This window comes from Paenibacillus enshidis (genome assembly GCF_042136365.1).
Classification (GTDB): domain Bacteria; phylum Bacillota; class Bacilli; order Paenibacillales; family Paenibacillaceae; genus Paenibacillus; species Paenibacillus enshidis.
In genome coordinates, this window is the sequence record NZ_JBHHMI010000021.1 from 1 (window position 1) to 57,671 (window position 57,671).

Annotated in this window: 52 protein-coding genes, 1 pseudogene and 3 riboswitches (1 of these 56 running past the window's edge); of the genes and pseudogenes, 24 read left to right on the forward strand and 29 right to left on the reverse strand. The window is 52.4% G+C overall.

Going from position 1 to position 57,671, the window contains the following annotated elements; genetic code table 11:
• Positions 1 to 194: 194 nt before the first annotated feature.
• On the forward strand, positions 195 to 1,280 hold the full coding sequence (locus ACE41H_RS19010) for a hypothetical protein (RefSeq protein ID WP_375357151.1): 1,086 nt from the start codon (positions 195 to 197) through the stop codon (positions 1,278 to 1,280).
• 57 nt (positions 1,281 to 1,337) lie between these two features.
• Here ACE41H_RS19010 and ACE41H_RS19015 read toward each other — a convergent pair whose 3' ends face one another.
• The 7 genes from ACE41H_RS19015 to ACE41H_RS19045 all read right to left on the reverse strand — a co-directional run bounded on the left by ACE41H_RS19015 (position 1,338) and on the right by ACE41H_RS19045 (position 9,266).
• Positions 1,338 to 2,378 (reverse strand): EAL domain-containing protein, encoded by a 1,041-nt coding sequence (locus ACE41H_RS19015; RefSeq protein ID WP_375357152.1) that lies wholly within the window; start codon positions 2,376 to 2,378, stop codon positions 1,338 to 1,340.
• A 253-nt stretch (positions 2,379 to 2,631) separates the two neighbouring features.
• Positions 2,632 to 4,857 (reverse strand): bifunctional 2',3'-cyclic-nucleotide 2'-phosphodiesterase/3'-nucleotidase, encoded by a 2,226-nt coding sequence (locus ACE41H_RS19020; protein ID WP_375357153.1) that lies wholly within the window; start codon positions 4,855 to 4,857, stop codon positions 2,632 to 2,634.
• 976 nt (positions 4,858 to 5,833) lie between these two features.
• Positions 5,834 to 6,223 (reverse strand): retropepsin-like aspartic protease, encoded by a 390-nt coding sequence (locus ACE41H_RS19025; RefSeq protein WP_375357154.1) that lies wholly within the window; start codon positions 6,221 to 6,223, stop codon positions 5,834 to 5,836.
• Positions 6,214 to 6,471 carry a hypothetical protein gene (locus tag ACE41H_RS19030; protein WP_375357155.1) on the reverse strand — a complete coding sequence of 86 codons (258 nt, stop codon included), beginning with the start codon at positions 6,469 to 6,471 and terminating at the stop codon, positions 6,214 to 6,216. Before ACE41H_RS19030 ends, ACE41H_RS19025 begins: the two co-directional genes overlap by 10 nt.
• Before the next feature lie 131 nt (positions 6,472 to 6,602).
• Positions 6,603 to 8,162, reverse strand: a complete 1,560-nt coding sequence (locus tag ACE41H_RS19035; RefSeq protein ID WP_375357156.1) for a recombinase family protein — start codon at positions 8,160 to 8,162, stop codon at positions 6,603 to 6,605.
• A gap of 32 nt (positions 8,163 to 8,194) precedes the next feature.
• Complete coding sequence (locus tag ACE41H_RS19040; RefSeq protein ID WP_375357157.1) at positions 8,195 to 8,503, reverse strand: hypothetical protein; 309 nt, start codon at positions 8,501 to 8,503, stop codon at positions 8,195 to 8,197.
• Positions 8,475 to 9,266 carry a ParA family protein gene (locus ACE41H_RS19045; protein ID WP_375357158.1) on the reverse strand — a complete coding sequence of 264 codons (792 nt, stop codon included), beginning with the start codon at positions 9,264 to 9,266 and terminating at the stop codon, positions 8,475 to 8,477. Before ACE41H_RS19045 ends, ACE41H_RS19040 begins: the two co-directional genes overlap by 29 nt.
• A 1,004-nt stretch (positions 9,267 to 10,270) precedes the next feature.
• On the opposite strand from ACE41H_RS19045, the gene ACE41H_RS19050 reads away from it, so the two are divergent.
• Positions 10,271 to 10,729, forward strand: a complete 459-nt coding sequence (locus tag ACE41H_RS19050; protein ID WP_375357159.1) for a hypothetical protein — start codon at positions 10,271 to 10,273, stop codon at positions 10,727 to 10,729.
• 256 nt (positions 10,730 to 10,985) lie between these two features.
• The gene (locus tag ACE41H_RS19055; protein WP_375357160.1) at positions 10,986 to 12,125 is read left to right on the forward strand and encodes a glycosyltransferase family 2 protein; all 1,140 of its coding nucleotides are present in this window, start codon (positions 10,986 to 10,988) and stop codon (positions 12,123 to 12,125) included.
• A gap of 164 nt (positions 12,126 to 12,289) precedes the next feature.
• Here the strand turns inward: ACE41H_RS19055 and ACE41H_RS19060 are convergent, their stop codons facing one another.
• On the reverse strand, positions 12,290 to 12,511 hold the full coding sequence (locus ACE41H_RS19060; RefSeq protein WP_375357161.1) for a helix-turn-helix domain-containing protein: 222 nt from the start codon (positions 12,509 to 12,511) through the stop codon (positions 12,290 to 12,292).
• Between the two features lie 190 nt (positions 12,512 to 12,701).
• Between ACE41H_RS19060 and ACE41H_RS19065 the strand changes: the two genes are divergently transcribed.
• Complete coding sequence (locus tag ACE41H_RS19065) at positions 12,702 to 12,998, forward strand: DUF6809 family protein (RefSeq protein WP_375357162.1); 297 nt, start codon at positions 12,702 to 12,704, stop codon at positions 12,996 to 12,998.
• Between the two features lie 1,555 nt (positions 12,999 to 14,553).
• On the opposite strand, the gene ACE41H_RS19070 is transcribed toward ACE41H_RS19065, so the two are convergent.
• Positions 14,554 to 14,781 carry a hypothetical protein gene (locus ACE41H_RS19070; RefSeq protein WP_375357163.1) on the reverse strand — a complete coding sequence of 76 codons (228 nt, stop codon included), beginning with the start codon at positions 14,779 to 14,781 and terminating at the stop codon, positions 14,554 to 14,556.
• Between ACE41H_RS19070 and ACE41H_RS19075 the strand changes: the two genes are divergently transcribed.
• Entirely contained in the window at positions 14,776 to 15,273 is a 498-nt protein-coding gene (locus ACE41H_RS19075; protein WP_375357164.1) for a hypothetical protein, read from the forward strand. The two genes, ACE41H_RS19070 and ACE41H_RS19075, sit on opposite strands and share 6 nt — an antisense overlap.
• 9 nt (positions 15,274 to 15,282) lie before the next feature.
• Here the strand turns inward: ACE41H_RS19075 and ACE41H_RS25310 are convergent.
• Positions 15,283 to 15,450 (reverse strand): annotated as a pseudogene (locus ACE41H_RS25310) (Rpn family recombination-promoting nuclease/putative transposase); the annotation flags it as partial.
• An 83-nt stretch (positions 15,451 to 15,533) separates the two neighbouring features.
• Entirely contained in the window at positions 15,534 to 15,707 is a 174-nt protein-coding gene (locus tag ACE41H_RS19080; RefSeq protein WP_375357165.1) for a hypothetical protein, read from the reverse strand.
• Positions 15,708 to 15,814: 107 nt separating this feature from the next.
• Between ACE41H_RS19080 and ACE41H_RS19085 the strand changes: the two genes are divergently transcribed.
• The 6 genes from ACE41H_RS19085 to ACE41H_RS19110 all read left to right on the forward strand — a co-directional run bounded on the left by ACE41H_RS19085 (position 15,815) and on the right by ACE41H_RS19110 (position 20,365).
• Positions 15,815 to 16,123, forward strand: coding sequence for a hypothetical protein (locus ACE41H_RS19085; protein ID WP_375357166.1), 309 nt, complete (start codon positions 15,815 to 15,817; stop codon positions 16,121 to 16,123).
• A 157-nt stretch (positions 16,124 to 16,280) separates the two neighbouring features.
• Positions 16,281 to 16,391: riboswitch (TPP riboswitch) on the forward strand.
• Between the two features lie 135 nt (positions 16,392 to 16,526).
• The gene (locus tag ACE41H_RS19090) at positions 16,527 to 17,576 is read left to right on the forward strand and encodes an ABC transporter substrate-binding protein (protein WP_375357167.1); all 1,050 of its coding nucleotides are present in this window, start codon (positions 16,527 to 16,529) and stop codon (positions 17,574 to 17,576) included.
• 27 nt (positions 17,577 to 17,603) lie between these two features.
• Entirely contained in the window at positions 17,604 to 17,897 is a 294-nt protein-coding gene (locus ACE41H_RS19095; protein ID WP_375357168.1) for a thiamine-binding protein, read from the forward strand.
• On the forward strand, positions 17,894 to 18,670 hold the full coding sequence (locus tag ACE41H_RS19100; protein WP_375357169.1) for an ABC transporter permease: 777 nt from the start codon (positions 17,894 to 17,896) through the stop codon (positions 18,668 to 18,670). The genes ACE41H_RS19095 and ACE41H_RS19100 overlap by 4 nt, the downstream gene beginning before the upstream one ends.
• Positions 18,671 to 18,725: 55 nt before the next feature.
• Positions 18,726 to 19,571, forward strand: a complete 846-nt coding sequence (locus ACE41H_RS19105) for an ABC transporter ATP-binding protein (RefSeq protein ID WP_375357170.1) — start codon at positions 18,726 to 18,728, stop codon at positions 19,569 to 19,571.
• A complete protein-coding gene (locus ACE41H_RS19110) occupies positions 19,568 to 20,365 on the forward strand; it encodes a TatD family hydrolase (RefSeq protein WP_375357171.1) in 798 nt (265 codons plus the stop codon). Before ACE41H_RS19105 ends, ACE41H_RS19110 begins: the two co-directional genes overlap by 4 nt.
• Before the next feature lie 57 nt (positions 20,366 to 20,422).
• On the opposite strand, the gene ACE41H_RS19115 is transcribed toward ACE41H_RS19110, so the two are convergent.
• From ACE41H_RS19115 to ACE41H_RS19175, 13 genes are all read right to left on the reverse strand, one after another.
• A complete protein-coding gene (locus ACE41H_RS19115; RefSeq protein WP_375357172.1) occupies positions 20,423 to 21,682 on the reverse strand; it encodes an aKG-HExxH-type peptide beta-hydroxylase in 1,260 nt (419 codons plus the stop codon).
• Positions 21,683 to 22,942: an MFS transporter gene (locus ACE41H_RS19120; RefSeq protein WP_375357173.1), complete on the reverse strand. Its 1,260-nt coding sequence runs from the start codon at positions 22,940 to 22,942 to the stop codon at positions 21,683 to 21,685.
• 19 nt (positions 22,943 to 22,961) lie between these two features.
• Complete coding sequence (locus ACE41H_RS19125) at positions 22,962 to 23,522, reverse strand: hypothetical protein (RefSeq protein WP_375357174.1); 561 nt, start codon at positions 23,520 to 23,522, stop codon at positions 22,962 to 22,964.
• Positions 23,523 to 23,534: 12 nt separating this feature from the next.
• Positions 23,535 to 24,785 (reverse strand): M16 family metallopeptidase, encoded by a 1,251-nt coding sequence (locus ACE41H_RS19130; RefSeq protein ID WP_375357175.1) that lies wholly within the window; start codon positions 24,783 to 24,785, stop codon positions 23,535 to 23,537.
• A gap of 117 nt (positions 24,786 to 24,902) precedes the next feature.
• Complete coding sequence (locus ACE41H_RS19135) at positions 24,903 to 25,085, reverse strand: hypothetical protein (protein WP_375357176.1); 183 nt, start codon at positions 25,083 to 25,085, stop codon at positions 24,903 to 24,905.
• Positions 25,086 to 25,243: 158 nt separating this feature from the next.
• The gene (locus ACE41H_RS19140) at positions 25,244 to 27,199 is read right to left on the reverse strand and encodes a RiPP maturation radical SAM C-methyltransferase (RefSeq protein WP_375357177.1); all 1,956 of its coding nucleotides are present in this window, start codon (positions 27,197 to 27,199) and stop codon (positions 25,244 to 25,246) included.
• A 261-nt stretch (positions 27,200 to 27,460) separates the two neighbouring features.
• Positions 27,461 to 28,204 (reverse strand): oxygen-insensitive NADPH nitroreductase, encoded by a 744-nt coding sequence (gene nfsA, locus ACE41H_RS19145; protein WP_375357178.1) that lies wholly within the window; start codon positions 28,202 to 28,204, stop codon positions 27,461 to 27,463.
• Positions 28,201 to 28,794 carry a TetR family transcriptional regulator gene (locus ACE41H_RS19150; protein ID WP_375357179.1) on the reverse strand — a complete coding sequence of 198 codons (594 nt, stop codon included), beginning with the start codon at positions 28,792 to 28,794 and terminating at the stop codon, positions 28,201 to 28,203. Before ACE41H_RS19150 ends, nfsA begins: the two co-directional genes overlap by 4 nt.
• Before the next feature lie 109 nt (positions 28,795 to 28,903).
• Positions 28,904 to 30,058, reverse strand: coding sequence for a YhgE/Pip domain-containing protein (locus ACE41H_RS19155; RefSeq protein ID WP_375357180.1), 1,155 nt, complete (start codon positions 30,056 to 30,058; stop codon positions 28,904 to 28,906).
• A gap of 729 nt (positions 30,059 to 30,787) precedes the next feature.
• On the reverse strand, positions 30,788 to 31,714 hold the full coding sequence (locus ACE41H_RS19160) for a transposase (RefSeq protein ID WP_375357181.1): 927 nt from the start codon (positions 31,712 to 31,714) through the stop codon (positions 30,788 to 30,790).
• A 495-nt stretch (positions 31,715 to 32,209) separates the two neighbouring features.
• Positions 32,210 to 34,639, reverse strand: a complete 2,430-nt coding sequence (locus ACE41H_RS19165; RefSeq protein WP_375357182.1) for a heavy metal translocating P-type ATPase — start codon at positions 34,637 to 34,639, stop codon at positions 32,210 to 32,212.
• A 120-nt stretch (positions 34,640 to 34,759) separates the two neighbouring features.
• Positions 34,760 to 34,960: a copper ion binding protein gene (locus ACE41H_RS19170; protein WP_375357183.1), complete on the reverse strand. Its 201-nt coding sequence runs from the start codon at positions 34,958 to 34,960 to the stop codon at positions 34,760 to 34,762.
• A 23-nt stretch (positions 34,961 to 34,983) separates the two neighbouring features.
• Positions 34,984 to 35,322, reverse strand: a complete 339-nt coding sequence (locus tag ACE41H_RS19175) for a metal-sensitive transcriptional regulator (protein WP_375357208.1) — start codon at positions 35,320 to 35,322, stop codon at positions 34,984 to 34,986.
• 357 nt (positions 35,323 to 35,679) lie between these two features.
• On the opposite strand from ACE41H_RS19175, the gene ACE41H_RS19180 reads away from it, so the two are divergent.
• The 7 genes from ACE41H_RS19180 (at position 35,680) to ACE41H_RS19210 (ending at position 44,320) form a co-directional block, all read left to right on the forward strand.
• Positions 35,680 to 36,270: a DUF5317 domain-containing protein gene (locus tag ACE41H_RS19180; protein WP_375357184.1), complete on the forward strand. Its 591-nt coding sequence runs from the start codon at positions 35,680 to 35,682 to the stop codon at positions 36,268 to 36,270.
• Between the two features lie 296 nt (positions 36,271 to 36,566).
• Entirely contained in the window at positions 36,567 to 38,411 is a 1,845-nt protein-coding gene (locus tag ACE41H_RS19185) for a bifunctional diguanylate cyclase/phosphohydrolase (protein WP_375357185.1), read from the forward strand.
• Between the two features lie 37 nt (positions 38,412 to 38,448).
• Positions 38,449 to 39,288 (forward strand): sensor histidine kinase, encoded by an 840-nt coding sequence (locus tag ACE41H_RS19190; protein WP_375357186.1) that lies wholly within the window; start codon positions 38,449 to 38,451, stop codon positions 39,286 to 39,288.
• Positions 39,285 to 39,947 carry a response regulator gene (locus tag ACE41H_RS19195; RefSeq protein ID WP_375357187.1) on the forward strand — a complete coding sequence of 221 codons (663 nt, stop codon included), beginning with the start codon at positions 39,285 to 39,287 and terminating at the stop codon, positions 39,945 to 39,947. Before ACE41H_RS19190 ends, ACE41H_RS19195 begins: the two co-directional genes overlap by 4 nt.
• Before the next feature lie 240 nt (positions 39,948 to 40,187).
• Positions 40,188 to 41,897, forward strand: a complete 1,710-nt coding sequence (locus ACE41H_RS19200) for a copper resistance CopC/CopD family protein (RefSeq protein ID WP_375357188.1) — start codon at positions 40,188 to 40,190, stop codon at positions 41,895 to 41,897.
• 263 nt (positions 41,898 to 42,160) lie between these two features.
• Positions 42,161 to 42,898: a YcnI family copper-binding membrane protein gene (locus ACE41H_RS19205; protein ID WP_375357189.1), complete on the forward strand. Its 738-nt coding sequence runs from the start codon at positions 42,161 to 42,163 to the stop codon at positions 42,896 to 42,898.
• A gap of 519 nt (positions 42,899 to 43,417) precedes the next feature.
• On the forward strand, positions 43,418 to 44,320 hold the full coding sequence (locus ACE41H_RS19210; RefSeq protein WP_375357190.1) for a transposase: 903 nt from the start codon (positions 43,418 to 43,420) through the stop codon (positions 44,318 to 44,320).
• Between the two features lie 546 nt (positions 44,321 to 44,866).
• Here the strand turns inward: ACE41H_RS19210 and ACE41H_RS19215 are convergent.
• Both ACE41H_RS19215 and ACE41H_RS19220 read right to left on the reverse strand, forming a co-directional pair.
• Complete coding sequence (locus ACE41H_RS19215; RefSeq protein ID WP_375357191.1) at positions 44,867 to 46,144, reverse strand: DUF445 domain-containing protein; 1,278 nt, start codon at positions 46,142 to 46,144, stop codon at positions 44,867 to 44,869.
• Positions 46,145 to 46,342: 198 nt separating this feature from the next.
• The gene (locus ACE41H_RS19220) at positions 46,343 to 46,804 is read right to left on the reverse strand and encodes a cupin domain-containing protein (RefSeq protein WP_375357192.1); all 462 of its coding nucleotides are present in this window, start codon (positions 46,802 to 46,804) and stop codon (positions 46,343 to 46,345) included.
• A gap of 385 nt (positions 46,805 to 47,189) precedes the next feature.
• Between ACE41H_RS19220 and ACE41H_RS19225 the strand changes: the two genes are divergently transcribed.
• From ACE41H_RS19225 to sdaAA, 6 genes are all read left to right on the forward strand, one after another.
• On the forward strand, positions 47,190 to 47,918 hold the full coding sequence (locus tag ACE41H_RS19225; protein WP_375357209.1) for an amino acid ABC transporter ATP-binding protein: 729 nt from the start codon (positions 47,190 to 47,192) through the stop codon (positions 47,916 to 47,918).
• A 29-nt stretch (positions 47,919 to 47,947) separates the two neighbouring features.
• Positions 47,948 to 48,793, forward strand: coding sequence for an ABC transporter substrate-binding protein (locus ACE41H_RS19230; protein WP_375357193.1), 846 nt, complete (start codon positions 47,948 to 47,950; stop codon positions 48,791 to 48,793).
• Between the two features lie 72 nt (positions 48,794 to 48,865).
• A complete protein-coding gene (locus ACE41H_RS19235) occupies positions 48,866 to 49,525 on the forward strand; it encodes an amino acid ABC transporter permease (RefSeq protein WP_375357194.1) in 660 nt (219 codons plus the stop codon).
• A gap of 15 nt (positions 49,526 to 49,540) precedes the next feature.
• Positions 49,541 to 50,191 (forward strand): amino acid ABC transporter permease, encoded by a 651-nt coding sequence (locus ACE41H_RS19240; RefSeq protein ID WP_375357195.1) that lies wholly within the window; start codon positions 49,541 to 49,543, stop codon positions 50,189 to 50,191.
• 83 nt (positions 50,192 to 50,274) lie between these two features.
• A riboswitch (glycine riboswitch) is annotated at positions 50,275 to 50,388 on the forward strand.
• Between the two features lie 3 nt (positions 50,389 to 50,391).
• Positions 50,392 to 50,474: riboswitch (glycine riboswitch) on the forward strand.
• An 88-nt stretch (positions 50,475 to 50,562) separates the two neighbouring features.
• Positions 50,563 to 51,249 (forward strand): L-serine ammonia-lyase, iron-sulfur-dependent subunit beta, encoded by a 687-nt coding sequence (gene sdaAB, locus ACE41H_RS19245; RefSeq protein ID WP_375357196.1) that lies wholly within the window; start codon positions 50,563 to 50,565, stop codon positions 51,247 to 51,249.
• Between the two features lie 26 nt (positions 51,250 to 51,275).
• Positions 51,276 to 52,178: an L-serine ammonia-lyase, iron-sulfur-dependent, subunit alpha gene (gene sdaAA / locus ACE41H_RS19250; RefSeq protein WP_375357197.1), complete on the forward strand. Its 903-nt coding sequence runs from the start codon at positions 51,276 to 51,278 to the stop codon at positions 52,176 to 52,178.
• 114 nt (positions 52,179 to 52,292) lie between these two features.
• On the opposite strand, the gene ACE41H_RS19255 is transcribed toward sdaAA, so the two are convergent.
• The 3 genes from ACE41H_RS19255 to ACE41H_RS19265 all read right to left on the reverse strand — a co-directional run.
• Positions 52,293 to 55,157 (reverse strand): Ig-like domain-containing protein, encoded by a 2,865-nt coding sequence (locus tag ACE41H_RS19255; RefSeq protein ID WP_375357198.1) that lies wholly within the window; start codon positions 55,155 to 55,157, stop codon positions 52,293 to 52,295.
• A gap of 141 nt (positions 55,158 to 55,298) precedes the next feature.
• Entirely contained in the window at positions 55,299 to 56,483 is a 1,185-nt protein-coding gene (locus tag ACE41H_RS19260) for a response regulator (protein ID WP_375357199.1), read from the reverse strand.
• A protein-coding gene (locus tag ACE41H_RS19265; RefSeq protein ID WP_375357200.1) for a cache domain-containing sensor histidine kinase crosses the window boundary here: on the reverse strand, positions 56,464 to 57,671 show its 3' portion. Its footprint extends 589 nt past the window's final position; the window shows 1,208 of its 1,797 coding nt (coding positions 590–1,797); its start codon lies off the right edge, out of view — the gene reads right to left on this strand; the stop codon is at positions 56,464 to 56,466. The genes ACE41H_RS19260 and ACE41H_RS19265 overlap by 20 nt, the downstream gene beginning before the upstream one ends.

A 57,671-nucleotide genomic window follows, 5' to 3' on the forward strand; every position in this document is an offset into this window, starting at 1 on the left:
TTCTTTAGCGTGCCTAAAGTGTATTTTCGGTTCCGGTTTTCTGTTTTTCTTGACCTGATCCAACGGGATAATCGTGCGAAGCTCCTGAAAAGCGAGTATCACATGTCTTGCCACGATCGGCTGACGGCTTGACTGTCAAATATAAATAAGAGGGCATCACCAAATTCACTCATAAAGGTTAGGAGGAATTCAGAATGACGTGCAAACAGGAGAATCTGACAAGCGAAACGACCATCGTACCCGGAAATATCAATATCGACGTGGCTGCGGCCACGCCGGGCGGCAAACGCAGGCTGATGCTGAGCGACAATCCCGAAACGCTCAAACCCGAGATTCTGCCCGGCCAGGATGGCACGCTGTGGCATGATGTGGTGCGGTCGGATGAGAAGACGGTAAAACACCGCGTTTTCGGCTGGCACTATAACAAGACGGGCGGCCCCGTCAAAATCGGCGTAACGGTGGAGAATAAGTCTGCGGAACGGCTGGAGCTCCGCCACATCGAGCGCGAGCTGCGTATTGTGCCGGAGGACGGCGACTGGATTATCGATGTCGGCCAATGCATCGCCAAGTCCTGTCTGGCGGGAACGATGGAGCGCATCAGACCCGCAGACAAGCATAAATTCGGCTGTGGAGTCGCACTGATCGAGGAATTTGAAGCCGCCGAAGGTGATCTGGCCGGATTTGTCTATGAGTTTACAGTGGAATATGCTGAAGGGCATGGCCTGCTGGATTACGAGGTGCGTACGGTGGTCAGTAGGGACACTTCCGCCGACCTGCGGCTGATCACCTCGGCGCCCCTGCCGCTTGTGCCTCCGCCGCAGGCCCATCCACGCGGGAGCTGGGCCTTCAGCGAGACGGATGCCGTAATGCCAGAGTATGTCGTCGGCACCAGTGCGAACTACCGCGCCTGCGCAGCCCAGCGGTTGGACGGGTCATTGCCTGCCGATATGCTGTTCACGGCAGCCAGCAGCGAGCTGCAGCCAGCGCTGGATAACCGGGGACAGTTCGGGGTCATTTACAATGTTACCATCCCGATTATCAACAACTCGGACGGGGAGCGGGTGATCCGCATAGACGCCAACCCGCGCGGCGGCGCATTCGCCGGTTCAGTAAAAATCGACGGCAAGATCTACGGCATTCCGCTCATGGAGACGAATACGGAAGTATGCCGACTGGCCGAAATCTCTGTACCTCCAGGGGCCTCCTCCTGTTCGCTCAGCTTCATGGTGGCAGGCAGCGCAAGCACACCTCTGGGCATCTATGTGACCACCCTCAAGTAGGGGGACCGAAGGGCGAGTGGGGTAGCAATTGGAGGAATGGTTCGTTCTTGGAGCGTCTTAGTATGCTACCCCATGCCCGCTGACTGGCCTCTCCTCAGGCTTGCCGAACAAATAACCCTGCGCGAGCGAGACACCTGCTTGCCGGCAAAATTCAAAATCCTCCCACTGCTCAATCCCTTCAGCAAGCACCTGACCTGCAAAACGCCCGGCCGATTCGACAATCTGGCTGATTTGGCGCTGCTTATCCGCATCCTTATGGCAGCCGTCGATAATACCGCGGTCAATTTTGACGTAATCAGGCTGGAGCCTGTTCATGACTTCAAGCGTAGAATAACCCGCACCGAGATCGTCCAGGGCAACAGACATTCCCCGGCTGCGGTATTCATCGAAAATATGCTGAATCTCTCTCATGTCATCAATTCGCTCCGTCTCCACCACTTCAAATACAAAGTCCTCCGGATTCAGCGCCAGTTGGTCAATTGTATCGAACGTACGGCTCAGGCAATATTGTAAATCATGGATCGATGAAGGCAGAAAGTTAATGAATCTCTTGATGCCCCTGGGCAGCCAGCGTGCGCTCGTTTCCACGGCCGAGATCCGGGCGGCATTGTCAAGATAAGCGAGAAGACCTGTTTTGCGGGCAACTTCAAATAGCTCCAAAGGCGAAAATGGCCTGACCCCTGGCAGCGGACGCAGTAAAAATTCATATCCGATGATCCTGGTGTCCAGATTCACAATAGGCTGCATATAACTTGCAAAGCAGCGCTCCAAAATGACATGCACCAGCTCGCTGTACTCCATTCGGGATTTTACGATGTCCTGCGGCATCCAGGAACCGTGCAAACCCATATCCACCGCTCCGGATACCTGTACAAGCACATCACCTGGCCCCTCCTTATCTGTTATTGCAAGCAGCTTCAGGAGCTCCAGTAACTCTTCCCTGCTTGTATATCTTAGCTGTGCTGTATTATCCGGCAAAACTTCCATTTTGTTAAAAATAGGACCGAGCACTTCTACGAGCGATGGGACAACTGGGCGGAATCTTAGCAACCCTTGATCGTCGGAAGGCAGTATACCGCTGCAGCTGCTGCAATTCATTAAACAATCCCTCCGGAACATTTTTCCTGTATTCCGTTTTATTATAGCACGCAAAATAGAGCAAAAGAACTAGTCTATTGGCTTAATTCGCCAAAATTCGAGCTTTTTTCGATCTGTTTTCATCTCTTTACACTTATTTATTTGTATTATATTCAATTCATTCCCAAATTCCTTAGTCTATTGACACTATTCGCTTTAGTTTTGTTCGACAAAAAAGCCGGCATGGGGCGCCGGCTTCTTTGACAGGCAAATATTATGGAATCTGAATCGTCTGGCCGATCTGCAGACGGTGCACATTCCGGATTCCGTTCAGCTTCGCGATTTCTTCCCAGCTTACTCCGAACTTCAGGCCGATTCTGTACAGGTTGTCCCCCTTTTGGATCGTATAGGTCGATCCGGATGGCGGCGCTGGCGATGTTACTGGAGCAGGCTTGGCGGGAGCAGCCGGTACAGCTGCTGACGGCGTTTCCGGTTTTACCGGAGCTGCAGGCGTTTCTTCCGATTCCTCGGAAGGTGCAGACGACAGCAGCTTGTATTTGGCGAACCCATTCTCTCCGGCTCCTGCATAGGTGACGCTTGAGGTATCGGAGGCCAAGGCCTGGGCGTCAGGCGATGACACGAAGGTCACTTCCGCATTCCCGAATGGTGCGATGGACCAGTTGCCGTCAGCGGACGGGTTAATGCTGCCATTTTCACTGATATAATCAATGATGACCTGACGGCTTTCATCCGGTGCGGCCAGGACGATACGCTGTCCGTCCGGGTTGGCCAGCTTGGAAGAAGAAGCCCGGTAGTTGTTGGTAGCGACGATAAACTCCTGCTCAGGATCGATCGGCTTGCCATCGTAGCTCAGATTTTTAATCCGGTTCGCGGAAGCATTCGCCACGTTTCCTTTGCCGTCATACTTCGCCGGTTCGGTTACATCAATCTGATAGGTTAGCCCGTCAATGACATCAAAGTTATAAGTCGGAAAATCGTTATTAACCAGCGGCTGTTCACCGCTTTGTCCCGGATGAATCTGATTGAACTGCCCTGCCGACCATTCCAGCCACTCTTTTACCTCGGCTCCAGTAAGCTTCACGGCATATACCGTGTTCGGATAGACATAGAGATCAGCGACGTTCTTGATCGCGATGGTGCCTTCCGGAATGTTGGTGTAATAGGAGGCTCCAGAACGCCCGCCCGCTTTGAAAGGCGCTCCTGCAGACAACACCGGCAAGCCTTCGTACTCGGTTCCGGCAAGCTTCTGCTCCACATACCATTTCTGTGCATTGGTTACGATTTGAATGGAAGGGTCATCCTGAACCAGCGCAAAGTAGCTGTTGATCGGGGCGGTCGCCTTACCGACCGGTCCGCGCACATACTCCAGTGTTTTGGTATGCTCTTCATAAACGGCTTGCACCACCGCAGGGTCCGGCTCAGCCAGAGATGCCTTTTTCGTTTTGTCATAGATCGGGCGGGCAACGGATTGCGAATCCGCAACCGTCCATTTGCCGTCCTTCAACTCCAGCTCCAGGTCGACAACCCCCAGGTTGTCCCCCCAATAACCGGATTCAACAGCCGGCATCCCGTTGATCGTTCCAGCTTCCACATCAACCCCTGCCATGCCTTCAAAGGCTGCGCTTGGAAACACCTTGTGGGCATGCCCGAACAGGATGGAATCAATGCCGTCCACCTGGCTCAAATATTTAACCGCATTCTCCATATTTGGAGTCTCGGGGGTATCCTCATATCCGCTGTGTACGAGCGCAATGACGATATCTGCGCCGTCAGCCTTGATTTGCGGAACAAATTTCCTGGCTGTTTCCACAATATCTTTGGCGATGACCTTTCCTTTCAGATTGGCCTCGTCCCACTGATTGATTTGCGGAGGCAGCAGGCCGATGATCCCGACCTTAAGCGTATGCTCTGTCCCATCCTCATCAACGACTTTTTTATCGATAATCCGGTATGGCGTAAAATAGTTTTTATCATTGCTTTCATCATTGTCCCCGTCAACCGCATACACGTTGGCATTGATGTAAGGGAAATCGGCGCCTTTCAGCGCTTTCTGAAGATAATCAAGACCATAGTTGAATTCATGATTGCCCAGTGTGGCGGCATCATAATCCAGCAGATTCATTGCTTTGTATACCGGGTGGACTTCTCCGTCCTTAAGCGGGTTGATCTTGGCCACATAATCTCCGAGCGGATTGCCCTGAATCAGATCGCCGCTGTCAAACAGCATGCTGTTCCGGGCCTCCTCCCTCGCCTGCTTGATGAGTGTAGCTGTCTTGGCAAGCCCGTATTCGTCTGTCGGCTTGTCCGTATAATAGTCATAATTCAGCAGGTTCACATGTAGATCGGTCGTTTGCATAATACGCAGCTTGACCTCAGCGCTGTCTTCAGCGGCCCATGTCGGCAAGGCCGGCAGTGCAAGCACATTAAACGCGACAATTGTCGCTGCGAGGCTTTTTAGCCCTTTTTTTCGAAATTTCAAGATTAACCCCTCCTATGAAAAATAATCAGACGATTTATCCCTGCATAGGCAGGCGGCAAGAACCCACAAGCAATGATTATAATCTATGTATGTAAAATCTGTGCACATCCCTTGTAAATCCTGTCCCAAAAATCACCTGATTGATACTCATTCTAATCGAACTATGGTTAAATGGGTAGAGTTTTTATAACAAATCATGGCCATGTGTGAGTTTATGTAACATATTCGAATCCCCTTCTAGTGCTGGACAGTCAAGCCGATGGCCGATCGTGGCAAGACATGTGATACTCGCTTTTCAGGAGCTTTGCACGATTATCCCGTTTGATCAGGTCAAGAAAAACAGAAAACCGGGAACCGAAAATACACTTTAGGCACGTTAAAGTAAATAACGGATCAAATGAGGCACGAAAATACCTGTTGTTACGCTATTCAGGACCATCGAATGGGTCTATTATTTTTTGGATCATGCCTTATGGAGGAGCAGATCGGTTCGAGGTCATGAGACATTCTTTGGAGAAAGCAGAGCGTTTAGGTGATGTGAAACCGACCGAAAGAAGGAGGGAGAAGGAAGGAGCAGAGCAAGGCACCGAAAAAATAAAAAGACCCTGGTCCTCGCTCATGCTAACCCACAACGTTCAAGCAACTTACCCTAAGCCCCCAACCTTCAACCCCCGCATTCTGATCAAAAGGGATAATGGTGCAAAGCTGTATGGAAAGGCATCAGGCACTAGGCAACGGACACCAGACACCACCCTATAGACCCCCATCTCACTCTGGCTACTAGACTCTGAGAGGGGCGAATCCCCTTCTTGCAAGAAAACTAGCAAAAAGCGGTCTGCTTTGATTCAGCGTCAACCCCAGCAGTAGATCTCCGACATCTGCTGAACGGTATTCATCAGCTTGCCAATGCGATCCAGCAATTGCTCCTGATTTCCCGTCTGGTCCAGGCATCACGCACGGAACATGGAGAGGTAGCTTAATGAGATGCATATATCTGCATTTTATATGCATCAATTAGGAGTCCTGCTGTCCGAATGAAATCAAAGCCAAGGATACCATCAATTTCTATCCCATAATCCATAGCACCGATTTCAACCTTGCATCCGGACACTGTCCAATCCCCTAAAACCACAGCATCGAACCATTTTGTAAAAACAATTTCTGTTCCACCTATACCATGTATAATGGCTGTCCGATCCGTACCTTCCGGTCTCACGCCGATTTCTGCGACCTTATCCGCATCCAGGATAATTCCGGCCGAACCGGTATCCAGCAATACATTTTCCAGATAAAGCCGACGCCCAGAAAAAACAACGTCAATGCAAACAAGGGGGAGTCCGTGTAACAATCGCAGATCTATCGCCATCTTTTGAATCCGACCCATCTCTCTTCAAATTTCAAATCCGGACGTGACGTATGCAGAAAATAAATTTCTTTCCCTGGTTGGTCCCTGTGTAATTGCTTGTATCGTTTCATTGCATCTAGTGAGTCTCCGTAACGGTCGATGACTGTCACCGAATCAATGAACCGGAACCCACCTTCCGAATAGGCTTCGGCAGCCTCGAATACGACCCATTCTTCAGGGAACTTTTCTTGAACCTCTTCCCATCGCATTCCAATCCCTCCTGCTTTGAGTAGTTAGTATGATTATAACAAAACTCGACCAGATCAACATTTATATTGAACAATGCATCTCCTTTCACGGTTTGGATAAATTGCTTCTCGGTAAGACTCATCCAAATGGCCTAAAAGTATTCAATGATAAAGTGGAAGGGATAGGCTTGGCGCTCCGGGCTGCGGACAGGCAGCTTCCTGATCTCTTCGGGCATCACCCGCACGTAGTGTATTCGTGGTACAAATTGCTTCAGGATCTCGTTCTGCTTCTCGGCTGGAAGGGATTGGAATGTCTCGAACGATCCGCTCCTGTGCGCTGTGAGTTCCGCCTGGGGCATCGTCTCCAGGTTCCGAATTTGCCTTCGGAGCTTCTCTTTGGACTCGTACAGCAGCGGACGTTGTTCCATTAAGGCTTTCACCTTCATGACGATTTTCATTTTTTCCTGGATCGTGATTTTGGCCCGTCCGACTTCGATCAGCTGCGGCTGTGCCTGTTCGTTCTCCTGCAGCTGATGTTCAATGAGCAGCAGACGTTCTTTGAGGTCCATCAGGCTGTTTCGCAGCTCTTGCTGCTGCAAAAGCGCTGCCAGCCGATGCTCTTTGTGTCTCTGCAGCTCAGACAGCACTTTTTCTTCCAGCAACTGCAGCTTCATTCCCTGGTTGTTGCATTTCATACGGCTGTCAGGCAGCACATGTCTGCAATGCCTGATGAACAACGTATCGTTTTTTCTCTTTGCTATCTCAAGCTTTTTTCCGCACCTCCCGCAGAAGAGCAGGTCTTTCAGCATGGTGGCTCCCGTTTGACCAGCCGGCTTTTCGCGGGTGAACGTGCCTGTTTGCTCGCTTTTCACCCGTTTCCGATTCGCCTCTTCCCACTGGTCCGGTGAAATGATCGCGGGATGCACGTGTTCCGTGATGATCGTCTCCAGCACCTTGTAGCTGTACACGTTCCCTTCCCTGATTCGCTTGCGATCCCGATAAACGAGCGTGCCCTTGTACACGGGATTCCGCAGGATCGTCTGAATGTTGGTGGGCAGATAGTCATGCAACTGTTGGGTTTTGAAGCCATCACCGTTCAACAGGTCGGCAATCTTGCGGCAGCTGAAGCCTTGGAGGTACAGCTTGAACATGTAGCGAACCACCCCGGCCTCGGGCTCGTAAATTTCAAGCTGCCTGGTGTCCGGATTGCGTCGATAACCGTATGCGGCCTGCCCGCTGACATGCTCCCCCCGTACGGCCCGCTGCAATTTATTGGTTTTGGTTCTGCGGCCGATCATCTCATATTCCATCACGGCGTACATAGAGCTGATATCATACAATAAACGAGATCCCTCCGAGCCCGCCAGGTCAAACGTTTGGGTAGGTGTAATGATTTTCACATCATGATCGATACACGCCTTCTTAATCAGCTGTGACACAAATCCATTGCGGGAAAGACGGTCCAAAGCTACCACAAAAATGGCCTCATATCGTTCGATGTTGTGGATCAGCTTCTGCAGCTGGGGGCGTGCTTCCAGTTGATGCTTCCCCCCGCTCACAATTTCTTCGTATATCTCAAAGGTATACCCGTGCTCACGACAAAATTCCTGCATCAGCTCACGATGATTCTGCAGCGTGTCTTCATTTTCCCCCTTGGCCCGTGAAATGCGCAGGTAGAGTGCTCCGAATAACCCGGTATCGCCATTCATCATACTCATCCCCCATTTTATGGAGCCTGATTTCCTCAGAAAACTCCTGATTTTTCGAAATCGTCCAGCCCTTTCTCTAATACTTCATTGATGAACCGCGTTTTGAAGCCTTTGCTCTGTGTGGCAGCTATGTTGCTCAAGCGTTCAATGAGATCCTTACGCAGAAAAAGCGTCTGACGCATATAGATATCCTCAAACCGTTGCGATTTGCGGACTGAAGTGTATTCTGAGGCCTCGGCAGGCGGAGCCGGTGGATGTTTCGCCGTGATCTGAAACAAGGAATCGGTTACGGGGGAGGGAAAGGTGTCAATGAAGTCAACTAATGGCTGTTTTTTCTTCGCCATGCTCCAATACCTCCTTCACCAGCTCCGCGTATGGGGAAATATAACGATCTCCGGGCATGGACAAAAATGCGGGCCTTCGTTCATAGGCCACCGTGCTCGCGTATCGCATCGATTTCGGGATGATGGTTTCATACATGGTTAACCCATGGGAACGGCAGTATTCCCGTGCTAGTGGCAGCATTTCCGAGTACAGTGCGGTGACGTCGTCCACTTTCATGGCCACAATGCCATCGATGATGAGCTTCGGGCGGCGGTTCTTTTGAAAATCCTGAACGATTTCGACCGTCTGAATCATCGCGGCCATGGCAAACATCTCCGGCTCGAACGGAATGATGATCCGATCCGCAGCCCCCAGCACATTTCCCATCAGGATCCCGATGTCTGAAGGCGTATCAAGGAAGATATAATCGTACTGATCCCGAATCGTCTTCAACAGGTCTTTCAACCGATAGAGCGGATTCGGGGACATGTCAAAAGCAAGAGCGGCAATGCGCCGGTTAGATGGGATGAGGTCAAGCCGATTCATGAGTGGAATGCTGACCTCCTGAATAGGCACTCCTTCCATCATCATGTCATACAAGGTGTGCTCCAGCTGTGCAGGGGAGTGCCCAAAAGCGATGGCCAAATTCCCTTTAGGATCGGTGTCCACAAGCAATACACGAGCTTCGGGAAGCTCCCGAACCATCGCCGCTGCCAGGTTGCTGATGAAACTGGTTTTCCCTACTCCGCCCTTATTGGTGACCACCCCGTAAATGATACCCATAACGATTCCCTTCTTCCTCAATGTTGTATAGTTCATTCTATGAGGACAAACACGTTGTTAATTATGGAAATAACAGGAGTATATGCAACAAGGCGCTGCCTGACAGCCGTGTGGTATGAAAGTACGTTGTTACATGATGAAACACATTGCGGCACATGCTTAAAAAATACGAATTTATGAAGACTGCTGCGATGCAGTTTTTTTCTTTATGGATTCGGATCACGCTTAGCCTTCACGGAGACGTTTACAGAGACGTTTACGGAAACGTAGGAAGTACACGTAGGACGTACACGTAGGACGTACACGTAGGACGTACACGTAGGACGTAAACGTGAGACGTACACGTAGGACGTTTACGTCTCCATGATATGTTCAAGATTGAGCGAATCCTTCACACGTCAAATAACTCAATTCATTTGCCCCCTACTCCAGCTTCTTATCCAGGGATCGCCGTCTCGTAACATATCATTAAACTCTCTGCTAAGCATATGAAATGACAAGCTCCTTCCAGCAGTACAGTAGCTTATCACATTAGTATAGTAGCGTCGAATACCAAGCTTTCCTGAAGAGATCATACCCGAAAAGACATCGGAAAACAACGAACATAAGTGAAATACAGCCTCCGTACAGCCCTATCTGATGCGGGGGCTGCGACACTGGACTAGTTCCCACGAGTATCATCTCGTGCTAACACTCTTTAACACTGGGGGCATTCGACACGTTCGCGTCTACCAAATCATGATCTATAGAAGGATTACAAAACAAAGTGTAGCTCAAATCATGAGGCAAAGACGTGCAACAAAAAAGCAGAATTATGTTAACCTCCACTCGCCAAGCTCGGCGAATGAAGCGGGGAAGCCTTCCCCCTGGAGGCCTGAAAAAGCCCGGAAACACGGGATTTTTTTGATTATTCAGAAAAATTACGTGTGATAATTTTAGTTGCTATAAGAAATGACGTCCCGACTGGCGCAACAGGCGTCACGGGCGTGACCGGAGCGACTGGCATGACTGGTGCTACGGGGGTGACAGGCCCTACAGCTCCGAATGTCACGTCGAATTACATGACGGCGTTTAACGCTCAAGCGCAATTTGTTGCACAACAGGGAATCATAGAGGTTCCCGCTATATTTACGAACAATGGTACGGCCATCAAAAATGTAAATGGTGTGCTTACGCTGGCGGCGAATCAAACCTATTCGATCAGTTACACGGCTTCGGGTGTTCCACCTGTATCCGGTGGCATGACTGGCCTGGGAGCAGCTCTCCGGATTAACGGTACGACATTTATCCCTGGCGGTTCAGCATTTAATCTTGGAAATCCAACGATCAACTCGGTTGTAAGTTTAGCGGGTTCTACTATTCTTACGACTTCAGGGCCTACCTCCTTAGCTCTAGTCAACATTACATCAGTAGGGGGCGCAACATTTAACAATGCTGATATGAATGTAGTTAAGATAGCATAACTTAACTCTGAAATAGCATCTACTCTCGATCAGGCTATGGTCATGGATATGCTGATGGGGAGTCAACCCCGCCACTCTTCCAAAGAAACGCAAATAGATCAGGGGCTTTCATGCAAGGCTGCCCCTGATCTTGTTGAATGCCGTGTAGACGTCGGACCCTTATCATGAACGAAACCGGTATCTCGTTCGCTTTGATATGGGGTAATTTAGGAAAAATAATTGGATTTGTACCTTGTTGTTTGATAAGAGGTGGATTATGGGTCAACCAAGCATCTCGTTATGCATGATCGTTCGGAACGAGGAAGAAGTTCTGCCGAAATGTCTCGGCAGTGTCAAGCGCATTGTGGATGAGATCATTATTGTGGATACCGGCTCCACGGATGATACGGTGGCGATTGCGAAGTCCTTCGGGGCCAAAGTGATTGAAATGCCGTGGGAGAACAGCTTCTCGGTGGCTCGCAACCGGGGGTTGGATGAAGCGACGGGGGACTGGATTCTCTGGCTGGATGCCGATGAAGAGATCGATGTGACTGAGGCTGACCAGCTCAAAGAGCTGCTGACCCGGGATGTGATCCGGGAGCAGCATATCGAAGGCATCCAATTTTATTTTTGCAGCTATCTGGAGGGAGGCGGGGAGGAGCATCACTGTCTTCAACGCATGGTGCGGAACCGGCCGGAATACCGGTTTGAAGGAAGGGTACATGAACAGATTCTGCCGAATATGCTGAAAGCCAACCCCGGCATGCAAATCGGGCAGGTCGATATCCATATTTACCATGTTGGCAATCTTGTCAAAAACATTGTGCGTCAGGACAAAATCAGACGAAATCAATCGCTGCTCCTGCAGTCACTTGAGGAGTATCCAGAGTATCGGCAGTATCACTATTATCTGGGGATTGAGCTGTTTCGATTGAATGAATTGGAGCGCGCGCTTGAGCAGTTTAATACAGCTCTGGCCAACCCGGAGGGTTTTCTGCCGGTGGTGCTGTCCAGTGCGTATAAATACAAGCTGGCTATATTGGAAGCCATGGGGCGTTATGACGACATGGTCCGGTGCAGCATGGAAAGCATTGAACGGTTTCCGGACTTTACAGACCTGCATCATCTCAGGGCGGTCGGCTGGCAGGGTCTGGGGCAAACGGGCAAGGCCATTCATTCAATGCGACAAGCGCTGAGTCTCGGACCAGCCCCTGAGGGATATCCGTCTGTAACCGGATTTGGCACCTATTTGACCTGTCGGGATCTCGGAATATTGTACGTCTCTGTCGGAAATGTGAAAGATTCGGATTTGTATTTAACCCTGTCGAGCCTGATGGGTGGAGATACGAGGATCACATTCGAAGAGCCGTCGAATCATAATGATAATGCACCATCCTTAAGCCATGTGGGCCATTAGGCTCGCCCACCCAAGTCCATCCCTTTAAATAGAGCATCGAATATTTCCCAAGCCCCTCTTCGATAAATCCTCCTGCTCTTCTGAGCCAACATCGAAAAAAAACGCCAATGGATCAGAGACAGCCTTCGTTCAAGGCTGTCTCTGAAGGTGTTTAATACCGCGTACTATTCCTCAACATCCACCAAATCAATGATCTCACGAATATCCTGAATATTCAGGGCCGCTGCGATTTTTTCAATATGGCTGAAGCTGATGCTTTCTCTTTTGCCGTTGGATAGTTCACTTAATGCCGCTTGTCTGACATTTGAAATTCTGGATAACTCCCTTAATGAAATATGATGATCTTTAGCCAACTCTGCTATTTTTACGACAATTTTCTTGTTCATCTGAATCCCCTCGCATTACTAAATATATAACTTGACGATACGCGTGGGCGTATTGTACAATGAATTCATGAATGATACGCGAGAACGTATTATCACTACTGTAATACGCTTGTTCAATCCTTAGCATCTGACTGTACATAAACAACCGCTGTACTTTTCTAAGAAAAATACAAAGTAAAGGTGGAGCAACATGCAAAATGTATTAGAATCACTCTATTATGGTGATCTGGTTCCCCATGAGCAAAGCGCCTCCCATAGCCCGGAATACAGATTACTGAACGAACAAATTACCAAGTCCCTGAATCACTGGAAAAAGAAGCTTGCCGAAGAAGATTTCAACGAGCTGGAAGCTTTAACCGATCTATATTATCAAGTTCAGGAAATTGATATGGCCTCCTCGTTTACAACCGGCTTTAAGCTTGGCGCAACCCTGATGATTGAAGTGCTTTCCGGCATGAGCCCGCCTGTCCCACAGCAGGATACCTGAGTTCCTGATTACCGTTATCATATCACAAACAAAAGATCCACTTCATAAACTTCAAATTCTCCCAGGAGCCTGGAACGTCAAGCCTATCCCTTCCGCTTTACCATTGAATATTTTTAAATCATGGGAATGATACACATCGCGGCTCCTACCAAATCATGATCTATAGAAGAATTACGAACTCAACTTTCGCAGAGCCCAAATCCACCGAATCATCCGTGCTTGACAGTCAAGCCGATAACCGATCGTGGCAAGGCATGTGCACTCTCTGTCCGGTGGCTTTGCACGATTATCCCGTTGGATCAGGTCCTCGTTGCCGCTTGTGAACCCAAAGGTTTCCGATGTCCTCGTTCATGCTGCCCCACACCGATCAAGCCACGCACATCATGCTCACCTTTTCCCGTTTAAGTACTGCAACTAGGCCGCAGCCGCAAGAGGCTGAACCGATTGGCGCGCGATCAGTCGGCGGTAAGGGATCGCCGGAATCGTCACGCCCATGTACAGCAATTTCCGCCACATTGTTTCTTCCCCTAGGCCCTCCCCAACCCTCAACTCCCGCATTCTGAGCAAAAGGGATAATCGTGCAAAGCTGTATGGAAAGGCACCAGACAACACACTAACCTCACTCTGGCTACTAGACTCTGAGAGGGCCGAATGCCCTTCCTGCAAGAAAGCTAGCAAAAAGCGGTCTGCTTTGATTCAGCGTCAACCCAGCAGTAGATCTCCGTTTTACCCCGTTATTTCAGGGCTTGTTTGACGATTTCATGCTGCGAAAGTTGAGTTACCAAAAAAAGTGCATATCACTCAAATTATGAGGCAAAGACGTGTAACAAAAAAAGCAGAATTATGTTAACCTCCACTCGCCTAGCTCGACGAATGGAGCGGGGAAGCCTTCCCCTCTGGAGGCCTAAAAAAGCCCGGAAACACGGGATCTCTATGATTATTTAAAAAATTACATTGCTGGCATAACTTCGTCAGCATCGCTGTCTAACGGATCATGTTCAGCCTTATAGGCCGTCAACTTCGCCACCCTTCAGCCGTTTATATGGCTCTGAAGGGTGGCCTTCAGCATGAAGTAGTGCCTTTCTTGGAGATAATCTGCTAAAAGTGAACACTACAATGGCAAGTGACTTACTTTTAGGAAATTTAGGGAAAATTTCCGCTAAATATGGTAACTTTTCAGCTGCCGAATTACTACCAGACGAGCTTGAACTGCTTGTTCAATCCCGTAATGTTACCGTGAATGTTATGAGGCAAAGGGGGAAATGCCAATGCTGACCGTCGAACAAGCGTTAACGAAACTCAGTGAATATGGAATAACCAGCAGTATTCAGATGGTGCGCCGCTGGCTGCGCAATGGGGTGATCCAGGGCGAGCGAACCGAAAACCGCAAGGAAGGCTGGCGAATCCCGCCGGACGAACTTGATCGGTTTATACAATCCCGTAATGTCACCCCAAAGCAGGATTTTGTGGATTACCCGCGTAGATCTGCAGAAGAGTGCTGGGGAATTCATTTGGAAAACATTTGCAAATATGGGGGGGGGGGGAGTACCCACCTTCAGATGACATCATCGAAGCCGTTAAAACGTCCATGTTTGGAATGTTGTACCCGCATGATGAAGAACACGCCCTTGTCCGGATTCATCTGCGGTTTGAGTGTCCATTCACCGGCAAGCTCTTCGGATCGATGGACGAGCTCGTACGCGCCGCAATTTCGCACCTCATCAGGGAGTACACTGCCGTGGAGCAGCACGATGCTGAACGAACAGGAGCAGACGTATTGCACGAGGATGAGGAGATACCCTATCTTACCCACATTACGCTTAATACAGGTCAGGTTCGACGCATCTATCCGGGCGAGGTGGACAAACAACTATATGCTGCCATGAAACGGGTTTGGAAGGACTCCTTCAAATCTGAAGGGGTGCAGCTATTTGAGGGATATCGATTCAAGAGCTTTCAATCCAGACGGGTTACCGTCGGAACTCTCTGTAATGGAAAAGGAATACCGATTTTAACGACCAACTGTTGCCAATGGGATGATGGAACGTACTGGAGAATACTCCAGAATGAATCTTGGATTCCGCTTGCGACCCAATCCAGTGAGCCTCCCCCCACTCCATATGTGGCAGATCAATTGGGGTTTGGCTTCATGCAACATGAAGATGCGACGGCATGGACAGAGGATTTTTCGCGATGTTTCGGTTGGCTTGTGTTGGATGCAGAACAGGTGATTTTAGAGAGCAAGGGTGATGAATCTCCGCGACAAGCCATTTAACCAACTCATCGCCCCCTCAATCATCGAGGCTTGATCGTGCAAATACTTCTGTCTATCTTCATACAATCGACGGGCTTCCTCATCCTGACTTAGAAATTCTAATGTAGTCATCGTCAATACCTCCCATTTGGATTTATCAGCACCTTTCAGGAACAACAGCCAGTTGACCAATCCTCCACTTTCTACATTCTTCAACATTTTACAGGATTGGCCTTCCTGAAGCTGCCCACTGTACAGTTTTGGTGGGGGCTGTTTGACGCTTACCTATTTTGAGAAGCCAACTTGTCGGATTTGCTCCCCCGCAAATAATCCTGCATTTGTCGATTAAGCTCTTTCCGATCATTATCAGTTCTCGGCGGGATCGCTATCACACCATCGCCAGCCTCTGCCAATTTATCAAAAGCATCAATCATCTTATACAGATCGTCCTTCATAATGGTGGTACCTCCTCTAAATTTAAAAATCGTAATTACGAAATAATATAGCACTTTATTAAGTCATATGCTACAATAAAACCATAAAGGTATAAGGAGCGGGATACATGAACAGTGAGTTAAAGGAATTGCTGCAATCCGTAATCCGGGAAGAACTTCAACCGGTTCATGAGCGCCTTAATAAGATTGAAACAGATCAGCAGGAGATGAAACGAGCCGTCCTGGATACGAATGAACGGGTTATGGAAATAGGTGACTTTCTGGAGAACCAGCACAGAACTATTGAAATTCTCTCTGCCCGCTCCATTCAACAAGAAGCTGAATTGAAGAGCGTTACCGGGAGCGTTGGTTATCTTGTCCACAAAATGGGCGAACATGACCGGGACTTACACGTTATCAAAACGCAAAAGGCTTAGAACGGGTGCGGCACCGAGGGTTTTTCGGATAAGTCCCTCTGGACACTCCGGCCGTGAAGGCATATAATCAACGTTAGTTCATATAACTGAGCCCGCAAAATCTTCAAACAATGCGGACGTGTCAAGGCAGCAAGCTGCCGTCTTGATGCTCCTTCATACAACTTGCCAGGGGTGCTGGAATCGGCCGGCTGAGATTGTGTCCCCAGACACTGACCCTTACAACCTGATCTGGGTAATGCCAGCGTAGGAATCGCTATAGAGTGACATGTCTTTTTTGACACCGTCATTCCTTCCTTTGGTAGATTACAAGCGTCCCGGATAACGGGGCGCTTTTTTTTGCAGGATCACGGCAGATGACAGCATTGCAGAAAGAGCACGGGTGATGAAGAAGGGAGAAGAAAGTATGTTTTCTTTGCAAAAATGGGGCCTTGGAGCGGTATGCTGCCTGCTCCTCATCCTGACCGCCTGCGGCGGGCAATCGTCCGCTCCACAGGATACGAACGCTTCCGGGCCTTCCGGCAGCGGCAGTACGGCCTCCGGGAAGCTGAAAGACGTCAAGGTAGTGCTCGACTGGACCCCCAACACCAACCACACCGGATTGTATGTGGCCAAGGACCAGGGATACTACGAAGAAGCTGGTCTGAATGTGGAAATTGTACAGCCCGGAGAAGGCGGCGCCGATCAGATGGTCGCCTCCAACGCGGTTCCGTTCGGCATCAGCTATCAGGAAAGCGTCACCCAGGCCCGCACACAAGGAGTTCCGCTCGTCTCTATTGCGGCTGTGATTCAGCATAATACGTCCGGCTTTGCCGCTCCGGTGGACCGGGGCATCAAGTCGCCCAAGGATTTTGAAGGCAAGAAATACGGCGGCTGGGGCTCGCCCGTCGAGGAGGCTGTCATGAAATCCATCATGGAGCTGGACGGCGGGGATGTCAGCAAGGTGCAAAACATCAACATGGGCGATGCGGATTACTTCACCGCAGTCAAGCGGGATATCGATTTCGCCTGGATATTCTATGCATGGACAGGAATTGAAGCCGAGCAACGCGGTGAGCAGCTGGATATGCTGTACGTCAAGGACTATTCCAAGAGTCTGGATTACTACACACCGGTCATCGTCACGAACGAAGCGACCCTCAGCAGCGATCCTGAGCTGGTAAAAGCCTTCATGAGCGCTACGGCCAAAGGTTATCAATATGCGATTGACCAGCCGGAAAAGGCGGCGGAAATGTTGTCAAAGGCTGTGCCTGAGCTGGATAAAGAGCTCGTACTGGCCAGCCAGCAATGGCTGAGCCCCCGCTATCAGGACGATGCCGCACAATGGGGTGTCCAGAAAGCGGAAGTATGGAAAAACTACGCCGATTGGATGTATGAGCGCAAGCTGCTTGACAAACCGCTGGAGGCCGAGAAAGCCTTCACCAATGATTTCCTGCCACAAGACGGCAAATCCTGATTTAATTCGGAAAGGAGACGGTTTTTCATGGCTAACACTCTGTTGAGTATTCAGGTGATTCCCAAAACGCACGGTGGAGAGGACAGCATTCCTTACGTCGATAAAGCGATTGAGGTGATCCAGCGCTCAGGCGTCAAGCATCAGGTCAACCCGCTGGAGACAACTATGGAGGGCGAGCTGGATGAGCTGCTGCATATCGTCAAGGAAATGCACATCGCACTTACCGAGGCGGGAATTCCAAGCGTCATTTCCCAGATCAAAATCGCTCATAATCCGAATGGAATCAGCATGGATAAGCTGACCGAAAAGTACCGTCCATGAACAGGAAAGAAAGCCTCTATTCTGTGTTCAGAAGCGTATGGCCGCCCGTTGTGGCGGTCCTCTTCTTTTTGGCGGTATGGCAAGCCGCGGCGGTCTTCCTGCACATTGAGCCCTGGATGCTGCCAAGTCCGGCCGGCATCGCCGCCGAAGCGGCCGCCCAATCCGCCCTGCTGGCGGATCATACCTGGGCTACCGTCAGGCTTACGCTGAGCGGTTTTGCGATCGGCACCGCCGTCGGGCTGCTGCTGGCCGTGCTGCTGCACCTGATCCCTTTTCTGAAGCGGGCACTGTACCCGCTGCTCATTCTGAGCCAGAACATTCCGACCATTGCGCTTGGACCGCTGCTGATGATCTGGTTTGGCTTCGGCCTGCTGCCCAAGCTGATGGTCATTACGCTGGTCTGCTTCTTTCCTGTCGTTGTTGCCGCCCTGGACGGGCTGGCGCAGACGGACCGGCTGATGATGAACTATATGCAAATGTCAGGCGCAAGCCGGATGGGCATCTTCCGCAAGCTTGAGCTGCCACATGCGCTGCCTTCCCTCTTTTCAGGTATGAAAATTGCCGCCACCTACAGCGTGATGGGGGCCATCGTGGCCGAATGGCTCGGGGCGAGCGAGGGAATCGGCTATTATATGCTGCTGCAAAAATCAGCCTACCGCACAGATCGGGTTTTTGCCGCGATTGCCATTATCGTGGCCCTAAGCCTGATCATGTTCCTGCTCATTGCGCTGCTGGAAAGGCTGCTGATTCGGTGGCGGCCGGAGCAAAAATAGGAAATGAACCGGTCTGGCAAGCGTTATGCCTGTGCAGAGGAAGGAGTATGAGAGGATGGATGGAAAGGAAAATAACCGCAGGGGTGACGGAGAAAAAGCAGCTTTGAATGTTGAACAGGTGAGCATTGCTTTCCGGCAGCGGAAAACCCTGCTCCCTGTGCTCAAGGACATTTCCCTGACCGTGGAACGCGGAGAGTTCGTTTCGCTGCTCGGCCCTTCCGGCAGCGGCAAAAGCTCGCTGTTTCACCTGATCGGCGGACTGCTGACACCGGATCAGGGGTGTATTTATATGGATGGTGAGGATGTAACAGGCACGCGCGGGCGGATCAGCTACATGCCACAGCAGCCTGCCCTGTTCCCGTGGCGGACGACGCTGGACAACGTCCTGCTCGGGCAGGAGAATGCGCCAGGGCCAGACAAAGAGCCCCGCCGCGAGGCCCGGGAAGAGGCCCGCCGCCGGCTGGATGAGGTCGGGCTCGGCAAATTCGCCGATGCGTACCCGCACACGCTGTCCGGAGGAATGCAGCAGCGCGCGGCCTTTCTGCGGGCCATGCTGAGTCCGCAGGAGCTGATGCTGCTCGACGAGCCATTCAGCGCGCTGGACGAACTGACACGGTCGGACATGCAGCAGTGGCTGCTGCAGATGTGGGAACGCCACCGCCGTTCCGTGCTGTTCATTACGCACAGCATCGAGGAGGCGTTGCTCCTGTCCGACCGCATCTACGTGCTGTCTGCCAGACCGGCGTCGGTGCTGCAGGTGGTGGACGTTCCTTTTGCAAGGCCGCGCCGGGAGGAAATAACCGCAGACAAGGCATTTGTGGAATTGAAGCATGAATTAAGCCGCCAGATGCGGGAGGAAAAAGCGAAAAACACAGCCGCATGGGCAGGTGGCACCGTATGAGCCTTTTTGCTCCTTTAATCGACGCCCACATTCATCTGGACAGCTATTCAACTGAGGCGCGGGCAGCCCTCCTGTCCTCCATAACCGCGAGCGGCGTAGAAGCGGTCATTGCCGTCTCCATGAATCTTCCGTCATGCGAAGCCAATTTGCGCCTCGCTTCCGAACGACCCGGTATGATCTTTCCGGCGTTCGGCTACCATCCTGAGCAGCCTTTACCAGGCCCGGCAGAGTTGGACCGACTGTTCGACTGGATGGAACGCCATGCGGACCGGATGGTTGCCGTAGGAGAAGTCGGGTTGCCTTATTACACCGCCCAGGAAGCTGTGAGCAAGGGGGCCTCCTTTGACCCAAGCGGTTATGTTGAGCTGCTGGAACGGTTCATCCTGTTCGCCAAAGGGCATGACAAACCTGTAGTGCTGCACGCCGTGTACGAGGACGCCGATATCGCATGCACGCTGCTGGAACGGCATCAAGTCACCCTGGCCCATTTCCATTGGTTCAAGGGCAGTCCGGCCACCACCCGGCGCATGGCCCGGAACGGATATTATATCTCCTTCACGCCGGACCTGCTGTATGAGCCGGAGATCCGGGTATTGGCAGCAAACTATCCGCCATCCCAAGTGATGGCGGAAACGGATGGCCCCTGGCCCTTTGAGGGCTCCTTTGCCGGACAAACGACCCATCCGCGAATGACGGCCGACGTCATCCGGGCGTACTGCAGCATCCATGACATGACCGAGGCTGAAGGCAGACGGCTGTTCCATGCGAATACCCGCCGCTTTTACCGCCTGTAGCCCCTCTTCGCCGCTTGTAACCGGGAAAGGCCTGCCATGTACCGCCTTTGCCGCAGCTCAGCCTGCCGCGATGCTTCCTTCCGGTGAACCGGCAGGGTTAGACACGGCAGCGGCCTCTGCCAGCCGGTCATACTGCTCCGACAGCTCGGAGAAAAGCTGCTCGCCCAGGGCTGTCCAGCGGGCATGCTGGCCCAGAACGCCCAGCGCCTGCCCGATCTGGGCCAGCACCTCCTGCATTCTGACCGGGATGTCAGGATGCGGAATGGCGGCGCCGGCAAGCTCATACCACAGCCCGATGCGCACGAACACAAAGAGACCGTGCAGCACTCCTTTCAGCGGGCGCAAATCCTCCCGCCAGGGCGAAGGAACCCGCTCCTCCGGGCTGTTCAATAACAGATCATCCAGTTCAAACAGCTGGTCCAGCCGGGCGTGGCCGAATTCATGAATCAGATTTTCGGTCGTCCACATCAGATTGCTGCGGTGAGACATGAAAATTGCTCCCTGGAACAGGTTGTGGGTAAGCGCCCCGATCCCCCGGGTATCCAGAAGATACACCACCCGCACATGCGCGGACGCCTCCCGGTACATCTGTGGCCAGATCTCCTGGATCAGGTCCATGGCCTTCTCGTAATACCACATATCCGCGAGAGGCATGGAACGAATCGCCGGAAATGACGGCTTTTCCTTGCCGTAGGATTGTATGATCTCCGGCAGCTCTTGCTCCAGAAAGGCTTCAACGAGCGGATCGGAGCCCCCGAACTGGATGTCGCCATGCTTGTAGAAGCCAAGCCGCTTGAGTAGCGGGGCGGCTGGCTCCTTTTCACCGGTCAGCTCGGAGAATCCGATCTCAAACCGCCGCTCTCCTGCAGCTATCCGTACCCTGTCCCCCGTCTTGGCCAGCCTGACCTGCATCCCCTGCGCTTCCGTACCGAGATCCACGGCTGTGATACAGCCCGGAAAATATACGCTTCCCTCCGCATCCGCCTGCAGCACCGCTGTATCCGGCCCCTCCTGATGCTTCCATAGCGGGATGAGGACCAGACGCGCGAATTCCTCCAACAGCTGCTCCCTGACCGGCTTGTCAGGTACCCCTCCTTGAAAGGCGGGAAACAACCGGGTATCCATCCAATTCACCAGCACAGGATGCATAAGCTCACGGTAATGCTCTTCGCGCAGCATGCTGTCCCAGCGCAGCAGGTCCGCATCCTGCTCCGCACAAGCCTGCAGATGATGCCTCAGCCCCTCCATGCGGCGCTTCACCATCAGGGTATATACAAAATCATTTTTCATTTCGGACGGCTGTACAAACTTGAACATCTACATAACCTCCTTGGTTGCGGCCCCTGCTTCCGCAGCAGCCGGATGATGCACCGACGCATCCGAATCCTTGCGGATAGCCGGGTTCATAACCATCAATACGATCACCATAATCCCGAAAATCCCCATCACACCAAAGAAGCTGCGCACCGGTATCCATGACAGCAGCATGCCCGTAAGCATCATGGCGAGCGGACGGGAGCCCTCTGTCAGAACTCTCATCATGCCGGCCGCACGACCCAGCACAGGACGAGGCACCTTAAGCATAAATAGCGTCTGTAGCGTTACATTGGCCAGCGGGCTGCCCAGGCCGGCGATGAACACAAACAGCGCTTCCCATACCAGCCCCCGAATCCAGAACAGCATGCCGAGACCGGTCATCAGCAGACCGAGACCTGTTGACATGGTAACGACATAAGGCCACCGTCTGACGAATCCCGTTACCAGCGCACCAGCAGCAATGCCGATGAAGAAAGAAATTTCCAGCACCGCGAGCTCGGAAGAGTTATTGACCATAAGGGGAAACAGCAGAGCGGTGGGGGACAGCATGAAGTTGATCAGCATAATGTAAATGATCAGATTGCGCAGCAGAGGCTGCGTCATGATCGTGTCCAGCCCTTCCTTGAAATCAGCGGCCAGGCTGGCAATATTCATTTTCTCTTCCTTCCGCTCCGTCATGCGGGCATCCCGTACCGTCATAAGCAGCAGGCAGGATACAAAAAACGTAGCCGCATTAAAACTGAAGGCATAGACCGTTCCAAAGGTTAGCAGCCATGCTCCGAGAGCGGGAGCCGATAATCCTACCACGGTCTGTACCAGTTGGGCCACACTTTGGGCCTGAAACATATACGGTTCGGGCACGACATTCCGGACCGTGACCGCTCTGGCCGGTCCGAAGAATGCCGTGAAGGATGACAGCAGGAGCGCGGCCGCGATGAGCTGGTACGGCTGCAGCAGTCCGGTGGCCCACAGCAGGATGACCATGCCGATAATGAGCCCGCGCGCAATATCACAGCAGATCAGAATTTTCCGCTTGCTGCTGCGGTCCACAATGACACCGGCGAACATCCCGAGCACAATGAGCGGCAGCGTTTCGGCAACGAGCAGAACAGACATCCATAAGGCGCTTCCCGTGAGAAGCTTCATCAGCCAGATCAGCGCAATGGCATAGACGCCGTCCCCGATGACCGATATCGTCTGGGACAGCAGCAGCAGCCGATAGTTGCGGATGGAAAATAAAGCTTTGTAGGAATCATCCATCCCCATTCCCCCTCAGAATTCAATTGCTGGGTGCAGGCCCTCGGAAAATGGACACGGCAAGCGTATGCCATTCACAATCCGGGTCGCTTGAAACCAGATTTTCATCATCAAACTCCTGCTGAAGCTCTTTAAGTCTCGTCACGTACTCATCGATGCGGGAGACAGGCACCTTGGCATGCACCATGCCCATATGAAAGAGATCTCCCCTGTTCATATTGGTGAGCAGCGCCGTTTTGACAACCCCGAGGATATACATGGCGGCAGACAGCCGCTCCGAGTCGCTGTAGCTGCTGCCCACCAGCAGATGAAACGTGTCCGCCTTGGAGGAATAGCATTTCTCGACAATTCCGCCGCTGACCTTCTCTGAATGCAAAGTAATAAATTCCTGCTTCAGCATGCTGTCGAGAATATAATTCATTTTGGCCCTCGAACAGCCGAGCCGGTCGGCCAGCTCTCCCGCAGTGGAAGGCTTATCCATAATGCTCAGGAATACCTCCAGCCCCCTGTCTTTAATGAGCCGCTCCAAAAGCTCCGGCTTTCCCTGTACGTCACTGCCGCTGCCGTATTGCGATGGCGTCATGATTCATCCTCCTTACAGTAAAATAGCCAGTTCCTCTGAGCCTACACCGAGGGCCGAAAGGGCCATACGATCCTGATTGAACAGCTCGCAAGCGAACGACTGCAGCTCTTCAGCGGTCAGGCGCTCGATTTCGACCCGCTCCAGATCGATGAAGAAATCTCTGTTCAGGAGCGCGTAACGGCCTGTAATCTGCAGCAGCTTGGCGTCATTGCCGGGAACCTGCATCAGGTTGGTGATTCTTGCGGCCTTCACCCGCTGGAGCTCTTCCTCTCCAATGGCACCTGTTTTCAACTCCTCCAGTACGGATAAGATAGCCTCGTAAACCTCCTTGATCTGGTCCCGGCGGCAGTTCACCTGGATGCTTAAATATCCGCTGAGCGCATAGCTTTGCGTATAAGAAAAGACCAGATAGGCAAGCTCCCGCTTCTCTCGAAGCTCCACATGCAGGCGTGACTTCAGCCCTGAGCCGAGAATGACGGACAGAAGATTCATCAACTGCCTTTCCTGGGAATGAAAGGACGCCCCCACAAAAGAAATGTTCAAGTCCACCCTTGGGTTTGCAGTAGGCAAGCCCAGGATGCTCGGTTCGATTTCAATGACAACATCCCGCTGCTTCCCCTGGTACTTCCAATCGCGGAAATAACGGCCCACCTGCTCGATGACTTCTTCAGGCTCAACATTGCCCTGGACAATCATCTGGGTATTGTTCGGAATATAATAGTGATGCAGCCTCTCTTCAATCTGCTCCCGGTTAAAGCCAAGAATGTTGTTCCGGTTCCCGATCACAAATTGCCCCAGGGAACGGTTGCCCCACAGGGCTTGCTCCACCAGCTCTTCCTTGATTCTGCCTGAGGAAAAATAGCTCTCCGCTTCATGAAGGATAATATTGCGTTCATGCTCCAGACTCTCCGGACTTACGTTGTTATTCATGACAATACTGCCCAGGCATTCGATCATCATCGGCAAGTGCTCCCGCTGGGCAGACAGTGTACAGCGTGTCATCTCCTTGCCCGTAAACGCCTCATACAGCGCACCGCGGTCCATCAAACCGCCGAGCAGGTGGCGGGCATGACTGTTCATATTCGTATAATTAAAGGACACATGTTCGATAAAATGGGAAATGCCGTTCACATGATTTTCTTCGTTCTTGACACCGTGATTGATAAATACGCCGATATTCATTGTTCTTGCATGAGGTATTTTGCGTATGGTCACCTGCAGGCAATTTTCAAAAACAGCTTTGGTCACCAGCTCAGAGAACATCCTATGATCCTACTCCCTTCCCCGGATGGGCCTCGCACGGGCCCTGTACCGCAAAAAGCGGCAGAGCCGCCGTCATACAAGAGCGGCTCCCGCTTCCCGCTTATTTCAGGCTGCTGGCTAGAAGGAAACGCTCACCGATACTTTGACAGCTTCCTGGATTCCCTGCTCGCCAATCTTGTTCTCCTCGGCAGATCCCAGCAATGCTTCGGACAGCGCCGAATCACTGATGATCACCTCACCCTGGCTGTTTACCGTAAATGCCTCCGGGCTGAGCGTTAACTGTTTTTTCTCCTGTGCCATTTCAATCTCTCCTTTTAAATAAAATGGGATAAGTAAGTAAAACGTTCATCAATCGTACATTCTAAGAAGCCAGACAGTGCCGCCTACCAGACAACGTTCATACCCGTTTTTTTGATCCTCACCTCCCCTTAGGGTGATCCTCCCGTTATGCCAAGGCTTCAGGACATGGCACTAAGCTGATTCTCCCCGCTTCTGCCTGGAGCAGACAGCTCCCGCAGACGCTGCAATCCGGCTTGCTTGGGTGTATAGGTTCCCAGCGGAACAGCCAGAGCCAAATAAACTTCGCCCTCGGTTACCATCCAGCGCCGCTCTACAAACCTTTCCAGACAATGCCTCACCTCGTCCTCATGCACCGTAACCCCCTGCTCCCGCAAGCGGATGACCATGTTCGGGATCGATATCATATTGTCACATGCTTGATAAATCATTGTTTCATGAAAAGTAAGCAGCGTTGTAGGCTGTACGGCAGCTGAACGTGTATCCACCAGAATGATCCGGTCATCCTTGAGCACGGAAAAGAACTCACTCTCCCCGTGTTCAGCCTGCCAGCTTTGGACGGCCTGGCGCATACGGGATGTGTACGAAAACGGGTTTTGGTGGTCTGCGTAGTCAAAATCGAAATGGTAGGCGATCTGTGCCAGCTGTTCGGAAGGAAGTACAGGATAGATCAGCTCATAAGAACGGAGCGGCCGGATATTGCAGATCCCGTAGGCTTCCGGATTCATGAAATACGGACTGAAACGGTCAAGCCGGATGGGCGCGGTCCCTCCCGGGGGCATCAGGTGGGTCAAAGCCGGGATCAGCTCTGCAGCCGCATCATATTCCCACTCATTCTCGCCGGGAAAGCCGTACAGAAAATTCCACAGCGGTGTTACCGAATATTCAGAGCACCATTTCAGCAGACGGATGTTCTGGAGCATGCTCACTCCTTTTTTCATCAGCTTCAGCACGGAGGTGATCATACTCTCGATACCGGGCTGCACGTAATGAAACCCGGCTTCCTTGAACAGCTTGATTTGCTCTTTGGTCAGGTTCGCTTTGGTTTCATAGAACATGTCAAGATCAAGCTCATTGTCCCTGATGACCGGAAGTACCGTCTTGAAATAGTTCATGTCTATGATATTATCCACGGCCGTCGCTTTATTCGTGTACTGTCCGTACCGTTCTTTTAAATACATGATTTCGTCCAAGGCCCTTTCGGGCGATTTGCTGCGAAAGCTCATGGTAGAGCCGTTGAGCCCGCAAAACAGACAGTGTGATTTTTGTCCCCACCAGCAGCCCCTGGAGGATTCAAAGAGGAAACGGCGCCTGGTTTTGTGATCCGGCAGACCCAGCCCGTCAAATTGTGCAAAATAATCATCGTAGTTCGGATAAGGAAGAGAATTCATATCATGAATAGATGGAGAAGAAGCTGTCTGCTCAGGATGTCGTCCATCAAGGGCAGAGCGAAGGATGATGCCTGGACCGGCGCTTGCGGCCGGGTCCCCGGTATCCCGGAGACGGTCGATGAAGGAAATAAAGGATTGGTCTCCTTCACCCGAGCATACCGCGTCAATGAATCTGAAATTGCGAAGTGTCCCCAGTCCCATCGGGCTCTCGACATTGGAGCCGCCGAAGATGATCAACTTGTCGGGAAAACGGGACTTTAGAAGTTTAGCCATGCTTAGGGAGGCTGTATTTTGCTCAAATACTGTCGTAAAACCGATGACATCGTAGCGAGACCAGTCATAATCGGCCAGGCAGCTGTCCAGAAAAGAGTCCACCTTGGCACGCACATCCAGCAGGCGCTGAAAAGCCTGTCCTTTATTGGAGGAATTCCTCCTGAATCGGGAATACGTCGTTATCAGATACTCCTTATATTGTTCAAACGTATCTTCCCCATCAAATAACGATTGCGAGAAAATCCAATCCCCCGCCAGCGCATTGGTCGGGTAGGTTGAATTTTCGGCAAAGCAATCGTACTCCTCCAAGCCGATCAGAGCTGCGAACTTCAGATTCAGGTACAAGGTATCACAGTCAATACCACGGCTGCGCAGTCCGGACTGAAGCAGACCCAGCCCGATCGACGGCCGATAGGCCGAGGCAAAGGGCATGCTTACGAGTGCTACATGCATAACGTTCCTCCTCCTGCTTGCAAGCTTGAAATTCGACGGCTTCCGACCTTGACTGGACCGGGATGCGAACACAAGAAGCGGCCGGAGCGGGTGTGAAATACTCAGTGATTTCCGCCTTTAGAGGGCCTGACAGGATGTAAGGAGCTTTAAGCCTTGGTTGATCGATGTAATATGTGTAAATGATTTCCGTTTCGTTCATTGTAATCAGATCATCTCTTGATTTCAAGCAAATTTTGATAGACCAGATTAAAAATGTTTTCTTTATTGCTTCAAAAATCCCTTTTGCTCAAGAAAGCCCTTCATGTGAAGGCGTACCGGTTCAGTCAGCCGCACCGCCATGATCTCCGACCACGGGGTCGTCCGTTCCCCGCCCGTACGCTCAGACAAATAATGGCCCATCGTCTCGTCATACAGCTTCACCTGCTCCATCGTCTGGTTCGCATCGTAACCGTTCATATGCAGCACGGCGGCCTGCGGCAGACGAGGGCGCAGACCAGGCTCCTGGTCAGGTACACCTACGCACATACCAAACACCGGATAGACCAGCTCCGGCAGACCCAGCAGCTCGGCTACTTCGGCAATATTATTGCGGATGCCTCCAATATACACAATGCCCAGACCCATCGATTCTGCGGCAATGGCCGCGTTCTGGGCCGCAAGCGCGGCATCAATCGTAGCGATGATGAAATTTTCCGCCGAATCTTCATAGGATGTCTGATCAGGCTTATGCTCTTCTGTCACACGCTTCAAACGATACAGATCGGCACACCAGACGAGGAACACAGGACACTGCTCCACATACGCCTGACCTCCGGCCAGTGCGGCAAGCTGCTTTTTCAGGCCAGGCTCCGTGACCGCGATCACCGAATATGCCTGCACATTGCTGGAGGATGAGGCCATTTGCCCCGCCGCCACAATGGAAGCCAGCTGCTCCTGCGTAACTTGCTCCTGATTGAATTTACGGATTGATCTGTGGTTCATCAATACGGACAACGTTTCGTTCATGGTTCCTTCACCCCTAATCCTGATAATATAAACCGTACCGCTTCTGCAGCAATATTGTCAGCCCCTATTTTCTCATCAGCGAACACATCTTCAAAATTGACCATATATTTGTGGGACAAAGCCGCACTCATCACCATAACAAGGGCATTGGTTGCCGAACCGAAGAAGAATATTCCATCCTCCTTCCCCCTCAGCAAAAGCGATCTTACCTGCCCCCAGACCTCAACCAGAACATTCATCACAATCTGCCTGCGCGGTGAGCGCAGCAACATTTCCTGTTGGATCATAAAGCTTAGCTCCCCATCCTGGTAAGTCAAGCGAATAATCCGTGAAACCAGCAGACGAATCCCTTCAATGGGGTCCAGATCGGCGAAATTTACACTTTTCAGCTCCATAATGGGAAAAAACTGCTCAAAAACCGCCTGATATACGCCCTCTTTCCCCCCGAAGTGATAAGATATCAGCGCAATGTTGGCACCTGCCGCTTCACAAATCTGCCGACAGCTCGTTCCACTGTAGCCGTGCTGGGCAAACAACTTTTTGGCCGCCAGCAGGATACGCATTTTGATATCCGGTTCCGTCTGCGTCATTCTACCCCGATCTCCTTCGTCATATGCTAGTTTTATTATGTATCTTTGCCAAAGGGGAATCAAGCGGGCCGTGCTGCATGACCCGCAGAGAGATTCGCCTTTCGGCTGCTTATGTGGTCTTCGGCACTACTGCGGGAGCCACTGCTGGTTTTCTCTTCAAAGCTGTTGCCAGCAGGGCGACCCCCATACATACGAGCAGAATAAGAGCAAGCACTCCCGCCGCATGACCAGCGCCCGGACCTCCCAGCTGCAGGCTCATAATGCCATTGACGGCATAGGTGGCCGGCAAAAACGCCCCGATGTGCTGATAGAAGCCATTCAGCATTTCACGCGGCACCATCGCTCCCGAGGATACAAGCTGGATGGACAGCATAGTGATGTTAAAGAACATGCCCGGCATGCCGAATACGATCAGAAACATTTGCGTGAAAAACATGAAAGTCAGCATCAGCAGCCCTTCATACAGCCACATCAGCCCAAAGCCCTGCTCCATCTGTCCTCCCAATACGTTGATCAGAACCGTTCCCACAAACGAAACAACCAGTGCTGTTCCCACGTTAATCAGCACTCGCGCGCCATATTTGCTCCATTTGCCGACCTGATTGCCGAGGGCCATCGTTGACTGTTGTATATTCAGCCCCATGATCATGGAGCCTACAAACGTAGCCAAAACCATCATCATCGGCACCATTTGATTATTCATTCCAGCCACCGGGTGAATGGAAGTCACCTGCGACTCCACCTTCTCCGTTAACGCCCCGGCTGTCTGTTCCGCCGCTGCCGCCGGCATATTGGCCTGGACAAGCGCCGCCGTCGTTCCTTGCACGGCCGCCTGGCTGTTGATCGTGGCCGTAACATTCTGCTCAACACCCTGCATGATGCTCTTGATCGACATCGGATTGGCTTCATTGATGGTGTAACGGATTTCCGCCTTTTCCGCCGGTGACGTCAGCCGAGCAGTGAAATCAGCCGGTATTTCCATCACCATCTGCATTTCCCTGTCATTGAGTCGTTTTTGCGCTTCCTCTGCCGTCAATCCCGTTACGATTTGAAAAGGCAGCTTGCCTTCCAGCTCATCGGCAATCGTCTTGCCGACGTCCTGGTCCTCGTTGACGATAGCTATTTTCAGATTGCTGCTGCGCTCGGTTACTCCACTGTATGCGGTCATCCAGATAACACTGAAAATAATCTGGAACATCAGAGCGGTAATGATGCCCACAATGGTCATGGGCTTGCTGAAATAAAGCTTTAATGCTTTAAGCATGTTTCATCCTCCAAATTTAAATTAATCACACGTTTAAATCAAACGTTTGTTTAAAACAATATTAGATTTGAAACTATATGTCAATATTTTTATGTAATTTTCATTAACTATTACAAACGTAATGAACAACCTGTTGAAGCGATACAAGGGGCTATTATAGAGTAGAGTTAATTACTCAACTTTCGCAGGGCCCAAATCCACTTAAATCTTTGTAGCTGCTGGGTTCTGAGGAATTCGAATCCCCTTCTAGTGCTGGACAGTCAAGCCGCCAGCCGATCGTGGCAAGGCATGTGATACTCGCTTTTCAGGAGCTTTGCACGATTATCCCGTTGGATCAGGTACAGAAAAACAGAAAACCGGGAACCGAAAATACACTTTAGGCACGTTAAAGAAAATAACGGATCAAATGAGGCGAAAAATCGCCTGTTGTTACGCTATTCAGAACCATTGAATGGGTCTATTATTTTTTGGATTGTGCCTTATGGAGAAGCAGATCGGTTCGAGGTCGTGAGACGTTCTTTGGAGAAAGCAGAGCGTTTAGGTGATGTGAAACCGACCGAGAGAGAAGGAAGGGAGCTAAGCAAGGCATCGGAAAAATAAAAAGACCCTGGTCCTCGTTGCCGCTTGAACCTGAATTTTTCCGATTTCCTCGTTCATACTAGCCCAGACTAGCCCACACCGATCAAGCGACGTACCTTATGCTCACCTTTCCTCGTTCAAGCCCTGCAATTAGGCCGCAGCCGCAAGAGGCTGCACCGGTTGGCGCGCAATCAGTCGGCGGTAAGGGATCGCCGGAATCGCCACACCGATGTACAGCAACTTCTGCCACATCGTTCCTTCCGCTCCGGACAGGTGCGTTTCTTCCCCTTCGAGCAGGCGCAGTCGGCGGCGTCCGGTGTACTCGTTGAGATACGCCTGCAGATGCTTCGGACCCAAAGCTACATACGTACTCTTCAGCGATTTCCACGCCTCTCTCACCACTTTCCGCAAGGGCGTATACAGCCGATAGGCTTGAAGGAACGATTGTACCGCCGATGCACGGACATCTACCTGTTCGGTGATGAATGCAGTAAGTTCGTGACGATTTGCTCTTTGCCCATCTCCCTTCTTCTGCGGGACCAGGCGGATTTTGACCTGCTCCAGCTCGCCCGACTCCGTGACCGTGCACCCGGCTACGACCACCGAAGCATGCGGATGAGAAAACTGAGGCCGGGACGGATTACACCCATACAGGTCACTGTTCACCTTCACGTCTCCGCAGAGCAGCTCCCGGGCATCGAACTCCCCGATGGCATGGCGGATTCGATGCAGCATAGACCAGGCGGTCTTGTAGGTGACCTGGATCACCTGGCTCAGCCGCATCGCCGAGATGCCTTCGGGGAGCAGGAACAACTCCAGCGCCTGGAACCACTTGGTCAAGGGAAGATGAGTTCGTTCAAAAATCGTGCCAACCAAAGCCGACGTTTGATGCGCACACCTGGCGCACTCGAACAAAGGGATGCGCCGGGAAGTCAGACGGCTGCAGCGGGTATGGGCGCAACGCGGGCAGACGAAGCCGTTCGGCCACTTCATCGCGATCAATGCCTCCATACAGGCCTGCTCGTTGTGATAACGACGACTAAAGGATTGAAGTTCCGTTTCCACTTGGACTTCCATGTCTGCTCGCCCCCAAATCCACAATCCACAATCCACGAACATAAGTTCTTTTTTTCATTATACCAAACATGTGTTCTTATTTCAAGTTGAACATTCCACTTGAGCTGCCTCTTTTTTTCTTTTCTCGTTTCTCGTTTCTCTTTATTCCTTCCCCTAGGCCCCCCAACCCTCAACCCCCGCATTCTGATCAAAAGGGATAATCGTGCAAGGCTGTATGGAGAGGCACCAAGCACCAAGCACCGGGCACCAGACACCACACACCGGGCACCACAGCCTACAGACACCCATCTCACTCTGGCTACTAGACTCTGAGGGGGGGATCCCCTTCTTGCAAGAAAGCTAGCAAAAAGCTGTGTGCTTTGATTCAGCCTCAACCCCAGCAGTAGATCTCCGTTTTACCCCGTTATATCAGGGCCTGTATGCCGATTTCTTGCTGCGAAAGTTGAGTTGGTAACATTATGAAGCCTATCAGGTACGCCCAACTCTAGGCCAACTTCATAGCTTGACCCGTTGCAGCCGCAGCGCGTTCAGCACCACCGAGACCGAACTGAACGCCATCGCCGCTCCTGCCAGCCATGGGGCCAGGAAACCGAGCGCCGCAATCGGAATGCCGATGACATTGTAGGCCAAAGCCCAGAACAGATTTTGCTTGATGTTGGCCATCGTGCGGCGGCTCATCTCAATCGTGTCGGGAATGCTGTTCAAATCGCCGCGCATCAGCGTAATATCCGCAGCCTCCATCGCCACATCCGTGCCTGTGCCCATGGCCATGCCGACATCTGCCGTAGCCAAAGCAGGCGCATCGTTAATGCCGTCTCCAACCATGGCGACAGTACCGCCCTGCTCCTGCAGCTTTTTCACTTCGTCTGCTTTTCCTTCCGGCAGCACTTCGGCCAGCACCCGGCGGATTCCGGCCTGCTCCGCCACCGCCTGCGCTGTCCGCTCGTTATCACCGGTGATCATCAGCACCTCGACTCCCATCGCATGCAGACGGGACACGGCTTCACGCGAAGTATCCTTGATGGTGTCGGCCACTGCAGCCAGCCCTGCATACCGGCCATCCACGGCAATGATCATAGCCGTCTTGCCGCTGCTCTCCAGCTGCTCCATCAACTCATGGACCTGTGTATCAAGCTGCACCTGTTCCCGTTCCATCAGCCTGCGCGTACCCGCCAATACCGTGCTGCTCTCAACGACAGCCTTGACGCCATAACCAGGAATGTTCTCAAAGGCGGATGCCTCCGGCAGCTCCACGGAACGGGCCGATATCCCCCCGACGATGGCCTCTGCCAGCGGATGCTCCGAGCCCTTCTCCGCAGCTCCCAGCAAGCGGAGCAAACGCTCTTCCGGCATACCGGTTGCCGGGATGATGTCCGTCAGCTCCGGCTTGCCGTTCGTAACGGTGCCTGTTTTATCCAGCACCACCGTACGAATATTGCGTGCCGCTTCCAGATGTTCTCCACCCTTGAACAGGATGCCGTATTCGGCCGCCCGTCCCGAGCCTGCCATAATGGACGTCGGTGTAGCAAGACCAAGCGCACACGGACAGGCGATGACGAGAACGGCAATCGCCTTCTCCAGCGAGCCGGCGAAATCGCCCGGTGCAGCGAAGAAGTACCAGATTGCAAAGGTCACCAGCGCGATGCCCACGACAATCGGGACAAAAATGCCCGAGATGACATCCGCAATCCGCTGAATCGGAGCTTTGGAGCTTTGCGCCTCCTCCACCACCCTGATAATTCGCGCCAGCGTGGTGTCCGCGCCTACACGGGCCGCGCGGATTTTCAGCAGCCCGTTCTTGTTCAGGGTCGCGCCGGTAACCGGATCACCCGGCTGCTTCTCGACCGGCAGGCTTTCCCCGCTCAGCATCGATTCGTCCACCGCCGAGCGTCCTTCCATGACTTCTCCGTCAACCGGGACCTTTTCCCCTGGACGCACGATCAGAATATCCCCAACAAGCACCTGCTCGATGGGCACATCCAGCTCCTGTCCGTCCCTTACGATCCGGGCCGTACGCGCCTGCAGTCCCATCAGGCTTTTAATGGCATCAGAGGACCGGCCTTTGGCCACGGCCTCAAACCATTTGCCTACCAGGATCAGCGTAATGAGCACCGAACTGGTCTCATAGTACATTTCAACCTGACCGTGTCCGTGCATTCCAACCGACTCCAGCGTGAGATACAGACTGTAGAAGTAAGCCGCCGAAGTCCCCAGCGCCACAAGCACATCCATGTTGGCGCTGCCGCTGCGCAATGCTTTGAATGCCCCGACATAGAACTGCCAACCGATAACAAACTGTACGGGTGTCGCCAGAATGAGCTGGAACCATGGATTCATAAACAGCTCAGGCACATAGAGGCCAGAGGTGAAGCTGAAGTGCCCGACCATCGCCCACAGCAGCGGCAGCGACAGAATGGCGGAGATCATCCACTTCCACTGTTTGCGCCGGATTTCACGCCGCCGCACATCGGAGATATCCGAGCCTTCCGCCTGCAGCACGGCACCGTAGCCAAGCTGCTCCACTTTTTTAGCCATGTCGACAGCGGTGACCGTACCCGCCATATACTCCACATGCGCAGTTTCCAGCGCCAGGTTGACGCTTGCCGAGGTCACACCAGGCATTCTCGACAGTCCCTTCTCGATCCGGCTGGCACAAGCAGCGCAGGTCATTCCCGTAATATCAAAATCCGCCTGTTCCACAGCCGTACCGTAGCCGAGAGAGTCGATTTTGTCGCGCACGTCCTGAAGATTCGCGACTTCCGGATCAAAGCGTACCGTTGCCTGTTCCAAAGCCAAATTGACATTGGCCTGTGTTACCCCGTCCATCCGGTTGAGCCCTTTTTCAATCCGAGTGGCGCAAGCCGCACACGTCATGCCTGTAATATGCAGGGTTGCCTGCTCGTTCCCTTCCGCTTGTGCGCTCATTTTTGATCATCCTCCTCTATCTTAAATACCCCCATGGGGTATAATTAACTTCCAAAGAAAGAGCTTCATCCCCTGAAGCTCCCCATCGCTTTTGCAAAAGCCTGGTTTCTGCATCCTGTTTCAGACCACATCATAACCCTGATCTTCTATCGCATCCTTAATCGCCTTCAGCGTTGCTTTGCTCTCATCAAATTCGACCTCTACCGTCTTGGATGCAAGATCGACCCTGGCGCTGCCCCCTGCATTTTTAACGGCTGTTTGTACAGCATTAACGCAATGGTTGCAGGACATTCCTTCTACATTCAGTGTTACTTGTGCCATTGTTCATTTCCTCCCCGGATATATTATTTCATCAATTTCTTGACAGTAACCAAAAGCTCATCAATAACTTCATTTTCTCCCGCCTGTATGCGTTCGATCACACAGCTCTTCATGTGCCCTTCCAGCAGCAGCTTGCCGACACCGTTCAGGGCGGACTGGACAGCCGCAATTTGGTTCAGTACATCGTCGCAATATGTGTCTTTCTCAATCAATCCCTTGATGCCGCGGATCTGCCCTTCAATCCGGTTCAACCGGGATATCATGCTGTTCTTCAGTTCAGGAGAATGATGGCTGCGTCTGACCGCCGCCTCTTCACCGGCGTCAGTATGGCCGCAAGCATGGACACTGCCGTCAGCCTGCACCGCATCTGCTCCTACTTCCGGCTGCTTCACTGACTGTTCCCTCCCCCATGTGTTATACACACATTATAATATACCCCCATAGGGTATGTCAAACCCATTTATCTCGATATTCGAAGAACATAATTTTCGACCAAAAATGTCCATGAATTTGGTAAAAAATACTCATTACATTTTACTTGTTTCTGGTATAATGTCTACAATATTTCATTTTATTCGAAAATTCGCGGTTTATTCTCGCTTGTTCACAACGTCTTTTACGTGAAAATGTAAGAACATGAAGAGTTATTTCGAAGGATTTTGTTGAATCCGCTCACGTTGTATCATCACTTATACAAATCACGTTACGGGGGATGCGCTATGGTGTATGATGGAGTGCTGCTCGGCTTGATCATCGGTCTGTTCAGGGGCGGATTTCGTCAGGGCTTGACGGGATTAAGCAACATCCGGCTGGTTGCCGGCTGGATCTTTCCACTCCTGCTGCTCGTTCAGCTTGGTATTTTTTATCTTCAGGAGGACTCCGCCTTTCTGGCTTCCATTAACGGTTATCTGTTTATGGCCGTTTATGTGGCAGGCCTTGTATTTCTCTGGCTGAACAGGCATCAGCCCGGCTTCCTTATCATTCTGATCGGCGTGTTCCTGAATTTCCTCGTTATGGCTGTCAACGGCGGGCGTATGCCGGTATCCTTGACCGCTTCCTATGTACTTGGCCCTTATTATGTCGAACTGCTGCAGTCGGGAGAGGTTATATCCAAGCATTTTATGATGGATGACAGCACCCGCCTTTCTTTTCTGGGTGATATCATCCCCCTGTCTGCCCCTTATCCCCGTACTCAGGTGATCAGCGTCGGTGACGTCGTGATGAATGTCGGCATCTTTCTGTTCATTCAGCGTGTCATGGTGGTCAAGAAGAAAAAAATAAACAAACAGGTGAATCCGCATCATGCCTAATATACAGCATACTACGCTGAAGGGAGGTAGAAGAGGATGAAAAACATCAAATATTCACGCATTGTTGTAAACGCCATTATTATTGCTTCTGTTGTTATCGCTCTGACTTCCGGATACAAGATTGGCGGTTAATGACTTGTATCCATTCACCCAGACAGGCCGGTCCCGGCCTGTTTTTTCGTGTATTCTTCCGGCAGTGTCGATTTTGGTCACATCATTGTGAATGAGTGGATTTTTCGCACAGACCCTGATATGTTAGACATCAAGATTCCCTACAAGGCAGGAGAATAATACCCATGAGATTATTGAAATCTCTCCATCAGCACATTACCCCTACCGGCATCTACGCTGTAGTGATATGCCTCGCTGGTGCCGCGATATTTGGATATACGAACAAGGGGTCCTTTTTGCAGTATTCCTCCTTGGAATGGGTTACCGTCTATTCCATGCTGGGAGCCGTGCTTATCCTTGAATATTTCACATTTCAGCTTCCGCCTGCAAGCAACAAGCAGTCCATGGATTCATCCGTTTATCTTGCCTGCATATTCGTCCACGGCAGCGAAATCGCCATCTTCATCCTGCTGCTAACGAGCGTAATTGCGGCGATCCGGGATTACAAGCTTTCCTGGTGGAAGCATTTTATTAATTTTTCCATTTACGCGTTGTCCATTTTTTCAGCAGCCTCCGTTTTTCAATGGGTCGGAGGGTCCCAGGGGCCGCTTAATGATGGTTATATCGCCGCTTATGTTTTGTCCATGCTCAGCTATTTTGCCGTAAATACGTTCACCCTGGGGTTATACTTCTATTTGGCCTACGAAGGCTCGTTAAAGCAACTGCGGAGAGCCTTCGTCGCGGAATCCCTGCTGGTGTACCTGTGCACTCTGATTCTGTCGCTGGTGCTGACCGTGCTGATCTATCACAATGGCATTCTGGGGCTGGTACTGTTCCTGGGGCTGAGCATGCTGCTGTCACACGCCTTCAAGAAGCTGTTTGATATGTTCAGAGATGTGGAAGAAAAGTCCATCATGGACCGCCGGACCGGTTTATATAACCACAGTTATTTTGAAAATTCACTTGAATCCGAGCTGAGGACAGCCAGAAAAGACAAGCTCCCCCTGTCGCTTGCATTAATAGATATCGATGACTTCAAGAAGTTTAACGATCAATTCGGCCATCTGAAAGGGGATCAGCTGCTCGGGTTTCTGGGCAATCTGTTGAAAAAGGAAACGGAAAAAACCAGCATAACCGCCTCACGATACGGCGGCGAGGAATTCACCCTGCTGATGCCGGGCTATTCCGCCGAACAGGCCTATGAAGTGGTCAATCGCATCCGCAAGAAGCTGAACGATTCCCATTATGAAGGGGTGGAGATTTTCCCGCACGGGTGCCTGTCCTTCTCAGCCGGCATCTCGGAATATCAGGCCGGGATTTACGATAAATCCCAGCTTGTAGACCAGGCCGACAAAGCCTTGTATTATGCGAAGCGTCAGGGAAAAAACGCAGTCCATCTGTCCGGCAGCTATAATGAAACGGAACGCGAAATCGACCTCGCCCAGGATATTCGGGATATTGAACAGCAGCTCACCTTATTTCTATACAAGGATATTAATGCCTTCAAGCATTCCAAGCGTGTATTCAAATACGCCATGGATATCAGTGAAGTGCTGGGACTGGGACAGGAGGATAAACGCGGCTTCGTGCTTGGAGCCCTGATTCATGATATCGGAAAGCTGGAAATCCCCTGGGATATTATGAATAAAAAAGAAAAGCTCACCCCCGAAGAATGGAGGCTCGTGAAGGGACATGTTACCTGGGGCAGACGGATCGTCGAAGCCAACGAACGCTTTGAAGAGCTGATCCCGTTCATCGAGCTGCATCACGAGCGGTATGACGGCACCGGTTATCCTTACGGCTTCGCGGGGGATGAAATCCCGCGGCTGTGCCGCATGCTTACCATTATCGATTCCTTTGATGCGATGACGACGGAGAGGCCCTATCAGCGGACGAAAACGTTCGAGCAGGCCCTGAACGAGCTGCGCGCCTGCTCCGGCACGCAGTTTGATCCCGAACTGACCCGCATTTTTATCCGCTACATCAAAGACTCGCACCTGTCCTCCCCTTACATCCGTTCACTGCAGTAGCTATAATGTAAAGAAAGAATGACTTAAGGAGAACGGGATGAAATACAGACAACTCAAATGGATGATTCTTATCATTCCAACCATTACCGTCGGCTTGTGGGAATATGTGAGGCATCAGTTTTTGCTGCCTGTCATTTCGATGGAGACAGGCAACTGGCTGACTCCGTTCATTGTGTTTGTCATCAGTGTAACGCTGCTCAGGCGCCTGTTCACCCTCATGGAGGCATCCCGGGCCGAGCTTGAACGGGAACGCGCTGCCAAGGATGTGCTGCAGGCCCGGGAAATGCTTGCGCGGGAGCTGCATGACGGCATTGCCCAGTCGCTGTTTCTGCTGTCCGTCAAAATCGATAAAGCCGAACGCAGCATCGGCTCCGCTGCGGATTCATCGCATTGGAGCGGGATCCGCAAAACACTGCATGAGGTGGACCGATACGTCCGGCAGTCCATTTCCAATCTGCGTGATCTTCCGCCCCATTCGGACCGGGCGGCACTTCCCTCGATGCTGCAGCGGGTCAGGGACACAGCCGATGATGTCTACCCGCAGGCTGCCGTGGAGTGGGACATGGCCGATGAAGCCTTGACGGCCCGTGAACAGGCCGAGCTGCTCGCTTGCATCCGGGAAGCGCTGCTGAACGCCCGCAAGCATGCCCAGGCCAGCCAGATCAGCATCCATGGAACGCCCGCGGGGCAGCAGGGCTGGAGGATGCTTGTTGAAGACAACGGCCGCGGCTTTGAGGGCGACCCGCTGGACAGGGCGGACAGGTACGGGCTGCGCATTACGAGGGAACGCGCGGAGCAAATGGGATGGACGTTCACATTTGAACGGCGTAACGACAGGACTGTAATGGAGATTTCCAAAGGAGGGCAAGTCAATTGAACAGGACAAGAGTGCTGGTCGCGGACGATTCGGCCCACGCACGGGAGGCGATCTCCGATATTCTGGCGGAAGACGGGGCTTTCGAGATCATCGGGGAAGCTTCCGGCGGAGAACAGGCTCTCCGCATGACGGAGGAGCTGATGCCGGATTTGATTCTGATGGATATTCGCATGCCGGATATGGACGGGCTGGAGGCCACCGGACTGATCAAGATGCGTTTTCCGTACGTGAAAATTGTCATCATCACCGTATCCGACGATGCGGCCCATTTATTCGAGGCGCTGAAGCGGGGGGCGCAAGGCTATCTGCTGAAAAACCTGTCTCCCTCCACCTGGCTGGAATACTTGCGGGCTGTAGTCAGTGATGAAGCGCCGCTGAGCCAGGAGCTGGCTTACCGTATTTTGCAGGAATTCCCGGCCCCTCCGAAGCAGACGGCAGCAGGTCAGAGCCTGACACCCCGCGAGCGGGAAATTCTGAACTGGGTGGCGTCCGGACAGACGAACAAGGAAATCGGGGAAGGTCTGGGCATCTCGGAGCAGACCGTCAAAAATCATTTAAAAAACATTCTTCATAAATTGCAGCTCGAAAACCGCGTCCAGCTTACACGTTACGCCCTGGAACAGGGACTGGTCGACCGCAGCTCGCAGCCGCGCAAATAAACAGACAGGCACAGATACGCGTGCCTGTCTGTTTATTGTATTATTTGTAAATCATATGAATAGTTAAGCAAATAAAGTATATTTCTCAGCCTTCATGTGATATTTTTCATACTTCTGTCAAATTTCCGCGCTCAATTTCCCTGTAATATAGCCCATTGTGGGGATGTCCCCGTTCCTTGCGAAATACTATAATGATCACTCATCAAGATTACTTATTGAAATATGTTCCGGAGGTGCATTATGAACTGCAGCATTCGAGCCGTGCTGAGGGCCGGCTTTACAAGCCTTGGTCTGGCGCTGCTTTTCCTGTTCCCACATATGGCTTGGGCTCACGCTTCGCTTGTGGACTCCAATCCTGCCGCCAATGAGGTGCTCAGCGAGCCGCCCGCCAGCATTGAGATGACCTTCAGCGAGCATTTGCAGCCCGCGTTTCTGTCCGTACAGGTAAGGGGCGCTGACGGCTCAAGAGTGGATGCAGGAGACGCAGCGCTGTCTCCCGGCGATGCTGCGGTGGTTACAGCCAGCTTGAAGACTGGTATTCCCGACGGCGTTTATACCATAACCTGGCGAGTGCTGTCCGCTGACGGACACCCTATTCAAGGGGTTATTCCTTTCCAGGTTGGCACTGCAGGCGAGATGCCGGGCGGAACCGGAGCTGCCGCTCCTTCTCCCCTGGCCCGCCCTGACCTTGTTGCCGTACGCTGGCTGCTCTATGCGGGTTTGTCCCTGTTGTTCGGGCTGCTGTGCTTCCGGCTGTACGTGTGGCGCAGCCATAACGAGAGCAACAGTCCTTGGCTGGGGGCGGGAGCGGCTCGCTTGCAGACGCTGATCTGGACAGGCTTTGCCATAACCGCCGCAGCGGTATTGGTCAGTCTGCCTCTGCAGGTCTCCTGGGATGCCGGGGTGCCGGTAGTCCGGGCCTTTTCCCCGGCGTTGATCGGTGAAGCCCTGCAGTTCACAACCGCAGGCAAGGTCTGGTTTGTCCAGGTCATGATCCTGCTGTTGCTCAGCGTGCTGCTGCTGTACGCCTTCGACCATGCCCAGCCTGAGCGCAAGCGGCTGTTGTGGTCCCATATGGCGGTCATCCTGATCCTCGGCATCATGCTGGCCAAAGCCTTCACAGGCCATGCGGCGGCGGCTCCGATCCCGGCTTTGACCATCACCGCCGATTTCGTTCATCTGGCAGCCGCCTCCTTCTGGATTGGCGCGCTCGCTGCCATGATCCTGTACTTGCCGGCAGCCACACGGCAGCTTCCCACCGCGGAGAGCGGACGCATCCGGAACGAGGCGATGCGGCGGTTTGCCGGGTGGGGAATGACGGCGGCTGCAGCCCTGCTGGCCACAGGCATTTATACCGCCCTGGTGCATCTGCCTTCACTTGGCGCGCTTGTTACAACAGGTTACGGCTATACACTGCTTGGCAAAACAGCGCTGCTGATCGTCATGCTTGCCTTCGCCGCTTACCAGTTCCGGCTTGTCCGCCGGTCGTCCGGCCACACGCAGAACGGAGCTGCGGTCCGCTGGGAGCTCTCCGTCGGCATGCTCGTGCTGCTGCTGGCCGCGCTGCTCACCCATCTGTCCCCTACTGCAGGGGCAGAGACCAGCACGGAAGGCGGCTCCTTCCGGCAGACAGCAGCCGCAGGCAGCTATACGGTCGAGCTAGCCGTTGATCCGGCCAGGGTAGGCAGCAGCAGCTTCCAGGTCTGGATCCGCGACACTGGCGGGCAGCCTGTTGCGGACATTCAGCAGATAACGCTGACACTGACGCCTGAAGCTGATGGCGGCCAAAACCAAAGCCAGGAAATCGTTATTCCCGCCAAGTCTGCCCAACCGTTCGACGCTAATGGGTTGCTCGCTGCCCTAGGCACCTGGACCGTTAGGGTGCATGCCCTGACCGGGTCCCTCGATTCCATCGATGCCGACTTCGAGCTGCCTGTTGCCGGCCCGTAACACGCTTATGAAGGGCCGACTGTACCATTCAGGGCTTCAAGAGGTTGTTTAAAAAGTCATCTTTTGATCACGAAGGAAGTCAGGAAGCGGACTCGACATCGAACCTTGAATTCAGCCGGGCCTTCCGGTGCTCACGCACCCCATGTACGCTTCGCTCCTCAGTCCCTGGCTTCATCCAACCTTCTCGGTGCTAAAAACCTGACTTTTTAAACTCGCACTTCAGGGCAGCAGCCTGAAATTATTTTAAAAGGAGTAAAAAACTGATGAATACACACAATCGTTCCTTCAAAAAGAAATTGATGAAATTATCCTCCACCTTTTCCGCTGCCGTGGCGGGAGCTCTGCTGTTCGCCGGTATTGCCAGCGCGCATGTTACCGTCTCCCCTGCCGTCTCGCAGCCGGAAGCCTGGGAGACCTATACGATCAAGGTGCCTGTCGAAAAAGATGTGGCCACCACGAAGGTAGCCCTTAAAATTCCGGAGGGCGTGGAGTTCAAGCAATATGAGCCCATTCCTGGCTGGAAGGTCAGCACAACCGCCGCTGACTCCGGCGCCGTCAAAACCGTAACCTGGACCGCTGAAGGGAAAGGAATTCTGGCCGGCCAATACCAGCGCTTTAGCTTTGTGGCCGTGAATCCATCCGCAGAAGCGAAAGTCGCCTGGGATGCCTTCCAGTATTATGCGGATGGAAGCATTGTCGAATGGACCGGCGATGAAGGATCCGACCTCCCTCATTCCGTGACGACCGTGACTGCGGACCCCGCAGCAGCGCCGGAGCAAAGCGGGCATAACGATGCCAAAACAGGACATGACGGTACACCTGGTGCAGCCGATACCAATGAAGGAGAACAGACCGCCACTGACAGCAGTGCTGCTGTCTCACAAGCCGCCCCGGCTGCATCAGCCTCTTCCGGTGTGCAAACCGCCACGCTTGTGATCAGCATCGCCGCCCTCGTGTTATCCGCTGCGGCCCTCCTGCGTGCGTTAAAGAGCCGGAGATAACGGGTGATATATGCTTACAGCAGAGTACTTAGGGGCTGTCCCATAAGTCAATTTATGATTTCTTAACTCAACTTTCGCAGCATGAAATCGGCAAACAGGCCCTGATATAACGGGGTAAAACGGAGATCTGCTGCTGGGGTTGAGGCTGAATCAAAGCACACAGCTTTTTGCTAGCTTTCTTGCAAGAAGGGGATTCTCCCCCTCAGAGTCTAGTAGCCCGAGTGAGATCGGTGTCTATAGGGTGGTGTCTGGTGTGTGGTGTGTGGTGTGTGGTGTCTGTTGCCTGATGCCCGGTGCTTGGTGCTTGGTGCCTCTCCATACAGCCTTGCACGATTATCCCTTTTGATCAGAATGCGGGGGTTGGAGGTTCGGGGGGCTTAGGGGAAGGAATAAAGAGAAACGAGATAAGAAAAAAGAGGCAGATCAAATGGGATGTTAGGCTTGAAATAGGAACACATGTTTGGTATAATGAGAAAAAGAACTTATGTTCGTGGATTATGGATTCGGAGGCGAGCAGACATGGAAGTCCAAGTGGAAACGGAACTTCAACCCCTTAGCAGTCGTTATCACAACGAGCAGGCCTGTATGGAGGCATTGATCGCGATGAAGTGGCCGAACGGCTTCGTCTGCCCGCGTTGCGCTCACACCCGCTGCAGTCGTCTAACTTCCCGGCGCATCCCCATGTTCGAATGCGCCAGGTGTGCGCATCAAACGTCGGCTTTGGTCGGCACGATTTTTGAACGAACTCATCTCCCCTTGACCAAGTGGTTCCAGGCGCTGGAGTTGTTCCTGCTCCCCGAAGGCATCTCGGCGATGCGGCTGAGCCAGGTGATCCAGGTCACCTACAAGACCGCCTGGGCAATGCTGCATCGAATCCGCCATGCCATCGGGGAGTTCGATGCCCGGGAGCTGCTCTGCGGAGACGTGAAGGTGAACAGTGACCTGTACGGGTGTAACCCGTCCCGGCCTCAGTTTTCTCATCCGCATGCTTCGGTGGTCGTAGCCGGGTGCACGGTCACGGAGTCGGGCGAGCTGGAGCAGGTCAAAATCCGCCTAGTCCCGCAGAAGAAGGGAGAGGGGCAAAGAGCAAATCGGCACGAACTCGCTGCGTTCATCAACGAACAGGTAGATGTCCGTGCATCGGCGGTACAATCGTTCCTTCAAGCCTATCGACTGTATACGCCCTTGCGGAAAGTGGTGAGAGAGGCGTGGAAATCGCTGAAGAGTACGTATGTAGCCTTGGGTCCGAAGCATCTGCAGGCGTATCTCAACGAGTACACCGGACGCCGCCGACTGCGCCTGCCCGAAGGGGAAGGAACGATGTGGCAGAAGTTGCTGTACATGGCCGTGACGATTCCGGCGATCCCTTACCGCCGACTGATTGCATGCCAACCGGTGCAGCCTCTTGCGGCTGCGGCCTAATTGCAGTACTTGAACGAGGAAAGGTGAGCATAAGGTGCGTCGCTTGAACGGTGCGGGTTAGCATGAACGAGGAAATCAGAAAAATTCAGGTTCAAGTGGCAACGAGGACCCGGGTCTTTCTATTTTTCCGATGCCTTGCTCCGCTCCCTCCTTCTTTCGGTCGGTTTCACATCACCTAAACGCTCTGCTTTCTCCAAAGAACGTCTCACGACCTCGAACCGATCTGCTTCTCCATAAGGCACAATTCAAAAAATAATAGACCCATTCAATGGTTCTGAATAGCGTAACAACAGGCGATTTTTCGCCTCATTTGATCCGTTATTTTCTTTAACGTGCCTAAAGTGTATTTTCGGTTCCGGTTTTCTGTTTTTCTGTACCTGATCCAACGGGATAATCGTGCAAAGCTCCTGAAAAGCGAGTATCACATGTCTTGCCACGATCGGCTGGCGGCTTGACTGTCCAGCACTAGAAGGGGATTCGAATTTCTCAGAACCCAGTAGCTACAATAGTGAGATTTGAGGTCCTTTGACTTTTATCTGACCCAAATCACCAAATGGGTGATTCTACCAGCATCCGAATTCCCGTAAGCACAATGCCGATCAAAAAGCCGGTCAGCGCCCCGTTGATACGAATCCATTGCAGATCCTGCCCCAGCTTGTCTTCCATAAGCGCGATCAGTGTGGCGTTATCCATCTTCTCCACATTTTCTCTGACCAGATCGCCGATCCGGCCGTGATTCTTCTCCACCAGACTGGTAATAGCCGAGATAATCTGCTCATTTAGCCTATCAAGCAGTTCCTCGTCCTTGCGCAAATCCTCAAGCAGCCGCGCACACAGCGGAAAAATATGAGCCTGCACATAAGCCCCATCCTCCATATAAGCCAGCAGGCGGCTGCGCAGCTCCTCCAGCTTGCCCAGCACCATTTCTTCGCCCTTCCAGGAGGCGGCCTGTTCATTTTTCCAATCATTTAATCTGGTATGAACCGCGCTGTCCGACGCCAGCTTCTCAATCTGTCCCTGCAAGCCTGTCAGCAAAGCAGAGCGACGCGGATGATGCTCCATCTGCAGCTCATCTATTCTTGCCAGCAAAAACTGCCGGATCATTTCCCCCATACGCTCCTCATTGAGGTAACCAAGAAACGCATTAACCGCGAACTGCATTAGTCCGTTCAACTGCAAGCCTGAAATGGCCTGCATGCCCATCGTTCCCAGCGTCATGACGGACTCCGGCTTCACCAGCCAAGATTCCGCCTGCTCAAGCGCATAATCCAGCGCCTTTTGGTCATAGGCGTGTTCCAATGTCTTGTTTGCCAGCGATTCAAGCAGTTGCCCCGCATCCAGGGAAGTCATCTGCCTGCGGATCTCCTCCGTAATGACAGGAGCGATACTGTCCAGCGGCAGCCGGCTCACCAGCCGTTTCGCTAGCGTATCGATGGCTTCGACCGCCTTAGGGGATGCAAGCGCCTGCTCCGCCCCGCCGAGCAGCATTTCCGCGAGCCGGATATCCTTGATTTTGGCCGCGATGCTTTCTTTGTTCAGCAAATTATTCTCCACCGTGCCCACCAGCGCATCTGTCAGCTTGCCCCGGTTTTTGGGGAGAAGTGCCGTATGCGGGATCGGAATGCCCAGCGGATGGCGGAACAGTGCCGTAACGGCGAACCAGTCCGCCAGTCCGCCAACCATTCCGGCCTCAAATGCGCCTGCCAACAGGCGGACAGCGCCGTACTGCTGAAACGGAAGGGATGCCGCAAATCCTGCCCCCATTATGACTAACGACCAGGTGGCCGCTTTCTTGGTCTGTCTTTTCTGTTTCGGTTTTGCCATGATTTATCCTCCAAACAATGCCCTGTAACTGAATTACCCTTTGGCACCATATTATCACCGTACGGCAAAAATCCCAAACAGCAGCCTTCATAAACCGTCACCATTCTACAAAAATAAAATCTGCCAATGACAAAAAAGGACCTGCCGCCGGTCACCAGACCGTGCGTCAGCCCCTTTTTCCAACTACGGATCACATGCTCATTCCTGCGGACGGGAATATAGCTTGAAATCATCAAAGTGGAAGCCCGGCGCCACCACACAAGTAACAAGCACCGGCTCATCGCCGAGTGGACGGGCCGTCTGCCACACACCACCCGGAACAAGCGCCTGCGGAGATTCTCCCTTCTCCACATCAGCACCTACAATAATGACGGTTTCTTCGCCAGGCTCTACGCCGCTGCCTCCCAGCTTCAGCTCGATCGGACTCCCGCTGTGGTACAGCCAGAGCTCATCAGAGTGCACCACATGCCACTCGGAGAATTCACCGGGATGAAGCAGGAAATACGTCGAAGACGCAGCAAAGCGGGGGCCGGAATACACGTCCGGCAGCACCGGTTTGGGAATTTGAAAATTGGCCTTCCACATCTCCTTGTACCATCCGCCTTCGGGATGCGGTTCCATATGTAATGCCGCCACCAGCGGGGAAACAGGTTTGCTCATCATCATTACCTTCCTTTATTAAAAATATAGCCTTATTCAAACAAAGACGCTCCCTCTACTGTAAGACACTTACATACATTTGTCACGTGGCAGTCGTGAAATACTATATTCCCTTTACGATATGCTTATGCCTCCACATCTATATGCTTATGCTTCCATATCTTAATCATATCTTAATCCTGTGTTATCTTTCTTCACAAAAAATCTTGAAATTCCCATAATCTCATTGTATCATTAATTATCTATCTTTATCGTGTTCTATTAGCTTACATAACAAAAATGTGTTAATTTTACAATTACAATGTTAAAATGGAGGCATAGACACTAGCTACTGGCTACTGGCTACTGAACCTAGAGCTTAAGCACAGACAAAGGGGGGCTCGTTCTGATTCAGTTTCGGAACGTCAACAAACATTACGGCAGCTTTCAAGTTCTGAAAGACATCAACCTGACGATTGAAGAAGGCCAGGTCGTTGTGATTATCGGCCCTTCCGGCTCCGGCAAGAGTACGCTGCTTCGCTGTATGAACCGTCTGGAGGCGATTTCCAGCGGGGAGCTGATCGTCAACGGTGTGGAGCTTCATGACAAGAAAGTGGACATCAACAAGTTCCGCCGCAACATCGGTATGGTTTTCCAGCACTTTAACCTTTATCCTCATAAGCGGGTCATTGACAACATCGTGCTTGCTCCGACGAAGGTTCTCGGTGTGACCAAATCGGAAGCCGCCGCGACAGCCATGACTTATCTTAAGCGGGTCGGCATTGAAGACAAGGCACAGAGCTATCCTTCACAGCTATCCGGAGGACAGCAGCAGCGTGTCGCCATCGCACGAGGGCTAGCCATGAAGCCCCAGGTCATGCTGTTTGATGAGCCGACGTCGGCACTCGACCCCGAGACGATTGGTGAAGTGCTTGATGTGATGCGTTCTCTTGCCCATGATGGTATGACGATGGTGATTGTCACCCATGAGATGGGCTTTGCCCGCGAGGTTGCCGACAGGGTCATTTTTATGGACCAGGGTCAGATTCTGGAAGACAGCACGCCGGCCGAGTTTTTTGCCGAGCCGCGTGAAGAACGTGCACGCACGTTCCTTAGCCGTTTGATCAACCACTAAATATAAAGATTTGAAAGGGGTTCAATCTTATGAAAAAAGGTTTGAAATGGAATGCGCTTTTGCTGCTCGTCCTCTCTTTCGCTCTCGTTCTTGCCGCATGCGGCAACAATGCTTCATCCGGCACAAACACCGGCTCTTCCGGTGAATCCGGCGGCAAAGCGCAAAGCGCGCTGGATGCCATCAAGGAACGCGGCAAGCTCGTTGTCGGCGTAAAGAGCGACACCAAGCTATTCGGTCTGAAAAACACCGGCACCGGTGAAATCGAAGGCTTCGACGTGGATATCGCAAAAGCGATCGCAAAGCACATTTTGGGTGACGAATCCAAGATTGAATTGAAAGAAGTAACCTCCAAGACCCGCATTCCCCTCCTGCAAAACGGCGAAATCGACATGATCGTCGCAACGATGACGATTACGGAAGAACGCAAGCAGCAGGTTGACTTCAGCAACGTATATTTTGAAGCAGGCCAGTCCCTGCTCGTTCCGAAGGGAAGCCCGATTACTGGCGTAGATTCTTTGACCAAAGGCACAACCGTGCTCGCCGTTAAAGGCTCCACCTCCGTAAAAAATATCAGGGAAAAGGCTCCGGAAGCCGAAGTGCTTGAATTTGAAAACTACCAGGATGCATTCAACGCGCTGAAAGCCAATAAAGGCGACACCCTGACAACAGACAACGCCATTCTGCTCGGAATGCAGCAGCAGGACCCGAACTTCGAGCTGGTGGGCGGCAACTTCACGGACGAACCCTACGGCATCGCAGTGAAGAAAGGCTCCAGCGATCTGCAGCAGGCGGTCAACGATACGCTGGCTGACCTGAAGTCAAGCGGTGAATATGACAAACTGTATGAGCAATGGCTTGGCGTTAAACCTGAATAAAAGAATGGCGGAAGGAGCCGCAGCAGCGTGCTCCTTCTTTCTTGCCATCGGTTAACGGAGGTGTGATCCGACATGCTAACTTTTGACATGAATATCCTGTTCAATTATTGGAACCTGTACATGGAAGGCTTCCTGAACACGATCAAGGCCAGCCTGATTGCGCTTGCGGCAAGCTTTCTGCTCGGCGCCCTGATTGCCGTTTTCCGGATAGCACCCTTCAAACCGCTGAATTGGCTTGGTGCCGTTTATGTGGAAATATTTCGCAATATCCCGTTACTGATTACGGTCTATCTGTTTTATTACGGTCTGGGTCCCCTGGGCATCAACCTTGACGGTTTTAAATCAGGTACCATCGGATTAAGTATTTACACCGCCGCTTATATTGCGGAAGCCTTGCGTGCCGGTATTCAGACGGTGCCCAAAGGCCAGATGGAAGCCGGCCGCTCGTCCGGCTTGACGTACAATCAGACGATGATCCATATCATTCTCCCGCAGGCCATCAAGATCGCGCTGCCGGCCATCGGCAATCAGTTCATTAACCTGTTCAAGAACTCATCCATTCTCGCTGTCGTGGCCGCTGCGGATTTGATGCTGATGTCCGACCGGATCAATTCGGAGACATTTTTGCCTGTCAGCGTTTATGCATTCACCGCTTTATTATATCTGGTCGTCACCCTTCCGCTCAGCTTTGTCATGCTGTACATGGAAAAACGGCTGGCCAAAACAACTTAAGGAGGGATGCCTGTTATGGATTTTGCTGGATTATTTTCCGGGCCTAACGTCAAATTTATACTGCAGGGCTTCCTCCTTACGTTGGAAGTCGGCATCTGGTCCATTGCCATCAGCACAATCGTGGGTATTATCTTCGGGATTCTGCGTTATACTCGAATCCCCGTGATCTCGCAGGCGGCTGCCACCCTTATTGACCTGATCCGCAACCTGCCGCTTCTGCTCATCATTTATTTCCTGTTCCTCGTCCTCAAGCCGCTCGGATTTGATGTTGAATTGAAATGGTGTGCCATCATCGGCTTGTCCATTTTCGAAGGCGCCATGATTGCCGAAGTGGTGCGCAGCGGCCTGAAATCGGTCGATAAGGGGCAGATTGAAGCTGCAAGGTCGTCCGGACTGAATTACACCCAGACCTTGTGGCACATCATTCTCCCGCAGGGCCTGCGGCGCATGATACCTCCGCTGGTCAGCCAGTACATTTCATTGATGAAGGATACTTCGCTGGCAGTCATCATCTCGCTGCCTGAGCTGACGCACAGCGCACAAATTGCCGGTGCCCAGAATCAGTCATTCGTTATTCCGGCCCTGCTGTTTGCGGCGTTCCTGTACTTTGCTGTAAACTATAGCATGTCGCTGATTGCCAGGAAGCTGGAAGTGCGGACCCACTGAGCAGCCATGGGCCAGTGAGCATTGACACGCTGACGGCCATCCTTTACTCTTAATTTAAATCATTGAACTGAATACCGCCGCGGATGAAGCTGACGGGAGAGACCTGATCCACAGGAGGATACAGGGCACCGAAGGAGCAAGCTGCACGGCACCCGGCCGGCAGTTAATCTCTCAGGTACATGTACCGCCAGCCGACGCAGCTCTGGAGAGAGCATTTTTGAAGCCACCCAAGGGGTAAGACGGGCCAGTGCCCGTCGGAAACTCTCAGGTACAAAGGACAGAGACAAGGGACTATTCCTTGTCCTGTCCTTTTTTTGTGCTTACATATTACGTAAGTAAATGAATACTGCACCATATCAGGAGGAATGGATATGCGCTTCAAGGATGTGTTCTCCATCATAGGACCGGCCATGACGGGCCCGTCAAGCTCGCATACCGCCGGTGCCGTTCGTCTTGGCCGCATGGCCCGGCACTGGCTTGGCGGAGTGCCTGAGCAGGCCAAAATGACGCTGTACGGCTCTTTTGCGGATACTTACAAAGGGCATGGCACGGATCTGGCCCTGCTGAGCGGTTTGCTTGATTATGATACCGATGATGCCCGCATTCCCGATGCCGAGCAGTGGGCGGAGCAGGCCGAGATGACATTTGAGTTTGTTGCCAGCAGCCTCCCCGCTCCTCATCCCAATACTGTCCGGTTTGAACTGCAGCGCGGCGGCGAAAAGCGCACGCTGCTCGGTTCGTCCATTGGCGGGGGAAATATAAATGTGCAGCAGCTCAATGAGTTCCGTGTCAATTTGACGGGCGAGCTCCCGGCATTGATCCTGCTTCATTCCGACAAGCCTGGCATGCTCGGGGCTGTAACCTCCGGGCTCGGGGCTGCCAGCGTCAATATCGCTTATATGCATGTGGACCGCAAAGGGCGGGACGGCGAGGCTTTAACCGCAATTGAGACGGACAGCGCTGTCCCTGAACAGGTCATCACACAGCTACAGTCATTAGCCCATATGTACGAAGTAAGAAGGATCGATATCCGCAACAAAAACAGGCGGCTGCCATAAATGCCAATAAAGGAGCAAAATAAGCGATGCGTTTCAGTCATCTTCACGAAATCAACGAGATCTGCCGGCAAGAGTCCAAGGCCATCAGCACTTTAATGATCGAAGAACAATCCCGGGAGACGGACACGCCTGCCCAGGACGTGATCAGCCAGATGGCCGACTATTACGAGGTGATGAAGGAAGCCGTGCGCCGCGGCCAGACGGAGGATACCGTATCACGCAGTGGCTTAACGGGCGGAGACGGCAAACGGGTGGCGGATTATCTCCGGTCGGGTGAAACCTGCTCAGGGGAAGCCTCTGCCCTCGCCATGGCCTATGCCCTTTCCGTCTCAGAGGTGAACGCCTCCATGGGGCGAATTGTCGCTACACCTACGGCCGGCTCCTGCGGTGTCATTCCAGGGGTGTTCATCAGCGCCCAGGAGCGATTCGGATGGCCGGATGAGCACATGGTTCGCGGCCTCTTCACGGCGGGAGCCATCGGTTACGTGATCGCCAACAATTCATTTATTTCCGGCGCCGAAGGAGGCTGCCAGGCCGAGATCGGCTCCGCCATTGGCATGGCCGCAGGCGCCATGGTCGAGCTGCGCGGCGGCACCCCGGAGCAGGCGGTTCATGCGGTCGGCCTTGCCTTGAAAAATACGCTGGGCCTCATCTGCGATCCTGTAGCCGGTCTCGTCGAAATCCCCTGTATCGTCCGCAACGGGCTCGGGGCGGTTACGGCTCTGGCTGCGGCTGATATGGCACTGGCAGGCGTACGCAGCGCCATTCCATCGGATGAAGTCATTGATGTCATGCTGGAAGTCGGCAGCGCCATGCCTGTCAAGCACCGGGAGACCGCCAAAGGCGGCCTTGCCCAGACCCCGACGGGCCGGCGGATGACAGAATCGCTGGCCGGCAGCCGCAAGGCAGAGCCAGGGGATAAGCGTTAGTTTCGTTCTCTGATTCAGCAACGTTTAGCAACGTACAACGCCCGCCATCGTGCAATATAACGGAAAAAGGCCGCTCCCGTTTCACCGGGAGCGGCCTTTCTGCTCATAAACCCATTATTTTTCTGTTACATTGACAACAACCTTGGCTGTCTTGCCGGCAAACTTCAGCGTGATGTTGGTTTTCCCTTTGCTGATGCCTTTAATCACTCCGTCTTTGGCTGTAGCCACCAGAATTCTGGAGGAGGTCCACACTCCTTTTTTCGTTACATCCCCCTCTGTGCCGTCCACATACGTAGCCGTTCCGGCCAGTTGCACCTGCTGGCCGACAGTAAGGTTCAACAATACCTCGCTGGTCTCAAGGTATTTCAGCGCATCCACCGTAACTGGCACTTTGACCGTTTTACCACCGTATTTTGCCGTAATACTGGTCTTGCCGTATCCGGTTGCCGTTACGGTGCCGCCCTTCACGGTGGCTACCTTGTAGCTGCCTGTTGTCCATTCGGCTTTGTCCGTTACGTCGATTGTCGAACCGTCGCTTAGCGTGGCTGTAACTTTAATATTATCCGTTTCACCCGTTTTCAGTGAAAGGGTAACTTCGGATGCTGATATTTTTGTGGCCGTGTCTACGTAAACCGTTATGGTTACCTTTTGACCGCCATATTTTGCTGTAATATTTGCTTTGCCTTTTTTATATGCGGTGACATTACCGTTCTTGACGGAAGCAATCGCCGCACTGCTTGAAGACCATTCCGCGTCTTTCGTTACATTTCTTGTATCGCCCTTCGAATTCGTTGCTGTGAGCGTAATCAGCTGGGGGTCGTCTCCAGCCGACATGACGATCAGAAATTTATCAGCCTCAAGCTCACTAGCAAGCCCTACTTCTACTTTAACGGTCGCTTTCAGACTTCCATAGGTAGCCGTTACAGTGGCTTCACCCTCGGCCATGCCTGTGATCAAGCCTGAAGAATCAACTGTCGCAGCTTTAGCGCTGCTTGTGGTCCATTCCGCTTCATTGGTCACATCTTCCGTTGTTCCATCTTTATAAGTTACCGTGAGCTGTTGCTGGTACGTATCATCAATATCGAGAACGAGTGATTTGGATTTCACTTCCAGCTTCGCAGGTTCGCCAACTGTGACGGTAACTGTGGCTGTTTTGCCGTTGTAGGTTGCGGTAATGATCGCAGTTCCTTTTTTGTAAGCCGTCAGCTTGCCTTGGTTCACATATACAATACTGTCATTATCGGATGTCCAGGTTGTACTATCGGTTACAATTTCCGTCGATCCGTCTGTATAAGTTACCTTGGCTGTCAATTGAACCGCCTGCCCGTTCTCGGACATGGAAATTTTCGAGCTGCCGATGTCCAAATGGGATGCTGTCTCCACATTGACGGTGATGGTAGCCGTTTTACCGCCATATGTCGCTGTAATCTTGGCGGTCCCGGAGCTATATGCCGTAATCAGTCCACCGTCGGACACAGAGGCAACCGCTTCGTTGCTCGATGTCCAGGTGGCCTGGCTTGTAACATCGGTTTCGTTTTCATCCTTCAATACAGGCTGGTGGGTGCCTTTGACAGCCAGATAGACTTCGGACTTGTCCACGCTCAGCGTGTTGACTTGGCCCACCTTTACAGGCAGGGTTGCCGTCTGTGTGCCATAGCTTGCAGTAATTGTCGTCGTCCCTGCACTATACCCGATCACGAAGCCGTCTTTCACATCTGCTACGGACGGGCTGCTGGACAAGTAAGAAGCGCTTGCTGTCACATTTTTACGGGTACCGTCCGCAAATGTCGCGGTCAGCTCCAGCTGCTGCTTCCCGCCAACGGAATCAAGAATGGCCTGGCTCTGACTAAAGTCAAGATAGCGGGCAACCTCCACACTTACCTTGACCGTTGCCGTTTTATCGCCATATTTGGCAGTGATCGTGGCTAATCCTGCTTTGTTGGCTGTGACCTTGCCCTTATACACGCTGGCAATGCTCTCATCACTCGATGTCCACTGAGCGTCAGCGGTAACATCCTTGGCCGCGGCCTCAGGATAAGATGCGGTCAATTTAAGCTGCTTCTCTCCGCCAATCCCGAGGAACAGATCCTCATTGTCTACGGTCAGCTTGCTTGTTTTCTCGACCGTTACGTTGATGGTGGCTGTCTTTGTTCCGTACTCGGCTGTAATGACTGCGGTCCCCTGTTTATAAGGTGTAATGCTGCCTTTCAGCACATCGGCCACCGCTTCATCACTGGAGGACCACTCGGCAGCGGCCGTTACGTCCTCGGTTGTTCCGTCAGGAAAAGTAGCAGTCAACGTAACTGTCTCCGGACCCTCGCTAAGCAAAAGGGAGACATCCGTGGTGCTTGGCGTAATGCGCTTCACCACATCCACAGTTACCTCTACCGAAACGGTCTGCTTGCCGTATACGCCGGTAATGGTTGCCTTACCGGCCCCAATACCGGTCACTGCGCCATTCACGACCGTAGCGACAGCGGCGTTGCTGGATGTCCATTCCGCCTGATTAGCCACCTTATTGTCTGTCGTATTATCACTGTAAGTGGCTGTAAGTGCAATTTGTTCAGATGCTCCCTTGCGAATATTCAGGCTCGTTACATCTGCGGTCAAAGCTTTTACGTTCTTGGTGACTGTAATGGAAGCCGATTGGGAAAATGCTTTGCCGTCCCCGTCCTTGAAAATGGCAACGATCGTTGCCGTTCCTACCGACTTCGCGGTAACTGTACCGTTATATACGGAAGCAATGGAAGTGTCGTCACTTGTCCAATCAGCATTAATCGTTACGTCCGAGGTTTTGGCATCGCTATATACGGCTGTAGCGTTCAGCTTTAACGTCTCGCCAACCATCAGCTGGGCGCTGTTCGCTGAGAGAACAATTTTCGAAACAGTTGTACTTGCAGCCCATGCCGGTGCGGCACCAACGATCAACAGCAGGAAGGTCAGCATGATCGCGAGCGGTTTGGTCAAACGGTTCCTCAAATGATTTACCTCCGATATATGTTTATTCTTTAAACTTCATAAGTTCATATATCGGTAGATGCTGGGAAGAAATTAAGATACTTTAGTCCTATTTTGACTTCAATTATGGCATAAATGAACTCATTCAAGACTTAGCCGAAATCACCCGCCTGCTTTCATACCCAATCTGTATTCCGTCGGAGTCATGCCGCACTTGCGGCGAAACACCTGTGTAAAATGCCTGACATCATGATATCCGATCCGGTCGGCAATGTCGGCCAGCTTCAGCTGGGGATCAAGCAGCAGCTTTTTGGCCTGCTCCATGCGCAGGCTGATGACATAATCCTTGTAGCCCTGGCCGGTCTTTTGTTTGAACAGCTGGCTGAAATAGACGGGATTCAGGAATACGACCGATGCTACTCCCTCAAGAGACAAATCCTCTGTATAGTGGGCACGAATATATTGCAGTGCCACATCTACCGTATGAATCCCCTCCTTCAGAGATTCATCTCCGCCGGATACCAGACTGCCCTCCAATGAACTGCGCAGCGCCGCAACCGCATCGGGAATGCCCGCAAAATCATGGTGCGGTCCGGAAACCGCCGCCTGAAAGGGCAGCTTCAAATATCGCCGCAAATGCTCCTTCACCTGGCCGACCAGCCTGCTTGCTTCCGATTCATCCTGAAGGCGGGCAATGCCGAGCAGGCTATACCGGTCCAGGCTGACGACAAAGCCATGACCGGCCGTGTCCAGCAGCTCAGAGAGCACATTTTCAACAATAAAATGCTCCAGATGATTCTTTCGCTGCACTGCCTCCATCCCAACCATAAAAAGGTGGAATTGCGGGTAATTCTCCACGAAAGGGCGAATATCCAGCTTGCCCGTATCCAGACCGAGCGCGTAGCGCTGAAATACGGCTTCCCTCAGGTAGCCCAGACTGGATTTCAGCAGCTTGCCTTCCTTCATTCGCTCAGATTCGGCCTGCACTTCTCCTGCCAGCGTCTCCACACACTCCAGCAGCTTTTTTTTGCCGATCGGCTTCAGCAGATAATCCTTTGCGCCAAGTCGTACCGCCTTCTGGGCATATTGAAATTCCGAGTGCGCGGAAATGACCACCCACTGCAAATGCGGGTGCTTGCGCTTGGAGATCCGCATAAACTCAAGACCGTCCATACCCGGCATCAGGATATCGGTGAGCACAATATCCACCGGATGCTCAGTCAGAATACCCGCTGCTTCCTCCGTGGAAGCGGCCGCATAAATACGGCTGTCCGGCCAGGCCTGGTGAAGGGTGCGCCCAATCCCCTGGCGGATCGTATGCTCGTCATCAGCTATCAGTATATTCATCGCTTTTCCTCTCCTTTGGAAGCGGAATGGTTACGGTGATTACAGTTCCTTTCCCGGGTTTTCCTGCGATACCAAGCCCAAATTCCTTGCCGAACATATGATGCAGACGCATTTGCAGATTCTGTAGGCCGATATGGCCGGATCTGCCGCTGATGCTCTGTTTGCCCGGATTAGCCAGCGCGTACCGGACATCGATTAAACGCTCCGAGGTGATGCCGACACCATTGTCGGCAATGGTCAGTCGCAGCGTATGCCCCGCTTCCTCGGCACGGACATGCAGTTCCCCGCGCACACTCAGCTCCAGCGGCTCAAGGCCATGCTTGACCGCATTCTCAATCAAAGGCTGGAGCGTCATTTTGGGAATACGGATATCCATCCAGCGCTCGCTGATCTCCATGAGCACGGTAACCCTGCCCTCCAGACGGGCTTGAATAATCGTCAGATAATGCCCCATCTGCTCTACTTCCTCCCGCAGGGTCACCTCCGCTCCCTCTTCCCAATGGCTGCTGTAGCGGAACAGATGGGACAAGGCCAGCACGACCTCACCGAGCTGATCCTGCCCCTTCTCATCGAGCAGCCAGTAGATCATATCAAGCGTATTGTATAAAAAATGGGGATTTACCTGGGTTTGCAGGGCGTGCAGCTCTGCGTTCTTCTCACTGACCGAAGATATTTTGACCAGTTCGATCAGCTCCTCGATCCGCCCGACCATATGGTTAAAGGAATCTACCAATTGATTGACTTCCTGATAGGAGGTGACCTCCAGCCGCCGCCGGAAATTGCCTGTCTCGACCAGCTTCATTTCACGAATCAGCCGCTTCAGAGGCTGAGATATGCTTCTGGACACCACCAGGGCAATAAGTGCGGACAGAATAATCAGAACAGGGGCGACAATCAGCAGAAAGCGCTGCGTCTGAGCCAGTTCGACATTCAAATCCCGATTTGGAGTTACACTGATCACGGACCAGTCGGCATAAGGAAGCCGGGAAGCAATGACGACCTGCTGGTCGCTCCGTTCCACGATGATGTCGTCTCCGCCGGCCGCCTCCAGGCTTTCAAGGGACGGGGGAGGGTTAACGGAGGTTGACGAGACGATCCGTCCCCCCTGGCCCATCAGGTAAACCTCACTGTTCGGGCCTAGACGCAGATTATGGAGGGCAGCCAGTATCGACTTCGGCTCCGCCTCAA

Excerpts from the sequence above, each read along its gene's own strand:
- ACE41H_RS19010 (WP_375357151.1), top strand. The coding sequence starts at position 195 with ATGACGTGCAAACAGGAGAATCTGACAAGCGAAACGACCATCGTACCC.
- ACE41H_RS19015 (WP_375357152.1), bottom strand. The coding sequence starts at position 2,378 with ATGAATTGCAGCAGCTGCAGCGGTATACTGCCTTCCGACGATCAAGGG.
- ACE41H_RS19025 (WP_375357154.1), bottom strand. The coding sequence starts at position 6,223 with ATGGCGATAGATCTGCGATTGTTACACGGACTCCCCCTTGTTTGCATT.
- ACE41H_RS19030 (WP_375357155.1), bottom strand. The coding sequence starts at position 6,471 with ATGCGATGGGAAGAGGTTCAAGAAAAGTTCCCTGAAGAATGGGTCGTA.
- ACE41H_RS19035 (WP_375357156.1), bottom strand. The coding sequence starts at position 8,162 with ATGATGAATGGCGATACCGGGTTATTCGGAGCACTCTACCTGCGCATT.
- ACE41H_RS19040 (WP_375357157.1), bottom strand. The coding sequence starts at position 8,503 with ATGGCGAAGAAAAAACAGCCATTAGTTGACTTCATTGACACCTTTCCC.
- ACE41H_RS19045 (WP_375357158.1), bottom strand. The coding sequence starts at position 9,266 with ATGGGTATCATTTACGGGGTGGTCACCAATAAGGGCGGAGTAGGGAAA.
- ACE41H_RS19050 (WP_375357159.1), top strand. The coding sequence starts at position 10,271 with ATGACTGGTGCTACGGGGGTGACAGGCCCTACAGCTCCGAATGTCACG.
- ACE41H_RS19055 (WP_375357160.1), top strand. The coding sequence starts at position 10,986 with ATGGGTCAACCAAGCATCTCGTTATGCATGATCGTTCGGAACGAGGAA.
- ACE41H_RS19060 (WP_375357161.1), bottom strand. The coding sequence starts at position 12,511 with ATGAACAAGAAAATTGTCGTAAAAATAGCAGAGTTGGCTAAAGATCAT.
- ACE41H_RS19065 (WP_375357162.1), top strand. The coding sequence starts at position 12,702 with ATGCAAAATGTATTAGAATCACTCTATTATGGTGATCTGGTTCCCCAT.
- ACE41H_RS19080 (WP_375357165.1), bottom strand. The coding sequence starts at position 15,707 with ATGAAGGACGATCTGTATAAGATGATTGATGCTTTTGATAAATTGGCA.
- ACE41H_RS19085 (WP_375357166.1), top strand. The coding sequence starts at position 15,815 with ATGAACAGTGAGTTAAAGGAATTGCTGCAATCCGTAATCCGGGAAGAA.
- ACE41H_RS19090 (WP_375357167.1), top strand. The coding sequence starts at position 16,527 with ATGTTTTCTTTGCAAAAATGGGGCCTTGGAGCGGTATGCTGCCTGCTC.
- ACE41H_RS19095 (WP_375357168.1), top strand. The coding sequence starts at position 17,604 with ATGGCTAACACTCTGTTGAGTATTCAGGTGATTCCCAAAACGCACGGT.
- ACE41H_RS19100 (WP_375357169.1), top strand. The coding sequence starts at position 17,894 with ATGAACAGGAAAGAAAGCCTCTATTCTGTGTTCAGAAGCGTATGGCCG.
- ACE41H_RS19105 (WP_375357170.1), top strand. The coding sequence starts at position 18,726 with ATGGATGGAAAGGAAAATAACCGCAGGGGTGACGGAGAAAAAGCAGCT.
- ACE41H_RS19110 (WP_375357171.1), top strand. The coding sequence starts at position 19,568 with ATGAGCCTTTTTGCTCCTTTAATCGACGCCCACATTCATCTGGACAGC.
- ACE41H_RS19115 (WP_375357172.1), bottom strand. The coding sequence starts at position 21,682 with ATGTTCAAGTTTGTACAGCCGTCCGAAATGAAAAATGATTTTGTATAT.
- ACE41H_RS19120 (WP_375357173.1), bottom strand. The coding sequence starts at position 22,942 with ATGGATGATTCCTACAAAGCTTTATTTTCCATCCGCAACTATCGGCTG.
- ACE41H_RS19125 (WP_375357174.1), bottom strand. The coding sequence starts at position 23,522 with ATGACGCCATCGCAATACGGCAGCGGCAGTGACGTACAGGGAAAGCCG.
- ACE41H_RS19130 (WP_375357175.1), bottom strand. The coding sequence starts at position 24,785 with ATGTTCTCTGAGCTGGTGACCAAAGCTGTTTTTGAAAATTGCCTGCAG.
- ACE41H_RS19135 (WP_375357176.1), bottom strand. The coding sequence starts at position 25,085 with ATGGCACAGGAGAAAAAACAGTTAACGCTCAGCCCGGAGGCATTTACG.
- ACE41H_RS19140 (WP_375357177.1), bottom strand. The coding sequence starts at position 27,199 with ATGCATGTAGCACTCGTAAGCATGCCCTTTGCCTCGGCCTATCGGCCG.
- nfsA (WP_375357178.1), bottom strand. The coding sequence starts at position 28,204 with ATGAACGAAACGTTGTCCGTATTGATGAACCACAGATCAATCCGTAAA.
- ACE41H_RS19150 (WP_375357179.1), bottom strand. The coding sequence starts at position 28,794 with ATGACGCAGACGGAACCGGATATCAAAATGCGTATCCTGCTGGCGGCC.
- ACE41H_RS19155 (WP_375357180.1), bottom strand. The coding sequence starts at position 30,058 with ATGCTTAAAGCATTAAAGCTTTATTTCAGCAAGCCCATGACCATTGTG.
- ACE41H_RS19160 (WP_375357181.1), bottom strand. The coding sequence starts at position 31,714 with ATGGAAGTCCAAGTGGAAACGGAACTTCAATCCTTTAGTCGTCGTTAT.
- ACE41H_RS19165 (WP_375357182.1), bottom strand. The coding sequence starts at position 34,639 with ATGAGCGCACAAGCGGAAGGGAACGAGCAGGCAACCCTGCATATTACA.
- ACE41H_RS19170 (WP_375357183.1), bottom strand. The coding sequence starts at position 34,960 with ATGGCACAAGTAACACTGAATGTAGAAGGAATGTCCTGCAACCATTGC.
- ACE41H_RS19180 (WP_375357184.1), top strand. The coding sequence starts at position 35,680 with ATGGTGTATGATGGAGTGCTGCTCGGCTTGATCATCGGTCTGTTCAGG.
- ACE41H_RS19185 (WP_375357185.1), top strand. The coding sequence starts at position 36,567 with ATGAGATTATTGAAATCTCTCCATCAGCACATTACCCCTACCGGCATC.
- ACE41H_RS19190 (WP_375357186.1), top strand. The coding sequence starts at position 38,449 with ATGAAATACAGACAACTCAAATGGATGATTCTTATCATTCCAACCATT.
- ACE41H_RS19200 (WP_375357188.1), top strand. The coding sequence starts at position 40,188 with ATGAACTGCAGCATTCGAGCCGTGCTGAGGGCCGGCTTTACAAGCCTT.
- ACE41H_RS19205 (WP_375357189.1), top strand. The coding sequence starts at position 42,161 with ATGAATACACACAATCGTTCCTTCAAAAAGAAATTGATGAAATTATCC.
- ACE41H_RS19210 (WP_375357190.1), top strand. The coding sequence starts at position 43,418 with ATGGAAGTCCAAGTGGAAACGGAACTTCAACCCCTTAGCAGTCGTTAT.
- ACE41H_RS19215 (WP_375357191.1), bottom strand. The coding sequence starts at position 46,144 with ATGGCAAAACCGAAACAGAAAAGACAGACCAAGAAAGCGGCCACCTGG.
- ACE41H_RS19220 (WP_375357192.1), bottom strand. The coding sequence starts at position 46,804 with ATGAGCAAACCTGTTTCCCCGCTGGTGGCGGCATTACATATGGAACCG.
- ACE41H_RS19230 (WP_375357193.1), top strand. The coding sequence starts at position 47,948 with ATGAAAAAAGGTTTGAAATGGAATGCGCTTTTGCTGCTCGTCCTCTCT.
- ACE41H_RS19235 (WP_375357194.1), top strand. The coding sequence starts at position 48,866 with ATGCTAACTTTTGACATGAATATCCTGTTCAATTATTGGAACCTGTAC.
- ACE41H_RS19240 (WP_375357195.1), top strand. The coding sequence starts at position 49,541 with ATGGATTTTGCTGGATTATTTTCCGGGCCTAACGTCAAATTTATACTG.
- sdaAB (WP_375357196.1), top strand. The coding sequence starts at position 50,563 with ATGCGCTTCAAGGATGTGTTCTCCATCATAGGACCGGCCATGACGGGC.
- sdaAA (WP_375357197.1), top strand. The coding sequence starts at position 51,276 with ATGCGTTTCAGTCATCTTCACGAAATCAACGAGATCTGCCGGCAAGAG.
- ACE41H_RS19260 (WP_375357199.1), bottom strand. The coding sequence starts at position 56,483 with ATGAATATACTGATAGCTGATGACGAGCATACGATCCGCCAGGGGATT.